This is a genomic window from Microvirga yunnanensis, from assembly GCF_025460875.1.
On the sequence record NZ_JAMXFI010000028.1, the window covers coordinates 1 to 56,499 of the forward strand.

The following is a 56,499-nucleotide window of genomic DNA, read 5'->3' on the forward strand; positions in this document are numbered from 1 at the left end:
GCCTCCTGCCGCCGCCTCGTGCGCCGATTGGGCGAGGGCGGATGGCTGAAGGCGGTGGTGCCCGAAGCCTATGGCGGCCTGTTTCCGTCCTTCGACGTACGCAGCCTGTGCCTGGCGCGCGAAACGCTTGCCGCGCACGAGGGGCTGGCGGATTTCGCCTTCGCCATGCAGGGTCTCGGCACGGGGCCGATCACCCTGTTCGGTTCCGATGCGCTCAAGGACCGTTACCTGCCGCCGGTCGCGCGGGGAGACGCCATCGCGGCCTTCGCGCTCTCGGAGCCGGAGGCGGGGTCGGACGTGGCGGCCATGAGCACCACGGCGACGCCGGACGGCTCGGACCATGTGCGGATCGACGGCGTGAAGACCTGGATCTCCAACGGCGGGATCGCGGATCATTACGTGGTGTTCGCGCGTTCGGGCGAGGCGCCCGGCGCGAAGGGCCTGTCCGCCTATGTGGTCGATGCGCAGACCCCGGGTTTGAGCATCGAGAACCGTATCGACGTGATCGCGCCTCATCCTCTCGCGACCCTGCGCTTCGATGGCTGTCGTGTGCCGCTTTCGCAAAGGATCGGCGGACCGGGCGAGGGCTTCAAGGTCGCCATGGCGACCCTCGACGTGTTCCGCTCAACGGTCGGAGCCGCGGCGCTCGGTCTGGCGCGCCGCGCCCTGGCCGACGCGCTGCAGCACGCCGCCTCGCGCAAGCTCTTCGGTGCGCCGCTCGGCGATCTTCAGATGACGCAAGGCGCGCTGGCCGACATGGCCACCGGCGTGGACAGCGCGGCGCTTCTCGTCTATCGGGCGGCCTGGACCAAGGATCAGGGCGCGCCGCGCGTCACCCGCGAGGCCGCCATGGCGAAGATGCACGCCACCGAAACGGCGCAGAGCGTCATCGACAGGGCGGTGCAGATCTTCGGAGGCCTCGGCGTCACCAAGGGCGTCAAGGTCGAGGAGCTCTATCGCGAAATCCGTGCATTGCGCATCTACGAGGGCGCCACCGAAGTCCAGAAGGTCGTGATCGCGCGCGAGCTTCTGAAGATGCTGGAGAGTCGACGCTTTGGTGAGCTCGGCTCCGTCGCCATTCGCCAGGGGGGAGAACGACAATGACAGCGGCACTGGAAGGCGCTCCCATGACCGTCATCGACGATGGGCCGGAGGTTCTCAATCCGAAGCACTGGCGTGCGCCCAAAGGCTACGCCAACGGCATGGCGGCCCAGGGCCGGGTCGTGGTGACGGGCGGCATCGTCGGCTGGGACGAGAACGAAACCTTCGCCGACGGTTTCGTCGCCCAGGCCCGTCAGATCTTCGAGAACATCCGGGCGATTCTGGCCGAGGGAGGGGCCGAGCCCCGGCACCTGGTGCGCCTGACCTGGTACGTGGTCGACATCGACGAGTACCTGGCCAATCTCCGCGAGCTCGGCCGGGCCTACCGGGACGTGTTCGGCGCTCATTACCCGGCCATGGCTCTGGTCCAGGTCGTGCGGCTCGTGGAGAAGGCCGCCCGGCTCGAGGTCGAGGCGACGGCGATCGTTCCGAACAGGCGATAGCAGGTGGCGGGCCCGGGATGGGTCGAGGGAGGTCCGGCTCCATTGCGACAAAACGGCAGTGTTGCAAGAATGCCTGTTTCCTGGACATCTTTCACTCTGCCTGAAAAAACGCCGTTTCTGGCCTAGTATTACATTGCGGGTCTGGGGTGAATTGCGCCCGAGATTGGGTTGATCCGCAGGCCTTCCATGCTGTCCTCCAAAGCAGACCGTTCCACCGCCCGGCCGACAGGCGACCGCGCCGACGATGCCGAGATGTTCGAACTGGCGCCCGTCTCCCTGTGGCTCGAGGATTACAGCGGCCTCAAGCGGCTGTTCGCGCAGTGGCGGGCCGAGGGCGTGACCTCGCTGCGGGATCACCTGCTCGCAGACACGGCGCGGGTGGAATCCTGCTCCAGCCTGATCCGCGTCATCAAGGTCAACCGCAAGACCCTGAGCCTGTACGAGGCCGCGGATCTGCCGCAGCTGGTGGACAATCTCGGCCGCATCTTCCGCAATGACATGCTGAAGACGCACATCGAGGAGCTCGTTCAGCTCTGGGACGGCGAGACGGAGTTCTTCAGCAACACGGTGAACTACACCCTGTCGGGGAAGAGGCTCGACATCCAGCTCAGGGGCGGCGTGCTGCCCGGGCACGAGGATCAGTGGGACCGCGTCCTGATCGCCATCGAAGACGTGACGGAGCGCGAGACGGCCCGTCGGCAGCTCGCGACCAGCGAAACTTATGCCCGCGGCCTGTTCGAGCACTCGCCCGTCTCCCTGTGGGTGGAGGATTTCAGCTGCGTCAAACACCTTCTCGACGATGCCCGCCGACAGGGGATCAGCGACTTCCGCGTCTTCACCGACGTCCATCCCGAGTTCGTCTCGCGCTGCATGAGCGAGATCCGCGTGATCGACGTGAACCGGCATACGCTCGATCTGTTCGCCGCGCCGGACAAGCAGACCCTGCTGATGCGCCTCGGCGACGTGTTCCGCGACGAGATGCGTGAGCATTTCAGAGAGCAGCTGATCGACCTGTGGAACGGCAGGACCTTCCAGCAGCGCGAGGTCGTCAACTACTCCCTGACGGGCGACGAGCTGCACCTTCACCTGCAGTTCTCCGTGCTGCCCGGCCACGAGAAGGACTGGTCGCTGGTCCAGGTGGCGCTGACCGACATCACGGCCCGCAAGCGCGCCGAAGCCTATCTCGAATATCTCGGCAAGCACGACGTGCTGACCAAGCTCTACAACCGCACCTTCTACGTGGACGAGCTCAACCGCCTCGAGCGCAAGGGACCGTTTCCCGTCAGCATCGCGATCATCGATCTCAACGGCCTGAAGGCGGCGAACGACCAGCTCGGCCATGCGGCGGGCGACGCGTTGCTGCGCCGGGCCGGCGAGGTGCTGAGCAAGGCCGTCGACAAGCCGTCCTATGCGGCGCGCATCGGAGGCGACGAGTTCGCGCTCCTGATGCCGGGCACCGACGAGCGCGAGGCGGCAGTGGTCATGGAGGGCATCGAGAACATGCTCGAGGTCAACAACCAGTTCTATACCGGCCTGCCCCTCAGCTTCGCCATGGGAGCGGCCACCAGCCAGCCGGGCGAGAGGCTGGAGGCGGTGGTCAAGCGCGCCGATCTGCTGATGTACCAGGCGAAGCGCGCCTATTACGCGACGGCCGCGGAGTAGGGAGCAGCGCTGCTCCAATCCCGCAGGCACCCGCTCCCGTCATGGCCTGGCTTGTCCCGGCGATCACGATCCGGCAAGGCTCGCGATTCAGACAAGCGGGATCACCGGCCCGAGGCCGGTGATGACAGGGAGGCTACAACTCGATCTCGACGATTTCCGCCGTGGTCTGCCCGATGGGCACCACGTCGCCGATCTCCTTGCCCATGAGCGCCTGCGCCAGGGGTGACACGTAGGACAGGCTGCCCTTCGCCGGGTCGGCCTCGTCCTCGCCCACGATCCGGTAGGTCTGGCGCCGGCCGTCTTCGCGCTCGAAGGTGACGCGGGCGCCGAAGCGGACGTGAGCCGTGTCCGTGGGGGGCGGCACCACCTCGGAGGAGGCCCGGCGCGCCGACCAGTAGCGCAGGTCGCGGTTGAGACGGGCCACTTCGGCTTTGTCGTCGGCCGCCTGAGCCTCGGCAAGACGCTTGTGCAGGGATTCGATTTCCGCGTCCATCTGGGCCAGCCCCGAGGGCGTCACGAGATGATGCGGGCTGATCATCCGGTCGGGAAGGTCCTCGAAGGCTTCGCCACCCTCGGTTTCACGAACAAAGGCACGGCTCATTACGTCTCCTCCGCTCTTTGGAGTGAAAACGGTTCGGGGCTCGCGAAGGTTTCCGGGTCTAACCTTTATTGCCCGGCTTGCCGCAGCCGTCCGACGATGCCGCCCGGGAACGCGTAGACGCTGATGACGAACAGGGCGCCGAGCCACAGGAGCCATCGGTCCGGATGAATCAGGTTCGGCAGGATCGGCAGGCCCGCCAACGCCGCGCTCCCGGCGGCCATCAGGACCTGCAGGTAGCTCTGGGCGAGGACGAACAGGGCGGCCCCGACCACCGCGCCGTACATCGTGCCCATGCCGCCGATCACCACCATGAGCAGGATGTCGATCATGATCGAGAAGGAGAGCGTGGTGTCGGGGCCGTTATATCGCAGCCACAGGGCCATGAGCGCGCCGGCGACCGTCGCGGCGAGAGCCGAGATCACCGAGGCCGCCGTTCGGTAGGCGACGACCCGGTAGCCCAGGGCCTCGGCCCGGAACTCGTTCTCGCGGATGGCCTGCAGGACGCGTCCGAAGGGCGAGTTCACGATGCGCAGGAGGACGAGGAAGACGACGAGCGAAACGGAGAAGACGAGGTAATAGGCGATGAGGCGCCCGTTGACCGGGGTGCCGAACAGAGGCTCCGACAGGAGCCGGAAGGCGGGGCGCAGGGCCGGGGGCAGCTGGAACGACAAGCCGTCCTCGCCGCCGGTCACGTCCGACAGCTGCGACGCCAGGACGGCCGCCGCCGAGGCGACCGCCAGGGTGATCATCGAGAAGAAGATGGCGCGGACCCGGAGCGACAGGAGGCCGATGGCGACGGCGAGCACGGCCGACAGGCCGAGCGCCGCGGCCAGGCCGATGACGGCCGAGCCCCAGGTCGGACCCAGGCGTTCGAGCGCGATGGCGATGCCGTAGCCGCCGATTCCGAAGAACATGGTGTGAGCGAAGGACACGATGCCCGAATAGCCGAGCAGGAGGTCGTAGCTCGCGACGAGCACGACGAAGACGCAGATCTTCGCCGCGGTGCTCAAGGGCTGGCTGCCGGAGAACAGGAACGGCGTCGCGGCGAGGAACAGCAGGATGGCCAGCAGGATAGCGCTCAGAACCTTGGAGCGCGGTCGGTCCGAGGACAGGATCGCGTTCCAAAAGCCGCCGCGCCGGCGGATCTCGTCGAACGGGAGTGCGAGGGCGGGAGACGTGCTCATCGGCGGGCCACCGGGAACAGGCCCTGCGGACGCCAGATCAGCACCAGGGCCATGACGAGGATGTTGGAGATCAGGGCGAGCTTGGGCTCGACGAAGCCGACGTAGTTGGCCACCAGCGCGACGAGGATCGAGCCGACGAAGCAGCCGCCCACGGAGCCGAGGCCGCCGATGATGATGACGATGAACACCAGCACCATCACCTCCATGCCCATGCCGGCGGTGAGCGTCTGGCGGTAGAAGGCCCACATGACGCCGCCGAGACCTGCCAGCGCCGAGCCGGCGATGAAGACGCTGACGAAAAGGCGCCGGATCCGGTAGCCCAGCGCCTCGACCATCTCGGGGTTCTCGACCCCGGCCCGGATCAGCAGGCCGAGGCGGGTGCGGTTGAGCAGGAGCTGCATCCCGACGAAGACGAGAAGCCCGATGGCGACCGCCACGACGCGATAGCGCTCCATAACGATGTCGCCGACCACGAAGGCGCCGCGCAGGGATTGCGGCAGCGGGATCGGGATGGGCGAGGCGCCCCAGATGGCATGGATCAGCTGCTCGGCGACGATCAGCCCGCCCATGGTGACGAGGATCTGCTTCAGATGGCTGCCGTAAACCGGGCGCACGATGACGCGCTCGAAGACCGCGCCGACCAAGCCCGTCACCGCCATGGCGACGAGGATGCACAGGAGCAGGAGCGCGAGGTTGAGGCCGAGGGAATCGGCCGTCGCCCAGCCGGCGAGCGGTCCGAGGACGAGGAGCGTCGCGTAGGCGCCGAGCGAGATGAAGACTCCATGGCCGAAATTGATGATGTCCATCAGGCCGAACACGAGGGTGAGGCCCGAGGCCATGAGGAAGATCATCATCCCCATGGCGAGCCCCGCCACGGTGAGCGTCACCCAGGTCGAGGGGCTGCCGACGAAGGGCAGCGCCAGGAGGCCGAGGGCGGGAACGAGAAGGAGCGGCAGCCAGTCGGTCCTGGCGCGCGGCAGCTCGACGGCGGCGGTGTCGGCGGTCATGTCGCTCATTGGTGCGCATCCAGGGAAAGGCCGAGCAGGCGCTGCTGCAGGGCCGTGTCCGCGACGAGGTCGCTCATGGCGCCCGCATGCACGATGCGCCCGTCGTCCATCACGACCACATTGTCCCCGAGCGCCGAGGCGGCGTAGAAGTTCTGCTCCACCAGCAGGATCGTCTCGCCGGACGCCTTCAGCGCCTTGAAGGCCTCGATCATGGAGCGCACCATCACGGGCGCGAGACCCTTCGTCGGTTCGTCGATGAGAAGCAGGCGGCGCGGTTCCGCGATCGCGCGGGCGATGGCGAGCATCTGCTTCTGGCCGCCGGAGAGGTTGCCGGCCGGCAGGTTCCAGAAGCGCTTGAGGGCGGGGAAGAGGCCGAGGATCCAGTCGAGCCTGTTCCTGTCGACCGGCCCGCTCCGGGCCGCGAGCACGATGTTCTCGCGCACGGTCAGATCCGTGAAAATCCCCATGGCCTCGGGCACGTAGGCGATGCCCGAGCGGGCGATGTCCGGCGTGGCGGCTTTCGTGATGTCGCGGCCGTCGAAGCGGATGCGCCCCGACGAGGCCTGCCACAGGCCCATGATGGTGCGCAGCGTCGTGGTCTTGCCGGCGCCGTTTCGGCCGAGCAGCATGGTCAGTCCGCCGGCCGGCACGGATAAGTCCACGCCGTGCAGGATGTGGTAGGGGCCGATATGCGTGTGCACGTCGGCGAGCTGGAGAAGGGGCTCAGCCACGGGCGGCCTCCACGCCGAGATAGGCCTCCTGCACCACCGGCGAGGCGATGACCGCGGCGGGTTCGCCGTCGGCCACGAGGGTGCCGTTGTGCAGCACGATGATCCGGTCGGAGAGCGAGCGCACCACGTCCATCTTGTGCTCGACGAGAAGCACCGTGGCGTCGCGGCGCTCCTTGATATCGTGAATGAGCTCGAGCACGGTCGGCACCTCGTCGACGCTCATGCCGGCGGTCGGCTCGTCGAACATGAAGACCTTGGGCTCCATGGCGATCAGGAGCGCCACCTCGAGCTTGCGCTGGTCGCCATGCGACAGGGCCTTCGGGGCCACGTGCCGCTTGTCGGCGAGCCGCACCCGTTCCAGCACGCTCTCCGCCTTGTCGATCAGGTCGCGGCGGGCGTTCCACACCCTGAGCATCGACCAGCCCGCATCGGCCCGGCTCTGCACGGCGAGGCGCACATTCTCGAGCGCGGTCAGCTGCGGGAACAGGTTCGTGAGCTGGAACGCCCGTCCGAGACCGCGGCGCGTGCGGGCCGAGGCGGACAGCCGCGTGATGTCTTCGCCCGCGACGACCACCTGCCCGGACGTGGCGCGCAGCTGTCCGGAGATCAGGTTGAAGTAGGTGGTCTTGCCGGCGCCGTTGGGGCCGACGATCGCCGTGAGCGTGCCCGGCGTGAACCGGCACGACACGTCGTTGACCGCCACATGGCCGCCGAAGCGAACGGTCAGCCCGCGCGTCTCGAGCGCGGGCGTCGCTGTCGTCGATGAAACCACGTCGGCTCAGCGCTTGTTGCGGACCGGGATCGGCATCTTGTCGGCCGGGATGACGCCGACGAGATCGAGCAGGTCGTTGGCGTCCTTGCCGTCGGCCTTGACCTTGAAGTGATACATTTCCTGCAGGGCCTGATGGTCCTCCTTGCGGAAGGTCATTGGCCCTTTCGGCGTCTCGAAGGTCATGCCCTCCATGGCGGCGATGAGCTTCTCCGGATCGGTGCCGCCCGCCTTCTGGATCGCCGTGACGGCCGCGGACGCGGCCGCGAAGCCTCCCGCGGTGAAGAAATCCGGCGGCGCGTTGTAGCGCTTCTGGTGCTCGGTCACGAGCCAGTCGTTCATGGCGTTCTTCGGGAAGGCATAATAGTAGTACACCGCGCCTTCCATGCCGGGATAGTTCTTGTAGATCTGCATGGCCGGCAGAATGTTGCCGCCGGGCGCGATCTCGATGCCGAAGCGCTCCGGCTTCAGGTCGGCGATCTTGGGCAGGGGATGCTGGCCGGCCCAGATGATGTTGATGATCTTCTTGCCGGGCTTGTCCTTGAGCGCGTCGAAGATGCGCTGGGCCGACGCGGTGAAGTCTGTGGCGTTCTGCGGCGCGTATTCCTCGAACACCACCTTGGCGTTCGGGCGGATCTCCGCGAGGGCGTTCTTGAGCGCCGCGACGCCGTCCTTGCCGAAGGCGTAATCCTGCGCGAGCGTCGCAATCGAGACGGCTCCGCTCGCCGGAACGGCGGCCGCCGCCCCATAGGCGTCCTGGGTCGAGTTGCGCGCGGTGCGGAAGATGAAGCGGTTCCACTTCTCGCCGGTGATCGCATCGGCCACGGCGGGCTCGACGATCAGCACCTTGCCGTTCTCCTCGGCCACCGGCAGCATCGCGAGCGCGGCGGCCGACGACGTGGTGCCGACGGCGAGGTCCACGTTGTCGTCGTTGTAGGCCTGTTCGAGCAGGGTCTTGGCGAGGTCGGCCTTGAGCTGGTCGTCCTTCACGATGACGCTGATCTTGCGGCCGTTCACCGCCATCGTGCCTTTCGTGAGGTATTCGAGCCCCATCATGAAGCCGGCTTCGGTCTGCTTGGCATAGGCCTCGAGCGGCCCGGTCTTGCCGGCGATGAGGGCGATCTTGATGTCCTGGGCGAAGGCCGCGGATGCAAAGAAAATTCCTGCCGCAGCGGCGGCGATTGTGAGCTTCAGGCGCATCGGACTCCCCGTGTCTTATCGGGTCATTGACGGCTGCGCCGTGCAGCATGTCAAGTTCGACTCTCGGACCAGGGCGGGCGCTGCGCCGTCCGGATGTCATCACCGGCCTCGTGCCCGTGATCCCGATGATGAGAGGCGCCGCGCTCCAAGCGATCGGGATGGCCGGGACAAGCCCGGCCATGACGTGGCGGATAGCATGATGCGCCGGCGCCTCGAGACGATCAAGCCTCCGGCAGCACCGGCGTCTCGATGTCCTTCGCCACGCGGCCGCGCCGCGCGGCCTCGTGTTCGAGCAGGATCAGGGCAAGACCCGCGCCGCAGATGACGGTGGCGCCGACCAGGGTCCAGAACCCCACGACGTCGCCGAAGACCAGATAGCCCAGCACGATGGCCCAGACGATGAGGGTGTACTGGTACGGGGCGACCACGGAGGCGGGCGCGATCTTGAGCGAACGGTTCACGCAGACATGCGCCGCCATGGACACGATGCCGAGCAGGAACAGACCCGCCAGCTCGATGGGCCCGGGCGTCACCCAGGCGAGGGGCGCCGTGACGAGGCCGAAGATGAGCGCACCGAGAATCTGGCCGCACACCAGGGTGGCGTCGTCGGTCTCACGCAGCTTGCGGGTCGTGATCATCAGGAGCGAATAGAACAGGCTGCCGGCGAGCGCGATGAGGGCCGGCAGGGACAGGGTGGCGGGCGACGGGCGCAGGGCGATCAGCACGCCCACGAAGCCGATCCCGATGGCGAGCATGCGCGGCTTGTCGATCCTCTCCCCGAGCCAGAAGGCCGCGAAGGCCGCCACGTAGATCGGCCCGGCCAGATAATAGGTCATCACGTCGGCGAGCGGCAGATAGGTGACGGCCCAGTAGAAGCAGGCGACCTCGAGGGTCGAGAGGGTGATTCGCACCGCGTGCAGCCCCGGCCGCGGCGGGATGGCGAAGGGCACCCTGCGCCGGCGCATGACGGGCAGCAGGACCGCCAGGGCCGCAACGCTGCGCAGGAGCAGGACCTGGCCGACCGAATAGGTGGCGACGAGCCATTTCCCCATGACGTCGTTCATGGCGAACATGAACACGCCCAGCAGCATCAGGCCGATGCCGACGAGAATGCCAGAGCGGACTTTTGGGGCGGAAGACGAACCGGAATGCCTCATGGGGCGGATCAATGCGGGAAAAGCCGCTTGATTCCAAGGCTTTTGATCGCCGATTTTGGTCGAACCGCGAGGAGACCTCCATGAACGATACGGCACCGAAGGATCCAGGCTGCGAGGCGCGGGTTCGGGCGAGCTTCACGGCTCAAGGATTGATGCGAACCCTGGGCGCGTCCCTGGTCCGCGTTTCTCCCGGGCTGGTCGAAATCGCCCTGCCGGCATCCCCGGCTTTGCCTCAGCAGCACGGCTTCGTCCATGCGGGGGCCATCGCGAGCATCGCGGATTCCGCCGCCGGCTATGCGGCCCTGACCCTGATGCCGCCCGGCGCCGGCGTCCTGACGGCCGAGTTCAAGATCAACCTCCTGGCGCCCGGGATCGGCGAGCGCATCGTCGCGCGGGGTCGGGTCGTCAAGGCGGGCCGGACGCTCACCCTGGCCCAGAGCGACGTGTTCGCCGTCCACGAGGGCCGCGAGAAGCAGATCGCGCTGCTCACCGCCACTCTCATGGCCGTCGAAGGCCGCGAGGGCGTGAGCGATTAGCCGGGAACGAGAACCCGGTTCGTCATCACCGGCCTTGTGCCGGTGATGACGGAGTGGAGCATGTCCGGCAGAAGCAGGCCGAGAACGAATCCGCCGACCCGCGATAGGACCGGGGACAGGATCCGGCGGAGCAGGTCATCATCGTCCCTTGAATCGGTCCGCCAGGCGGCAAATTCCCTTTCTTGCGCCGGCGAACTACGGAGCCATCGTCGTGACCGAAACCGACCTTGCCGACCTCTACCGGGATTACATCGCCTGTCTGAACGAGCGCGACTGGTCGGGGCTGGAGCGGTTCGTCCATGAGAACGTCGTCTACAACGGCCGGCAGATCGGTCTCGCGGGCTATCGCGCGATGCTGGAGAAGGATGTGCGGGCGATCCCCGATCTCCGCTTCGCCATCGACCTGCTGGTCTCGGATCCGCCGCGCATCGCGAGCCGATTGCGCTTCGACTGCACGCCGAAGGGAGAATTCCTCGGCCTTCCCGTCGACGGAAGGCGTGTCTCCTTCACGGAGAACGTTTTCTACGAGTTCCGGGAGGGCAGAATCGTGCAGATCTGGTCGGTGATCGACAAGGTGGCGGTCGAAGCCCAGATCCAGGGTGTCGGCTGATCTCACCGAGCCGCATGTTTTGACGGTGAACCGGATCCACTTCACCGGAAAATGCGCTAGCGCATCGGACGGAAAAGTGGACCCGGTTTTCCGCCTCATCCGATGCGCCGGTCAAGAGAGGGAGCCTCGGATGAATCCCAAAAGTGGTGTCCACTTTTGGGTCCGAGGCTTTAGAACGTCCGGGCCCCGTTCACCGGCAGCATGATGGCGTAGAGCGACGTGGTGGCGCAGATGTAGAGCCGGTTCCGCTTCGGCCCGCCGAACACCAGGTTGGCGACCCCTTCCGGCACCAGGATCTTGCCGATCAGCGTGCCGTCGGGGTCGTAGCAATGGACACCGTCGCCGGCACTGGTCCAGATCCGCCCGGCCTCGTCGAGCCGGAAGCCGTCGAACAGGCCCGCCGTGCAGGTGGCGAAGACCTTGCCGCCCGAGAGCCCGCCATCGGCTTTCACGTCGAAGACCCGGATGTGGCGCGGGCCATCCTTGACGTGGGTGGCGCCCGTATCGGCCACGTAGAGGAGCGACTCGTCGGGCGAGAAGGCGATTCCGTTCGGGCGGACGAAATCGTCGGCCACGATGCGCACGTCGCCCGATTGCGGATCGATGCGGTACACGTGGCAGGCGCCGATCTCGCTGTCCGCCTTGTGGCCCTCGTAATCGGAATCGATGCCGTAGGCCGGGTCCGTGAACCAGATCGAGCCGTCGGATTTCACCACCAGGTCGTTGGGAGAGTTGAAGCGCTTGCCCTGATGGTGGCTCGCCAGCACGGTGACGGAGCCGTCGTGCTCGGTGCGGGTCACCCGGCGGTTGCCGTGCTCGCAGGTGACGAGGCGGCCCTGCCGGTCGACGCTGTTGCCGTTGGAATAGCCGGCCGGATGACGGAACACGCTGACCGCGCCCGAGGTCTCGTCGAAGCGCATCATCCGGTCGTTGGGGATGTCGCTCCACACGAGATAGCGGCCGGCCGGGAAATAGGCCGGGCCCTCCGCCCAGCGGCAGCCCTCGGAGAGCTTCTCCAGACGCGCCGATCCCTTGAACAGGTGCTGGAAGCGATCGTCGAGAACGACGGCGACGTCTCTGAACATGGCGAGGGGCACTCTCTGTCAGTGAGCCATCAGGACGGGAATCGTCGTGTTGCTCAGGATATGGCTGGTGGCGCCGCCGAAGAACATCTGCCGCAGGCGGCTCTGGGTATAGGCGCCCTTCACGAGGAGGTCGCAGCCGAGAGCGCCGGCTTCGGACAGGATGGTCTCGCCGGCCCTGTTCGAAGGATCCGCCGCCGTGACGGCTTCCGCCGGCAGATCATGCATCCTCAGATGCCGGGCGAGCTCCGAGCCCGACGGGCCGGGCACGCCCCAATCCTCGAGTTCGAGCACGACGATGCGCCGGGCCTTCTTGAGCAGCGGCATCGATCCCAGCACGGCGCGGGCGGTTTCCGTGCTCCGGTTCCAGGCGATCACGGCGGTCTCCGCGAAGGTCCTGGGTGCGCTCGGAGGCGCGATGAGAACGGGACGGCCGGTCTCGAACAGGGCCGCCTCCACGGTGGACAGGCGGGTCTGGCCGTTGGAGCCGTCCGGCCGGCCCACTATCACGAGATCGAACACCCGGCCGTAGGCGCCCAAAAAGGCGTCTTCCATCAGGCCGTCCTGGCGCCAGCCGGAACTCAGGCCCGGCAGGCCTGCGGAGGCGCGCGCGATCTGCTGCGTCGTCATGAAGGCCTCGAACCGCTCGCGGCAGGCGCGGGCCATTTCCAGGCGGTTCTCCGGCGTGATCGGGGAGGGCACGCCGATGGCGATGTCGACCGGCAGGACGACCGGGTAATCGGGGGTGATCGCGATCCCCTCGATATAGCTGTCGAACAGGCGGCCGAGATGCAGGGCAGCCTGCAGCTGAGGCTCGACGATGCCGTGGTCTTCGATCGGAACGAGAATGCTCTTCATAAGGATTATTGTCGCGCTTAAACCCAGGCTCGGCAAGACCATCCGAAAGTTCACCCCGGGCTGTGGATGGAAATCGGTTTGACATCCGGTCGTCGTCGGCTCCAGCTTGAACGGTCCGGCACAATCAAGGAGCCTTCCATGCGCAAGATCGCGCCCCTCGCGGCAGCCGCTCTCCTCACGTTCTCCGCCTCGTTCGCAGCGCTCGCCTTCGATCCGGGCAATACGAGCCGGATCAAGACGCTGGTGGATACCGGCATGCAATACTATTGGTCGGGCGGCGACGTGAAGAAGGCCGAGACGGAGGTTTTCAAGGGCATCACCCTGCACGGCCGCTACGACGTGGTGGAGAAGGCCTTCGCCGAGGCCTCAACCCTGGCGCCCGAGCGCCTCGATTTCCGATTCGCCGTCGCGTCGTCCCAGATTCTGCAGAAGAACTTGGCCGGCGCCCGCGCGACCTATGAGGACATCCTGGCCAGGGATCCGGCCTCCTTCGACGCGCAGGCCTGGCTCGCAGCGCTCGCCCGGATCGAGGGCAAGGCCGACGAGGCCGCCCTGACGGATCAGGCCCTGGCGGCTCTCGACCGGGCGCGCTCGGACTCCTATCGTCAGCGCTTCGCCCGCGCCGAGGCCATCATGGCCGAGCGCCCGAACACGGAGGTGCCGACGGTTCCGGGCCGCGTGATGATCGTCGCCCTCGGCTACGCGCTGGCCAAGGACGGCACGGCCGAGAAGCCGCTCCTCGATCGTCTCGACGTGGCCCTCAGGGCCGCCAATGCCAATCCGACGGCCCGGATCATGGTCACCGGCGGCCAGCCCCAAGCGGGCGTCACCGAGGGCGACGTCATGACCAAGTGGCTGGTGGAGAGGGGCGTCGACCGGGACCGCATCCTGATCGAGGACAAGTCCAAGGATACGGTCGGCAACGCGCTCAACGTCGCCAATCTCCTGAAGCGCCACACGGCCGATGCGGTCATCCTGGTGACGAGTTCCAGCCACATGCGCCGGGCCCGGACGCTCCTGGAGGACGCCTTCCGGCAATACGGCATCGACGCGCCGATCCTGCCCGTCGTCGCCCTCGATGCGCCGTCCGTCGAGGAGGCGGCCAAAGTCTCGAAGGACGAGCGCATGGTGATCTACCGCGATCTCATGCGCGTCTCGGGCCTGTGGGCCTATCCGGGCATCCAGCAGTAGCGCCGGGATGCTTTTCGACGCGTGAAGCATCGGACGGAAAAGTGGCCCCGGTTTTCCGTCCTGACCGATGCTCTCATTCAAGAAGAAAGCATCGGATGGATCCCAAAAGTGCAAGTCCACTTTTGGGTCCGATGCTTTAGAAAACCTTGAAGTCTCCCGGCTTCCAGGAGACGTCCGGATATTGTGGGTTCATCTCCTCGAGAGTCGCCTTGACGATGGTCGCGATGGCCGCGTTGCGAACCCATTTCCTGTCGGCCGGGACGATGTGCCAGGGCGCCCACGGCGTCGAGCAGCGGTTGAGCATGATCTCGTAAGCCTCCTGATAATCGTCCCAGTGCTCCCGGTCCTCCAGGTCGCCGGGGTTGAACTTCCAGTGCTTCGTCGGGTCGTCGAGCCGTTCCTGCAGCCGTTCCTTCTGCTCGTCCTTCGAGATGTGCAGCATGAACTTGAGGATGGTCGTGCCGTTCTCCACGAGCATCTTCTCGAACGCGTTGATCTGCTCGTAGCGCTGCTCGATGACATTGTCGGGCGCAAGGTGTCTGACCTTGCCGACGAGGACGTCCTCGTAGTGGGAGCGATTGAAGATGCCGATGGTGCCGCGCCGGGGGCAGGCGGCATGCACGCGCCAGAGATAATCGTGCTCGAGTTCGAGCCGGGAGGGCGGGCCGAAGGCATGGACCGAGACGCCCAGGGGCCCGGTCGCATTGAAGACGCCGCGGATCGTGCCGTCCTTGCCCGACGTGTCCGTTCCCTGAAGGATGACGAGCAGGGCGCGGGAGCCCTCCGCGTAGAGCCTGTCCTGCAGGATGTCGATGTCCTTGGCAAGGGCGGCGGTTGCCGCCTTGGTCTCGTCGCCGTCCTCGAACGAGGCCTTGTCCCGCGGGTTGCGGTCCTTCAGCCGGACCTTCTCGCCGGGCTCGACCCGGAGCTTCTTCCGCAAGTCCTGTTCCTGATCCGCCATTCGCGATCCTCCATGTGTTCAGGACGATAGGGCACGACGGCTTGAAAGGAAGGCTGGGATCGCGGCCAGCGCGCTCTTTACGGGCTTCCCGGCAGGACTTACCAGAGACCTGCCAGTCAAATCGGAAGGGGCTGCCACGATGCTTACACTCTACTATTATCCCGGCAATGCCAGCTTGCTGCCGCACATGATGCTGCGGGAAATCGGCGCCGGGTTCGAGCTGCGCCTCGTGGATCGGGGGCAGAACGCCCAGAAAAGCCCTGATTATCTCAAACTCAATCCGAGCGGGCGCATTCCGGTTCTCGTGGACGGCGACCTCGTGCTCTTCGAGACCGCCGCCATCGTGCTCCATCTCGCCGACCGGTTCCCCGAATCGGGCCTTGCTCCCGCGGTCGGAACGGTGGAGCGGTCCGAGTTCTACAAGTGGATCATCCATCTCACGAACACGCCGCAGGTGGAGTTTCGCGCCTGGTTCTATCCGCACGAGCACGTGGCCGATGAGGCCGCCGCGCCGACCGTCAGGCAGGCGGCGGGCGAGCGTCTCGACCGCATGTTCGACGTGATTTCCGCGCAGCTTGCCGACAAGACGTGGCTTCTCGGCGAGCGCTTCTCCGCCGCCGACCTCTTCCTGTTCATGCTGATCCGCTGGGGACGCGGCATGCCGCGCCCGCCGCGCAGCATCCCGAACCTGAACGCGCTGGCCGAGCGCGTGCTGGCGCGCCCGGCCGTTCAGAAGGCGCTCGAGGCGGAAGGGCTCAAGGCTCCGATCTTCTGACGCTACTTCTTCCGTGGCGCGCGCTTCGACCGCGCGCGCTCCGGCAGCACCTGGTCGACCTTGCTCATGTCCGCCCAGGGATCCCGCTTGAGCGCCTTGAGGCGCTCGCTCAGGTTCTCGACCGTGAAGCCGTTGGGCTTGAGACCCGGCCCTAGCTCCTCCCAGGCCACCGGTGTGGCCACCGGAGCGCCCGGCCGGGAGCGGGTGGAATAGGGCGCGACCGCCGAGGCCTCGCGGTTGTTGCGCAGGTAATCGATGAAGATCCGGCCCTCGCGCTCGTGCTTGACCGAGGTGGTCGTGTAGCGGTCCGGCTCGTCGGCCGCCATGGCTTCGGCGACCTCCCGCGTGAAGGCGAGCGCATCCTTCCACGGCGCTTTCGGCCTGAGCGGCACGACCACGTGCAGGCCCTTGCCGCCGGTCGTCTTCACGAAGCTCTCCAGCCCCAGCGCCTTGAGGCGCTCGCGGACGGCACGCGCGCCGTCGATTACCGCCGGCCAGTCCACGCCCTCGCCGGGGTCGAAATCGAAGATGAGGCGGTCGGGTCGTTCCAGGTCGGCCAGAATCGCCCCCCACACGTGCATTTCCAGCACGCCTGCCTGCACGAGAGCGACAACGCCCCGGATGTCGCGGACGGTGAGGATTTCCTGCTTGCCCGATCCATCCTTCACCGTGTCCGCGTGGATGAACGAACTCATGCCCGCCCAGGAGTGACGCTGGACGAAGCACTTCTTCTCCGCGCCGCCAGGACAGCGGATCAGCGTCAGCGGCCGGTCGACCAGATGGGGCAGGAGCCAATCGGCGATGCCGGCATAGAAGGCCGCCAGTTCCTGCTTCGTCAGGCCCTGGTCCTCCCACAGCACGCGCTCCGGATGGGTCAGGGATACGCCGGCGACGTCGGTCGGAAAGTCATCGAGGCCCTTGGATTTCGGCGCGGCTCGCTTCGTGGGCTTGTCAGGTTTCGGCGAGGTCGTCGTCTTTGCCGGCGCTTTTCGTGCCGCGGAACTCCTGGCCGGACGGCTGGGCGCGATCTCCTCAAGGGCGCGCCCCGATTTCACCGACAGGGGTGCCTCGTCGAGGATGTCCGGGTCGTCCTCGCCACGGGCATCGGCATCGTCCGCCTTGATCAGGAGCCAGGAATCCTGGCGTTCGCGCGGGCGCTTGGCCATGCGGACGAGATGCCATGCCCCGTGCAGCTTCTCGCCCTCAAGGCGGAAGGTGAGGCGGCCCTCGTCGTAGCCCTCTTGAGGATCGCCTTCCGGCTCCCAGGTCCCGCGATCCCACAGCAGGACGGTGCCGCCGCCGTACTGGCCCTCCGGGATGGTGCCCTCGAAGTCGCCGTAATCGAGCGGGTGATCCTCCACATGGACCGCGAGGCGCTTCTCGCCCGCGACGAGGCTCGGCCCCTTGGCCACCGCCCAGCTCTTCAGGACGCCGTCGAGCTCCAGGCGGAAATCGTAGTGCAACCGGGAGGCGTCGTGCTTCTGGACGACGAAGGACGCGCCCCGGCGCCGGGAGGCCTTGCCTGCCGGCTCGGAGGTCTTGGTGAAGTCGCGCTTGGCGCGATAGGCTGCGAGCTTTGCCATGGCGCGGAGTCAAATCCGCGCCCGGCGATCTGGTTCCAGGTTTGGGTGGAGAGCGCAAGGTCGCGCCTGCGCGGCTCTCCGCCTGAGCGTCCGGCCCCCGTCGTCACGGCCGGGCTTGTCCCGGCCATCCCGATGCTGTGAGTCGCGGCGCTCTTCCCGCCGGGATCACCGGCACAAGGCCGGTGACGACGTGAGGACGTGGATGCTTGGGTCTCAAGAAGCCAGCGGCCGTACGGCCGGCTCGGCCCCGTTGCGCTCCGTCAGGAACGCGGCGGCGATCAGGTCGCGGGTATAGTCCTCCTGCGGCCTGTCGAAGATCTCCTCCGCGGTGCCCCGCTCGACCACCTTGCCGCTCTTCATCACCATGATTTCGTCCGAGAGCGCGCGCACGACCGCCAGGTCGTGGCTGATGAAGATGTAGGCGAGGCCGTGGGCCTTCTGCAGGTTGCGCAGCAGGTCGACGATCTCCTTCTGAACCGAGCGGTCGAGCGCCGAGGTCGGCTCATCGAGCACCACGAGCTTCGGATGCAGGATCATGGCGCGCGCGATGGCGATGCGCTGGCGCTGCCCGCCGGAGAATTCGTGCGGGAAGCGGTTGCGCCAGCCTGCGTCGAGCTGCACCTCCTCGAACGCCTGGGCGGCCCGCCGGTCGCGCTCCTTGCGGGAGATGCTGGGTTCATGGACGAGGAGGCCCTCGGTCACGATCTCGCCCGCCGTCATGCGCGGCGAGAGGGAACCGAACGGATCCTGGAAGACCAGTTGCAGATGGCGCCGCAGGGGGCGCATGCCGCCCCGGTCGAGGGGCATGAGGTTGCGGTCCTCGAACCGGACGAGGCCGGAGGCCGGCAGCAGGCGCAGGATGGCGCGACCGAGGGTCGACTTGCCCGAGCCGGATTCGCCCACCACGCCCACCGTCTCGCCGGCACGCACCCGCAGGCTGACGTCGTCGACGGCCTTGAGCACGTGGGTGGCCTTGCCGAAGAAGCTCTTCTCCAGGGTGAACTGCACCGCCATGTTGCGCGCATCGAGCACCACCGGGGCGGTCGATGGAACGGGCTCCTTGCGGCCGGTCGGCTCCGCGTCGATGAGCATTTGCGTGTAGGGATGCTTGGGGGACGCGAAGATCGCCTCGGTGGCGCCGCTCTCCACCACCTCGCCGCGCTTCATCACGTAGGTGCGGTCGGCGAAGCGGCGCACCACGCCCAGGTCGTGGGTGATGAACACGATCGACATGCCGAGCCGCTTCTGGAGATCCGCCAGGAGTTCCAGGATGCGGGCCTGCACCGTCACGTCGAGGGCGGTCGTCGGCTCGTCGGCGATCAGCACGTCCGGGTTGTTGGCGAGCGCCATGGCGATCATCACGCGCTGGCGCTGGCCGCCCGACATCTCGTGCGGGTAGGCGTCGATGCGCCGGGCCGGGTCCGGAATGCGCACGAGCTCCAGGAGCTCGATGGCGCGCTTGCGCGCCTGCGCCTTGCTCAGGCCACCGTGAGTGGTGAGCGGGAGGCTCAGCTGATCGCCGATCCGGTAGAGCGGATCGAGGGAGGTCATTGGCTCCTGGAAGATCATGGTGAGCTTGGAGCCGCGATAGGCGTTGAGCCTGTCGGGCGAGAGGCCGACCAGCTCGTCGCCGCGATACTTGACCGAGCCTTCGGCCCAGCCGTTCGAGGCGAGCAGCCCCATGACGGACATCATGGTCTGGCTCTTGCCCGAGCCGGATTCGCCCACGATGGCGACGGTCTCGCCCGGGTTGATGTCGAGGTCGATGCCCTTCACCGCATGGAGGATGCCGTCGCCGGTGCGGAAACGGACGTGAAGGTTGCGGACGGAAAGAACCGGTTCGGCCATGGTGGCGTCCTTCATGTCAGCGATCCTTCGGGTCGAGAGCATCGCGCAGGCCGTCGCCGATGAAGTTCAGGCAGAAGAGGATCGCGACGAGCGTGATGGAGGGATAGATCAGCATCCAGGTCGCGCCCTGGATGTTCTTGGCGCCTTCGGAGATCAGCACGCCGAGACTGGTGTTGGGCTCCTGGACGCCCAGCCCCAGGAAGGACAGGAAGCTCTCCAGAAGGATGACCTTGGGGACGAGCAGGGTCATGTAGACCACGACGGGCCCCAGCGTGTTGGGGATCACGTGGCGGCGGATGATGCCCTTCGTCTCGACGCCGAGCGCCTCGGCCGCCTGGACGTATTCCTGCCGCTTGATGGACAGCGTCTGCCCGCGGACGATGCGCGCCATGTCGAGCCATTCGACCGCGCCGACCGCGATGAACATCAGCACGAAGTTGCGGCCGAAGAACACGACCAGCATGATCACGAAGAAGATGAAGGGCAGCGAGTAGAGGATGTCCACGACGCGCATCATCACGAGGTCGACGCGCCCGCCGAGATAGCCCGACGTGGCGCCGTAGATCACCCCGATCAGGATCGCCACGAAGGTGGCGAGCAGGCCGATGGCGAGCGACACCTGGCCGGCCTTCATGGTGCGCGTGAGAAGGTCGCGCCCGTTGGTGTCGGTGCCGAAGAAGAAATACTGGCGCTTCAGGGGCACGTCGACCACGAGACGCTGGCCCTCCTGCTGCTTCTCGACGATGCGCGCCGGCCCGAACAGGTCCGAGCGCTCGAAATAGGCCAGAAGCCGCTCGTCGATCGGCCGGCTGCTCGAGCTGACGAGCGTCATGTGGACGACGTCGTCGTCGACCGTGATGCCCTCGGCCTTGGCCCGGACGCGGGCGCCGATGCGCTCGATGTTCGGCTCGATCTGGTCGGCCTTCGGATAGGCTTCCAGGCTCGCCGGCACCTTCACGTAATCCGGATAGACCCGGTCGAAGGGATGGCCCGTGAAGAACGGGCCGAAGATGCAGGCGAGGGCGATCAGGCCCAGCACGATGATGCTGGTGAGCGCCGCGCGGTTGCGGATGAGACGGCCCCGGGCCTCGGCCCAGAGGGAACGTCCGGTGATGGGGCCCGTCATGGTCTCGACGGGAAGAACGGCGCCTTCGGCCATGGGAGATCTCACTCGTAGCGAATGCGCGGATCGATAAGGGCGTAGAGGATATCGACCACGAGGTTGAAGAGCAGCACGAAGACCGCCACCACGACCACCGTGCCCATGACGAGGGTGTAGTCACGGTTGAGGGCGCCTTCGACGAAGTAGCGACCGATGCCCGGCAGGCCGAAGATCGTCTCCACCACGACCGAGCCGGTGAGCAGGGCCGCCGCCGCCGGTCCGAGATAGGACACCACCGGCAGGGCCGCCCCGCGCAGGGCATGGGCCACGATCACCCGGGTGGGCAGGCCCAGCGACCGCAGGGTGCGGATGTGGTTGGAACGAAGGTTCTCGATCATGGCCGCGCGGGTCATGCGCGCGACGACCGCGATCTGCGGCAGGGACAGCACGAGAACCGGCAGGATGAGGTTGCGGACGTTGCCGTTGGCCCAACCGGCCACCGGAAGCCACGCGAGCGCCAGGCCGAAGACGATCTGGAGGATCGGCGCCACCACGAAGTTCGGGATGGTGAGGCCGAGCGCGCCCATTCCCGTGACCAGGTAGTCGACGGTGCTGTTCTGGCGCAGGGCCGCGATGGACCCGAGGGTGCCGCCGACGAGGACGGCGAAGGAGAGCGCGAGCGCTCCCAGGGTCATCGAGATCGGCAGGCCACGGGCGAACAGCTCGCCCACCGAGAAGTCGCGCAGGATGAAGGACGGCCCGAAATCGCCCCGCACGACCGCGCCGAGATAGAGCAGGTATTGCTGGAAGAGCGGCTTGTCGAGTTGGTAGATCCGGTTGAGGTTTTCCATCACCTTGGCCTCGAGCGGCCGCTCCAGATCGAACGGCCCGCCGGGGGCGAGCCGGATCAGGAAGAACGAGATCGTCACGATGATGAAAAGGGTAGGGATGGCCGACAGGAAGCGGCGAAAGATGAAGGAGAGCATGGGAAGCTCCTCCTGCTGCTACAGCATAACAATAAAAGAATAGGGCGGCCTGACGAGCAGACCGCCCCCCTTATCAGATTTATTTTTACTGCGTCTTCGACAGGAACCGCGTCGGATAGACGCCCCGGGTGTTCTGCACGAAGCCCTTGATCTTCGGCGAGATCAGGTTGCTCTTGCCGTAGTACATGATCGGGATCCAGGGCATGTCCTTCATGAGGATCGCCTCGGCCTGCTTGAGCATGTCGGCGCGCTTCTTCAGGTCCAGCTCCTTGGCGGCATCGTCGAGCAGCTTGTCGAACTGCGGATTGTTGTACTTGCCGTAGTTGAAGCCCTTGTTGTCGCTCTTGAGCAGGAACAGGAAGTTGTTCGGATCCGAGTAGTCGGCGATCCAGCCGTAGCGGGCCACGTCGAAGTCGCCGCCGTCACGCAGATGCGCGAAGTGGGTCTTGCCGTCCGTGTTGATGAACGACGTCTCGATGCCGGCCTGCTTCCACTGCTCGGAGATGGCGATGACCGTGTTCCGGTTGTTGTCCGTGGTGTTGTAACGGATCTCGACCTTCAGCGGCTTGCCCGGGCCGAAGCCCGCTTCCGTGAGAAGCTTCTTGGCGGCGTCCTCGCGGTCGATCGGGGACTGGTCCTTGTAGGACATGTAGGCCGGGTCGCCGTAGTTGCCCACGCCCGGAGGCATGAACGAGTAGCCCGGCTGCATGGTCTGGCCCCAGATCTGCTCCGCGATGAACTCGCGGTCGATCAGCATGGACAGAGCCTGGCGCACCTTCACGTCGTTGAAGGGAGCCTTGGAGGAGTTCACCACCATGTACCAGGTGCCGAGATACGGGCCGAGGCGGACCTGATCCTTGAAGCGCTCCTTGAGCGACTTCATCTGGTCGGCCGGGACGTCGTCCGTGGTGTCGAGCTCGCCCGCCTCGTAGCGGCGCACCATGGCGGCGAAGTCTGGGGTCGGGAAGTAGTTGACCGTGTCGATCTGGACGTTCTTGGCGTCGTAGTAGTTCTCGTTCTTGACGAGCTTGATGTGGGAGTTCGGCACGAACTCGACCAGCTTGTAGGCGCCGTTCGTCACCATGTTGCCCGGCTTCACGAAGTCCTTGCCGAACTTTTCGACCGAGGCCTTGTGAACCGGCTGGCTGGTCTGGTGGGTCAGAAGCTCGATGAAGTAGGGGGTCGGCGCCTCGAGGGTGATCTCGACCGTCTTGGGGTCGAGCGCCTTCACGCCGAGTTCTTCCGGCTTGCCCTGGCCCTTGTTGATCTTCTCGGCATTCTTGATGGGATACAGGATGTTGGCGTATTTCGCGCCCGTCGCCGGATCCATGATGCGGCGGTAGGAGTAGACGAAATCCTCGGCCGTGACCGGATCGCCGTTCGACCACTTCAGACCATCACGAAGCGTAAAGCGATAGGTCTTCCCGTCGTCGCTGATCTCCCATTTCGCGGCCTGACCGGGAACGGCTTCGCCCTTGGCGTTGTAGGTCACCAGGCCTTCGAGCATGTCGCGCAGAATGTGGGATTCCTGGACGGTCGAGGTCTTGTGGGTGTCGAGCGTTTCCGGCTCGCCCGAATTGGCGCGGTTGTAGACGACTTCAGCCGACGCGCCGCCCATGAGGGCGGCCGTGGCGACGGCGGCAAGAGCCGTGCGTTTGATCCATGATGACATCGGACGCGTTCCCTTTCTGATTATATTTCAGGGTTCTGGATTATCTCGGTCAGGACCTTTAGGGCAGTGACCTTGCCCTATTTGTTGATCAATCAACTGTTTATGTCCAGTACTATCCCGAAAAGTCAATAAAGTTCATTGCTTTCAAGTACTTGACGTTTGGGGAGGCGCTCAGGCGCCGGTGTCGAACACCAGTCCGGCGGCCTCGATCCCGCCGGCTGCGGCGATCTCGTCGTTGTCCGAGGTGTCGCCGGAGACCCCCACCGAACCCAGGGTTTGCCCCTGTCCGTCCTTGATCAGCACCCCGCCCGGAACGGGCACGAGCTGCCCGCCGACCGCATGGGTGGCGGAGGCGACGAAATAGGGCCGGTCGGTCGCCATCTTGTGAAGGGCGCGCGAGCCCACCCCGAGGGCCAGGGCGCCATAGGCCTTGCCCATGGCGATCTCGGCCCGCTTGAGGCTGGTGCCGTCCTCGGACAGGAGGGCCTTGAGGGCTCCGCGGGCATCGTACACGACCACGGACAGCGGCTTGAAGGATTTTTCCCGCCCGGTCTTGAGGGTGGCGGTCGCGATTTTCTGGGCCGTCTCGAGGGTGAGTTCGGTCACGGGATCCTCCATGGGTTGTCGTTGTCGGTGCAGGGTTGTGCTTCAGCGCGTGGCGGTGTCCCTGGCGGCCAGCCAGGCTGCCACGGCCTTGCGCTCGTCCAGGGTCATCTCGGTCACGTTGTTGGGCGGCATAGCGTGGGTCAGCACGCTCTGGACCCGGATGATCTCCGCATGACGGGCGACCTCCTCGGGCGTGTCGAGGCGCACGCCCTTGGGGGCGATCGTGATCCCCTCCCAGACCGGCTCGGCCGCATGGCACATGGAGCAGCGCGACTGGATGGTGAGCACGGCCTCGTCGAAGGCGGCCGCGACGGTCGCGGGTGTCGCACCGGTCGGGGCCGCCGCCAGGTTGGCGTTCCCCGGCTTGCCGATGATCGAGAGCCAGATCGCGGCCCAGACGCAGAGCGCCGCCACGGCCCAGGTCCACCAGGGCGAGCCCTTGCCCGCATGCTGCGCGTTGAAGAAGTGCCGGATCACGGCGCCGGCGATCACGATCAGCCCGATGATGGCGACCGCGTAGCGCGACGACCAGGCGAGCGGGTAGTGGTTCGACAGCATCAGGAAGATGACGGGCAGCGTGAGATAGTTGTTGTGCGTCGAGCGCAGCTTGGCTTCCTTGCCGAGCTTCGGGTCGGGCGAGCCGCCGGCAAGCAGGGTCGCCACGACCTTCTTCTGGTTCGGGATGATGATGAAGAAGACGCTCGCCGACATCCAGGTGGCGATCATGGCGCCGGTATGAAGGAACGCCGCGCGTCCGTTGAACACCTGCGTGAACGCGAAAGCTGCGAGCAGGATATAGGCGAAGAGCGCCACACCCAGGACGACGCCGTTCTTGCCCAACGGCGACCGGCAGAGACCCTCATAGACCAGCCAGCTCAGGGCGATGCCGCCGATCCCGATGGCCGGCGCCTGCCAGGCCTCGAGAGCCCGCACGGTCGGGTCGATGGTGTAGAGGTCCGCGTGGAGGTAGTAGACCCACACGATGAGGAAGAAGCCGCTGATCCAGGTGGAATAGCTCTCCCACTTGAACCAGGTCAGCTCCTTGGGCAGCTCGGGCGGCGCAACGAGATACTTGCGCATGTTGTAGAACCCGCCGCCATGGACCTGCCAGGCCTCGCCCCCGACGCCCTCGGGCAGCCCCTCGCGCTTCTTGAGGCTGAGGTCCAGATGGATGAAATAGAAGGACGAGCCGATCCAGGCGATGGCCGTGATCACATGGACCCAGCGGATGAGCTGGCTGATCCATTCGGAGATTTGCGGGTCGATCATGCAGCCACTTGGTCAGAGAAGGACGTCACAGCCTAGGCCCCGGCCTCCCTCGGCGGAAGGCCCGTCCTGCCGGTTTTTCAACAGGATCCCTGTCGCGGAAGCCCAAGACTTGTGCAACTAGACTTATGGATGCGCTTGACGGCGGAGCATGGTCCCGGAAGAGTCCACAGCCCGAAGGACGCAAGACCTGCCGCGAGGTTTCATGGGACGCCTGTCCACCCACGTTCTCGATACCGCCAACGGCACACCCGCCAGGGGCGTGGCCATCGAGCTTTTCGCCCTCGAAGGGACCCAGCGCCGCTCGGTCATGCGCACGACCACCAATGCGGACGGGCGCACGGATGCGCCGCTGATGATCGGCGAGGCCTTCCACGCCGGAACCTATGAGATCGTCTTCGCGGTCGGGGCCTATTTCAGATCCTTGGGCACCGCCACGGCCGATCCGCCGTTCCTGGACGTCGTGCCGATCCGCTTCACCATCGCGGAGCCCGACGGGCATTATCACGTCCCGCTCCTCGTCTCGCCGTGGAGCTATTCCACCTATCGAGGAAGCTGACCTTGCCCGACACCTCCTATCCCCGCGACCTCGTCGGCTACGGCCGCAACCCGCCCGATGCCGGCTGGCCCAACGGGGCCCGCATCTGCCTCCAGTTCGTGATCAACTACGAGGAGGGCGGCGAGAACAGCATCCTGCACGGCGACCGGGCCTCCGAGGCGTTCCTGTCGGAGATCGTCGGGGCGCAGCCCTGGCTCGGCCAGCGGCACATGAGCATGGAGTCGATCTACGAATACGGTTCCCGCGCGGGCTTCTGGCGCCTGTGGCGCATGTTCACGCAGCGCAACATGCCGGTGACCGTCTACGGGGTCGCCACGGCGCTCATGCGCAACCCGGACGCGGTCGCCGCCATGAAGGAGGCGAACTGGGAGATCGCCAGCCACGGGCTGAAATGGATCGACTACCGGGATTTTTCGGCCGAGGAGGAGCGGGCGCACCTCAAGGAGGCGATCCGCATCCACACCGAGGTGACGGGCGAGCGGCCCCTCGGATGGTACACGGGCCGCACCTCGGAGCATACCAACCGCCTGGTGGCGGAGGAGGGCGGCTTCCTCTACAGCGCCGATTCCTACGCGGACGAGCTGCCCTACTGGGAGCAGCACGGGGACCGGTCCCAGCTGATCGTGCCCTATACGCTCGACGCCAACGACATGCGCTTCGCCACCCCGCAGGGCTTCAACGCGGGCGACCAGTTCTTCGCCTATCTGAAGGACAGCTTCGACACGCTCTATGCGGAGGGCGAGACCGCGCCGAAGATGCTGTCGGTCGGCCTCCATTGCCGGCTCGTCGGCCGCCCCGGCCGGGCCGCGGCGCTCGCCCGCTTCCTCGACTACGTGGCGTCCCACGAGAAGGTCTGGGTGGCGCGGCGCGTCGACATCGCGCGCCACTGGATCCGCCGTCACCGCCCGGCCGACGTGAGGCCCAGCCGCATGAGCCGGGTGGTGTTCGTCGAGCTCTTCGGCGACATCTTCGAGCATTCGCCCTGGATCGCCGAGCACGCCTACGAGGCCGGGCTGACCGCCGGGCAGGATACGGCGGAGGGCCTTCATGCCGCCATGGTGCAGGTGCTCTCGGAGGCGACCCACGAGCAGAAGCAGGCGCTGATCAACGCCCATCCGGATCTGGCCGGCCGCCTGAAGCTCGCCGACCTCACGGCGGATTCCCGCAGCGAGCAATCCTCCGCCGGGCTCGACAGCCTGACCGAGGCGGACCGCGACCGGTTCCTGAAGCTGAACGACGCCTACCGGCAGAAATTCGGCTTCCCCTTCATCATGGCCGTGAAGGGGCGCTCGAAGGAGGAGATCCTCGCGGCCTTCGAGGAGCGGCTCGATCACGAGACCGACGTGGAATTCGAGACCGCCATCGCGCAGATCGAGCTGATCGGACTGCTCCGGCTCAAGGATCGCCTGCCATCGCTCGCCGACGTCTTCTCGTCCCTGGCCTGACCGGAACCGTTGAGTTCACCGCGCGTCTTCCTCCCAGCTTGGCCATCATGAGCCGGGCAGGAGCCAAAGGAGGACGATATGGGTCTGTTCAAGTTCATCAAGGAGGCCGGAGCGAAGATCTTCGGCGGCAGCGCGGCCGCGGCCACGCCCGAGAAGCTGCAGCAGGAGGTCCAGGGCCATGGGTTCGACGCGAGCAAGCTCGGCATCCAGGTCGAAGGCGACAAGGTGAAGCTGTCCGGCCAGGCGACCAACCAGGAGGAGGCCGAGAAGATCATCCTGTCCCTCGGCAACACCTATGGGGTGGCCGAGGTCGACACGAGCGAACTCCAGGTGCAGCAGCCCGCGCCGACCTCGACCATGTACACGGTCCAGAAGGGCGACACCCTCTGGGAGATCGCCGAGAAGCACTACGGCAAGGGCAAGGGCGCGAAATACACCGAGATCGTCAAGGCGAACTCTCCGCCGGTCAAGGATCCGGACATGATTCAGCCCGGCTGGGTGCTGCGGATTCCCCCGCTCGCCTGACGGGGTGGCCCGATTGCGCTCCTCCCTGCGAAGCCGGTATGAGTGTGACCCGCCGCAGGGAGGATTTTTCATGAGCGAAGCGCCCAAAGTCATCGATCTCGACCGCGAGGCCGTCAAGCAGGGCCTGCAGGAGGGCTCGTTCGTGCTCGTCGACGTCCGCGAGCCGCACGAATTCGCCGCCGGCCACATCCCCGGGGCCGTGTCCCATCCGCTCTCCTCCTTCGATCCGTCGGCGCTGCCCGAGGGCAAGCGAATCGTGTTCTCGTGCGCGGCCGGTGTCCGATCCGTGCGGGCCATCGAATTCGCCCAGGCGGCCGGCCGCGACATCCGCGAGCACTACAAGGGCGGGTTCAAGGATTGGGCCGCCTCCGGCGAGCCTGTGGAATAGGCTCCCGGGACGCGCACCTCACATAGATGTGTTCTAAGGTAGAGTGCTCAAGCTTGGCGAGATGTGCCCTAATGCCGGCCCGCTGACGATGCTTCGTCCGGACCGCATCGATCGCGCCCATGAGGGGAAGGAACATATGAAGTCTACTATTCTCGTCGCCAGCCTTCTGGCGCTCGGAGTGACGGCCGCCATTGCGCAAAGCAATGTGGTCGAGCAGCGCCAGGGTCTCATGAAGGAGATGGCCGCCCAGACCCGGCCCATCGGCGGCATGATGCGCGGCCAGGAGCCTTTCGATCTCGCCAAGGTTCAGGCCAGCCTGAAGGTCCTCGCCGAGAACCCGAAGAAGTTCGTGGCCCTGTTCCCCGAGAACTCGAAGGACGCGCCCAAGACCGAGGCCCTGCCGTCCGTCTGGGAGAACAAGGCCAAGTTCGAGTCCTATGGGAACAAGATGAGCCAGGATGCCCAGACCGCCCTGGCGACGATCAAGGACGAGGCCTCGTTCAAGACGGAGATGCCGAAGGTGCTGCAGAACTGCGGCACCTGCCACAACGAGTTCCGCAAGAAGAGCTCGTAAGGCCTGAGAAGCTTTAGAATGGGCGGCCGTCGGCCGCCCGTTTCGTTTGGAGAACGGCATGCGCAAGGCGATCGTGGCTCTTCTGGTTCTGGTCCTGGTCGGGGCGGGGGGCTTCTGGGGCCTGACCTCTCCGGCGGCCTACGCCCTCATCCGGGGCAACGGCCAGGCCTCTCCCGAAGCCGCCTCCGGGCCGGCCCGCCAGCCCAACACGGAGAACGGCCGCACCCTGTTCTTCGCGGGCGGCTGCACCTCCTGCCACGCGGTGCCCAACCAGGACGACAAGCTGCGGCTCGGGGGAGGTTATGCGCTGAAATCGCCGTTCGGCACCTTCCACGTCCCGAACATCTCGCCCCACAAGCAGGACGGCATCGGCTCCTGGACCACGGCGGATTTCGTCCGCGCCATGCGCCAGGGCCTCTCGCCCGACGGCCGCCATTACTATCCGGCCTTCCCCTATACCAGCTATCAGCGCATGAGCCCCGAGGATCTCGGCGACCTCTTCGCGTTCATCATGACGCTTCAGCCGGTCGCAGGGCGGGCCCCGGACCACGAGCTGCCGTTCCCCTACAACATTCGCCGGGGCCTCGGCCTGTGGAAGCTCGCCTTCCTGGACGGCCAAGCCTTCCGGCCGGATCCGGCCAAGTCCGAGAGCCTGAACCGGGGCGCCTATCTGGTGAACGGGCCGGGCCACTGCGCCGAGTGCCACAGCGAGCGCAACATGGCGGGAGCCATCATCGAGGAACGGCGCTTCGCCGGCGGCCCCGATCCGGAGGGGCGTGGGACCGTGCCGAACATCACCCCGCATCCGACCGGAATCGGCGGCTGGACGCCGGACGACCTCACGACCCTGCTGAAGACCGGCGAGACGCCGAATTTCGACACGGTCGGCGGACCGATGGGCGCCGTGGTGGCCAATACGGCTCACCTGCCCGACGGGGACCGTCGGGCCATGGCCGAATACCTCCTGTCGCTGCCGCCGAAGCAGGGCTTCAAGAAGCCGGAGTGACGGGGCGGTTCGGCGCTCGACCGCGTCGGGGACGGCTCCAACGATTGCTTCCCTCCGTCATCACCGGCCTCGTGCCGGTGATCCCGGTTGTCTGAAGCGTGGAGCCTCGCCGGATCGGGACGGCCGGGACGAGCCGGGCCATGACGTCGGAGGGTGTCGGATCTGGACGACCCGGGAGGCGAAGCCCCGGGCGTCAATCCATCACGGCGGCCTTCAGGATGCACACCATGGTGGCCCGGCCCGGCGCATCGCCGATGCAGCGCACCGAATGGGGACGGTCGCAGCGATAGCGCAGGCTTTCGCCGGCCTTCGCCTGCTGGATCACGCCGCCGACCTCGACCTCGAACTCGCCCTCCAGGACCGACAGGCATTCCACCGAGCCGCGCTGGTGGCTGTCGGAATCGAGCACCCCGCCGGGCTCCGACTGCACGTCGTACCATTGCAGCCACTCGATGGTCTTGAGCCAGCCGATGATGGCCAGGCGCATCTTGCCGTCCTCGGACACGAGGATCGGGGTGTCGGCCTTGGAGGATTTCTCGATGAAGGGCTCCTCGTCCCCGGAGGCGAGAACCCGTTCGATGGAGACGTCCAGAGCCTGGCTCAGCCGCCAGATGGTGGCGAGGGTCGGGTTGGTCTCGTTGCGCTCGATCTGGCTGATGATCGACTTCGCCACGCCGGATTGTTCGGCGAGTTCCGACAGGGACAGGTTGTAGGCCTTGCGCAGCCGCTGGATCGTCTTGCCCATGTTGCCGGACAGAACCTGCGCACCCGTCTCCAGGTCCCGGCTCCGCTCTTTGCCCTCGACGCCCATCACTGCCTCTGTTCCGAAATAGAGAACGTTCGTTCCTCAAAACGGTTGTGCGGGAATCGGCCGAACGGGTCAAGCGCCGGAGGCGCATGGCCTTCGCTTTTCAGGTTCAGACCCCGGGCCTCTGGGGCGCGACCTGCAGGGCCCTGGTCCGCAGGAGCCCGAGCCGGTGCTCGCGCCAGACGATGAAGAGGCCGGTCGCGGCCACGATGGCGGCGCCGACGAGCACGGTCAGGGTGGGCAGGTCACCGAACATGAACCAGCCGAACAGGAGCGCCCAGATCATGGTGGTGTATTCGAACGGCGCGATCACCGAGGTGTCCGCATAGCGGTAGGATTGCGTGACCAGGATCTGGCCGACGCCACCCAGGATACCGATGAGGACGAACAGGGCGAGGTCCGTGGAATCCGGCATGCGCCAGCCCAGCGCCAGGGTGCAGAGCGACAGGCCGGACGCCATGATGAAGAAGTAGAACACGATGGCGCCGGTCTTCTCCGTGTCGGTCAGGCGCCGGACCTGGATCATGGCGCCGGCCGAGCAGAAGGCGCCGGTGAGGGCCAGCATGGCGCCGAGCGTGGGACCGGCGTTCAGGTCCGCGCCGAAAGTTCCGACCTTCAGATAGGGCGACAGCATGATCAGCACGCCCACGAACCCGATGCCGACCGCCGTCCACCGGTAGGCGCGCACCGTCTCCTTCAGGAGGAGCGCCGCCAGGATCACCGCGATCAGGGGGGACGCATAGCCGATCGCGATGGCGTCGTGGAGCGGCAGGTAGGAGAGGGCGGCGAACCCGAGATACATGGCACCCGTGCCGATGAACCCGCGCTTGAAGTGACCGACCACGTTCCGCGTCCGCACCGCGTTGACGAGGTCTCCCTGCCATCCCAGCCACAGCAGCAGCGGCAGCAGGGCGAAGGCCGAGCGGAAGAAGACGATCTCTCCGACAGGGTAGCGGGCGGCGAGCGTCTTGAGGGTCGCCGACATCATCGTGAAGACGACGGCGGAGGTGACTTTGAGGGAGATCCCCAGAAGAGGTTTCACGGGAGAGGGGTTTTCACGGCTGGCGTCGCTTGGAAGGGTGCAGCCAACCACGGACGGGCCGTCCCGTGAACCCCCAATCGGTGCGCAAACCCCTGCGCCCGGCGCATGGGTTCGGATGCGGCTTCAGGGCAGGGGGTGAGGGCAAGGGTTCAGGATTGGACCGCCCGCGAGCGCTTGACATGGGATCGGACGAATCCGATCGCCGTCAGGATCAGCCATGCCGTCTGGGTCACGAAGGACGCGAGGTTGAAGTCGAACAGCAGGGAGTAGAGGATCAGCAGCGCTCCCAGGGCATTGAGGAGGGCATAAAGGTTGTCCTCGACCTTCAGGGCGCCGAGCTGCAAGAGCCCATAGGCCGACAGGTAGGCCACAACCCCGACCAGCCCGACGATGTCAGGTCCGTTCATCCACGATCTCCGCCGATCCGACGACACGGCTCTACGGCAAACCGTCCGTTCTGGGAACCGGACTTTTCGCCCGAGGCGGGACCGGGACGCAGCGCCTGTCCGCGCTCGCCCGTTCAAGCTGCCCCGTCCTCCGCCCCTCCGCACGTCATGGCCGGGCCACCCTGACCCCTCTCTGTCCTGCCACCCTCCGCACGTCATGGCCGGCCTTGTGCCGGCCATCCCGATGCGGTGAGGTGCGGCGCTTCACCGTATCGAGATCACCGGGACAAGCCCGGTGATGACGGGGAGACGGTGGCGTTCCTGTCGGTGACGGCAGAGGGAGGGCGCGCTCCGTCGGACCGGCCCTGGACTGCGGGGCAGGGGCTGCCGTCACAAATCTGCAGGAAAACCGTCACGGCGACGAGACGCGAATCCGTTTGGCTGTTCTCCAGCAAGCCCGCCGGAGAAGCCCATGGCTCAGGATGTGAATGCTCTGCGCGTACGGACGTTGTTCCTGTCCGACCTCCATCTCGGCACGAAGGGCTGCCAGGCGGACGCGCTGCTGGATTTTCTCAAGGCCTACGACGCCGACACGATCTATCTCGTGGGCGACATCGTCGACGGCTGGAAGCTGAAATCCGGCTGGTACTGGCCGCAGGCCCATAACGACGTGGTCCAGAAGCTCCTGCGCAAGGTTCGCAAAGGCGCCCGCCTCATCTACCTGCCGGGCAATCACGACGAGTTCCTGCGCGACTATATCGGGGTCAATCTGGGCGGGATCGAGCTGGCCGATTACGCGGTGCACGAAACCGCCGACGGCAAGCGCTACCTCGTGATCCATGGGGACCAGTTCGATCTCGTCGTCAGGCATGCGCGCTGGCTGGCCCTCCTCGGAGACGGAGCCTATTCGGCGGCGCTCTTCGTCAACACCTATCTCAACATGGTGAGGCGCCGCCTCGGGCTGACCTACTGGTCGCTGTCGTCCTGGGCCAAGCTGCGGGTCAAGAACGCGGTGAACTTCATCAGCCGGTTCGAGGAGCTTCTCGCCGCGGAGGCGCACCGGCAGCAGGCCGACGGGGTGATCTGCGGGCATATCCATCACGCCACCATGCATGACCAGTTCGGGGTCGCCTACGTGAACACGGGTGACTGGGTCGAGTCCTGCACGGCCGTGGTCGAGCACTACGACGGCTCGTTCCAGCTCATCCGATGGACGGAGGTCCAGCTGGAGGTGACCCGGGAACCGGACCTGGCCGCCCCGGCCATCAGCGAAAAGGCCGCCTGATGCGCCTCCTGATCGCAACCGACGCCTGGCGGCCCCAGATCAACGGGGTCGTCCGCTCCCTGGAACACATGGCCGTCGAGGCGCCGCGCTTCGGCGCCGAGGTCGTCTTCCTCACGCCCGAGCGGTTCCGCTCCGTCCCCATGCCGACCTATCCGGAGATCCGCCTCTCCCTGGTGGGACCCGGATCCGTCGCGGGAATTCTCGAGGACGTCCGGCCGACCCATGTCCACATCGCCACGGAAGGACCCATCGGGCTCGCGACCCGGTTGACCTGCGCCCGCCAGGAGCGGGCCTTCACCACGAGCTACCACACGCGGTTCCCGGAATATGTCGCGGCCCGCACCAGGATCCCGGAGGCCTGGTCCTACGGGGCGCTGAGGCGCTTCCACCGGGCCGCCCGCGCCATGATGGTGAGCACGCCGTCCCTGGAGCGGGAGCTGGCCGGGCGCGGCTTCGGGAACATCATGCGCTGGACCCGGGGCGTCGATACCGGCCTGTTCCGGCCCCGAACCGACCGGATCCTGGACGCGGCCGGGCCCATCTTCCTCTATGTCGGGCGCGTCGCGGTGGAGAAGAACCTGGACGCGTTCCTGAGCCTCGACCTGCCCGGCGCGAAGGTCGTGGTCGGGGACGGCCCGGCCCGCATGGACCTCGAGCGGACCTATCCCGAGGCCCGGTTCCTCGGGGCTCTCACGGGCGAGGATCTGGCCCGGGTCTACGCCTCGTCGGACGTCTTCGTGTTCCCGAGCCTGACCGACACGTTCGGCATCGTGCTGATCGAGGCCCTGGCGTCGGGCCTGCCGATCGCGGCCTTCCCGGTCACGGGCCCGCTCGACGTGATCGGACCGTCGGGCTGCGGCGTCCTCTCATGGGATCTGCGGGAGGCCGCCCTCGGGGCCCTCGCAATCCCGCAGGAGCGGTGTCGGGCCTATGGCGAGACCTTCACCTGGCAGGAGAGCGCCCGGCAGTTCTTCTCCAATATCGAGAAGGCCCATTCCGATCACTAGCTGCCTCTACATCAGGAAGGCAGGGTGCGGGTGGAGATGCTGGACCTTCTCACCCTCGAAAGGGCCGGCTTCCAAGGTGACTTCCGTCCGGTCGATCTCCACGCGGCTGTGATCGATCAGGCTCTGGACCGCGGTTTCCACGTCATGAAGCGTCGACACCAGGCGCCGGATGCGCTGCTCGGCCGCTTCCTGGAATTCCGCCTCCGAGAGGCCGTTCATGGGGTCGCCGGCGTCGAGCGCCGGAAAGGACCGGACCTCCGCCTTGGTCTGCCGGATCAGGGCAACCAGCTTCTCGAGAACGGCCCTGAAGGGCTCGGCCGCCCCGGCGTCGAGCGGCTGTTCCTTCAGGCGGCTCAGCGCCTCGAGGATGGCTTGCGTGTCCGCATGGCGGTTGCGCCTGGCGAATTCCTTCAGGAACCAGCGGCCTCGCGCCGTCTCCATGACGGCCGTTTCGATGGTGTCGAAATCCAGGTCGCCGAACGTGACGTTGGTCTCTTCATCGGGCATGGTTGCGCAATCCATCTCGGCCGGGTTTGATTCCTGTCCCCAACAGATGTGCGCAAAGCGCTCGCAAGCTCAACCCCTGCAAGGCCTTCAGGGGTAGTCTTGCACCGCGTTCTTGCTCCTTTCGCTCCGTTGACAGACCTCAGAAGACCATTGTCCTGATGCATCCGCTGAAAGCTCTCGAACTCCGCCTGGGCGCGTTGCAGGCCGCCAGCTTCACCAGCCACGGAATCTACCTCCCGTTCTTTCCCCTGTGGTTGCAGAGCAAGGCGCTGTCCCCGACCGTCATCGGGCTCGTGGTGGCCATCCCGATCATCGTACGGATCCTGGCGACCGCGCCGCTCCTGAGCCTGGCGGACCGGTCGTTCGGGGCAAGGCGGCTGCTTCTGGCCAGCCATCTCGGCCAGCTGATCGGCTTTCCGCTGTTCCTGCTGGTCGACAATGCGGCCCTGATCATGGTCCTGGTGGCCCTCGTGGCGGTCGCGCAATCCTGCGTCATCCCGGGCAACGATCTCGTCTCGACCAACGCGGTCCAGCGCCATCCGGGGTTGAACTATGGCCGGATCAGGGGCGCCGGTTCGGTCGCGTTCTTCATCGCCAGCATCGTGAGCGGATATCTGGTCGGCGCCTTCGGTCCGGACGTCGTGATCGTCGCCCTGACACTCATTCCGGTCCTGGGGCTCTCGGCCACGCTCATGGCCGTCCCGAAGGAGGTTCCCGAACCCGCCGGCCCCAGCGGCCCGCCGCACGTGACAGCTCCGGCCAAGCTCCCGCGGATCCTGTGGCTGGTGCTGATCGCAGGAGCCGCCACGCAGGCGAGCCATGGGGCGCTCAACGCCTTCGCCAGCATCTACTGGCGCTCCGCCGGCTTCTCCGACGCGGTCATCGGCTATTTCTGGGCCGCCGGCGTGATCGCCGAGATCCTGGTCTTCCTCTATCTCGGGCGCCATGTCGGCCGAACGTCGGGCATCGGCCTGATCCTGCTGGGATCGGCCGCCGCGGTTGTCCGGTTCAGCATCATGTCCCTGGGGCCCGGGGCGGAGGTCACGGTCGTGCTGCAGACCATGCACAGCCTGTCCTTCGCGGCTACCCATATCGGCACCATGGCGGCCCTGGCGGCGATGGCGCCCATGCAGGCGAGGGGGCGGGCGCAGGGAATCTACGGCTCCCTGACGGCTCTTGCGATTGCGGCCTCGACGATCGTCAGCGGCATGATCTACAGCCAGGCGGGGGCCGGCGTCTTCGCCGCGATGGCGCCCTTGGGCGCCATCGGGCTCATCCTGATGCTGGTCGTGGTCCGCCTCCAAAGGGGTCAGCCCCAGAGGGCCGGCTCCGGCGGATAGACGATGCTGCCCTCGTAGCGCAGGCCCGGCTCCCGGTCCTTCGCGAGGAGGAGAGGACCGTCGAGATCGACGAAGCGCGCGCGCGGCGCGAGAACCAGGGCCGGCGCCATGGCGAGCGAGGTGCCGACCATGCAGCCGATCATGAGGGAGAAGCCTCTGGCCTCCGCGGCGTCGGCGAGCGCCAGGGCTTCCGTCAGGCCGCCCGTCTTGTCGAGCTTGATGTTGACGACCTCGTAGAGGCCGACGAGCCGGTCGAGGCTCGCCCGGTCATGGACGCTCTCGTCGGCCAGGATCGGGACGGGGCGCGAGATCCGGCCGAGATGCCCGTCGGCTTTGGCAGGCAGAGGCTGTTCCACCAGGGCATAGCCCTCGTCGGCACAGGCCGCGAGGTGTCGCTCCAGGTTCTCCTCGGTCCAGCCCTCGTTGGCGTCGGCGATCAGGGTGGCCTGGGGCGCCGCCCGGCGGACGGCCCTGATCCGGTCGATATCGCCGTCGGGCGCGCCGAACTTCACCTTGAGGATCGGCCGGTCGGCCGCTTTGGCGGCGGCTTCCGCCATGCTCTCGGGCGAGCCGAGGCTGATCGTGTAGGCCGTGGTCGCCGGCGGCCATCGGGTCAGCCCGGCGGTCAGGTGGGCGCGGATTCCGGAGCGCTTCGCGTCCAGGTCCCAGAGAGCGCAATCGACCGCGTTGCGCGCCGCGCCCGGCGGCATGAGGCCCTGCAGCGCCTCCCGGCTCAGTCCCGCCTCGATCTGCGGCCGGATGGCCTCGATGGCTGCCGCCACACCCTCGACCGTCTCGCCGTAGCGGGGGTAGGGCACGCATTCCCCATGGCCGACCGCCCCGTTCTCGGCGATCGTCGCGGTGACCACCACGGCTTCCGTGCGAGAGCCGCGGGCGATCGTGAATGTTCCGGCAATCGGGAATCGGTCGATGGATACGGTGAGGGTGCGCATTCTCTTCGATCTCTGCTTAACTTCGTCTCGACTTGTGGCGCAATGACACGCTATCACCAAGCGGAATCAATGCCGAAGGGATGATCGTGGCGCAGGGCACCTTGGCTCGAAAGCCGGAAGTCGCAATCGACCGCGCCGGGGGGCAGACGACGGCCCGGCTCTCCGGTCCGTGGACGGCGCCTCATGCCCAGACGGTCGAATCCCTGGTCCAGGAGATCGAAACGGACGCGGAAGCCTTTCCCCTCGTCCTCGACCTGAGCGGCGTCGAGCGTCTCGATACCCTCGGCGCCTGGACGCTCAACCGCACGCGCCACGAAATGTCCGGCAAGGGACAGGTCGATTTCGCCAATGCCACGCCGGAGCAGAAGATCCTGCTGGACGAAGCGGCCTTCCGCGACTTCCAGGGCCCGTCGAAGCCACGGCATTCCCGGGTGGTCGACTTCCTCGTCGATGTGGGGCGGAGCGTCGCCGGCGCCGGCCGGGACATGGTCGGCGGCGTCGGGTTCCTGGGCGAGCTCATTGCCGCGCTGATCCGCGTGATCGTCCATCCCCGCCGCTTCCGCGGGACGGCGGTGATCAACCAGCTGGAGCAGATCGCCTATCGGGGCGTTCCGATCATCGTGCTGATCTCGTTCCTGGTCGGCTGCATCGTCTCGCAGCAGGGCATTTTCCAGCTCGTGAAGTTCGGGGCGACCCCTTTCGTCATCGACCTCATCGGCATCCTGGTCTTGCGCGAGCTGGGAGTCCTTCTGACCTCGATCATGGTCGCGGGCCGCTCCGGATCCGCGTTCACGGCCGAGATCGGCTCCATGAAGATGCGGGAGGAGATCGACGCCCTGCGGGTCATGGGCCTCGATCCCATCGAGGTTCTCATCGTGCCGCGAATCATGGCGCTGGTGATCGGGCTTCCGCTCCTCACCTTCATCGCGTCGATCGCGGCGCTCGTCGGCGGCGGACTGACCACCTGGGTCTATGGCGATATCAGCCCGGACATCTTCCTGAACCGCCTCCGGGCCGCGGTCAGCCTGAACACCTTCCTGGTCGGCATGATCAAGGCCCCCTTCATGGCGCTGGTGATCGGGATCATCGCCACCCTGGAGGGCCTGGCGGTCGAGGGCTCGGCCGAGTCCCTCGGGCGTCACGTGACGTCCTCCGTGGTGAAGGCCATCTTCATGGTCATCGTGCTCGATGGCGTCTTCGCCATGTTCTTCGCAGCGATAAATTACTGACATGATGCTCGAACGGCGCCCCTCCGACCCGACCAAGAACCGCGACGTGATCATCAGCGCCCGGGGGGTCGAAGTCGGCTTCGGAGAGAGAACGATCCTCAAGGGGCTCGATCTCGACGTCTACCGCGGCGAGATCCTGGGCTTCGTCGGCGGTTCGGGCCAGGGCAAGTCGGTCCTCACACGGGCCATCCTCGGGCTCGTGCCCAAGCGGGCTGGCACCATCCAGGTGCTGGGTCAGAACCTCGACGACCTGTCGCCCGAGGAACGCCGCCAGCTCGAGCGGCATTGGGGCGTGCTGTTCCAGCAGGGTGCGCTGTTCTCGGCCCTGACCGTGAAGCAGAACATCCAGGTCCCGATGCGGGAATATCTGCACCTGTCGGACCGGCTGCTCGACGAACTGGCCATGCTCAAGATCGAGATGGTGGGGCTGAACCCCGACGCGGCCGACAAGCTGCCCTCCGAGCTGTCCGGCGGCATGATCAAGCGCGCCGCCCTGGCGAGGGCGCTGGCCCTCGACCCTGAGATCGTTTTCCTCGACGAGCCGACATCGGGGCTGGACCCCATCGGAGCAGGCGAGTTCGACGACCTGATTGCGACGTTACAGCGGACTTTAGGCCTGACCGTATTCATGGTAACCCATGACCTGGACAGTCTCTATTCGGTCTGCGACCGGATAGCGGCTCTCGGCGAGGGAAAAATTCTTGCCGAGGGTCCCATCGAGGTGATGCTGGAATCGGATCACCCGTGGCTTCGCTCTTATTTTCATGGGAAACGGGCACGCGCGGTCATGGCCGGCGGCGCGTAAGGGTAACGATGGAAACGCGTGCAAACTACGCCTTGATCGGCCTTTTCACCCTGGCGGTGATCGCAGCCGCCTTCGGCTTCGTCTACTGGTTCTCCGGAGGCGAGCGGGGGCAGGCGCGCCAGAGCATCCGCATCGTGTTTTCCGGCTCGGTCTCCGGGCTCTCACAAGGGTCCAGCGTGTCCTTCAACGGCCTGCGCGTCGGCGAGGTGACGGGCCTGGACCTCCTGCCGGAGGATCCCCGCCGCGTGGTCGCCATCGCGACGGTCAACAGCAATACGCCGATCCGGTCCGACACCCGCGCCCGCCTGGAATACCAGGGCCTGACCGGCGTGGCGAATGTGGGCCTGTCCGGCGGCGAACCGGGCGCCCCGCCGCTCGTGGCCGGTCCCGGCCAGCCCATGCCGACGATCTTCGCCGACCGCTCGGACTTCCAGGATCTGATCGAGACGGCGCGCAACATCGCGCGCCGGGCCGACGACGTCCTGGAGCGGGTCGGGCGGGTCGTCTCCGACAACGAGGGGGCCATCAGCCGGACGATCCAGAACGTGGAGCGCTTCTCCCAGGCTCTGGGCGAGAACTCGGAGGGCATCGACCGCTTCCTGGCCCAGATCGGTCAGGCGGCCGAGAAGGTCGGGCCTCTGGCCGAGAAGCTCGAGACCCTGGCGACCAATGTCGACGCGGTGGTGCGCGCCGTCGATCCGCAGCGCGTGACCCGCATCGTCGAGAACGTCGAGGGCTTCTCCCAGTCCCTGGGCGAGAACCGGCAGGCCATCACCAACACCTTGCGCAATGCGGACAGCCTCGTGGCCCGTCTCAACGAGACCGCCCCGAAGCTCGACAGCGCCGTCGGAGATATCTCGAACATCGCGAAGGCCATCGATCCGGCGAAGGTCGGGCGCACCGTGGACAAGGTCGAAGAGGTGGCCAATTCCATCGACGGCCAGCGCGTTTCCCGCATCGTCGAGAACGTCGACAACTTCACCGCGGCCCTCGGGGAGAACCGCCAGGTCGTGAGCGAGGCGCTCAAGGACGCGGCGAGCCTGATCGACCGTCTCAACGAGACCGCCCCGAAGCTCGATTCGGCCGTGGCGGAGATCGCCGAGATCGCCAAGGCGGTCGACCCGGCCAAGATCGGCCGTACGGTCGAGAACGTGGACACCTTCACCCAGACCCTGAGCCGTCGCAGCCCCGACATCGACAAGGCCATCCAGGAGGCGCGCTCGATCACCGAGAAGCTCAACAAGTCCGCCGACAAGATCGATGCCGTTCTGGCCGGGGCCGAGAAGTTCCTCGGCTCGGCGTCCGGGGAGGCCGGGAAGGGGGCCTTCGACGAGATCCGCTCGGCGGCCGTGGCCGTGCGTGACCTCGCCAACGACCTCAACACCCGGACCGAAGGCATCCAGGGCATTCTCGGTGGCGTCAACCGCTTCACGGAATCGGGCCTGAGGGAATACGAGGCTCTGGCGGTCGAGGGGCGTCGCACCCTGGGGGACATCAGCCGCGCCGTCAGGAGCATCGAGCGTAATCCACAGCAGTTTCTTTTCGGTGGCCGTTCGAATCTCCCCGAGTATAGTGGACGCCGTTAAGTAACCAGTATGCGTGGATCCTCCGTGTTAACCCCCCTGAACAATCGAGCCTGCCTGCTTCGGGGCCTTGCCCCGGCGTTGGTTCTGGCCGCCTTGACCGGCGCCTGCTCGTCAGGGCCGGCGCCGGCCACGTTCGACCTGTCGGCGCCGACCTCCCGAATCCGGGGCGCGGCAGGCGTTCAGGTCCTGGTCAACGAACCTGCGGCCCTGCAGGCGCTCTCGACCCAGCAGATCCTCGTGAAGGATGCCAGCGGCTCCGTGTCGTTCATCGGCGGAGGCCAATGGGCGGACAATCTCCCGCGGCTGATCCAGACCCGCCTGATCAACACCTTCGAGAACGCTTCCCAGCTCCGGGGCGTCTCGAGGCCGAGCAGCGGCGCCGTCGCGGACGTTCAGCTCGTCTCGGAGCTGCGCCGGTTCGAGATCGCCACTCCGGACAACATGGCCGTGGCCGAGATATCCGTGAAGATCGTCAGCGATCAGAACGGTCGCATCGTCAACGGCCGCATCTTCCGCGCCAGCGTCCCGGCCAGCGCCGTGGACGCGCCGAATGCCGCCCGCGCTCTCGACGAGGCCCTGTCGATCGTCATGCTCGACATCGTGCGGTGGGTGAGTTCAAGCCCGCTGCCCCGACGTGAGGAGCCCGGCGAAGTCGGCAGCCAGTCGCAGGCGCCCGACAAGGACAAAGTCCCGAGCTGACCGATCCGGCCGCCATTCAAAACCGGATCTGGGCTCCAGGTCTTGGGAGCCCAGATCCGGTAGTCCGGTCGTGGTCTTGCGCGGACTTGCGGCTCCGCATCCTATTGCGGGGGAGCCGAACCGTCCGGAGAAGGCGCGTTCAGGGGCGGGAGATCGATGGACAGAGATGTCGGGGCCGTAGCGCTGCCGCCGTTGAGGTAGGCCTTCGTTACCTTGTCGACCCGCTGGCCTATACGCATGGCCTTCTCCAATGCTGATGTATCGTTTCGGTCGCGATTCGAGCAAGGACGTGAGCCCGGTTGCGAAGGATTCCAGACAGACGCGCGGGTCAGGTCAATGCGCTGTAGAATGATATAGTGTTATAATTCCGTAGGCGGGAAACAAAGAGCGGATTATAGGGAACGCACCGTGGACATGGACGAGTTGCTAAGGTCGTCCGCGGGAAGCTCCTGGAACAAGAGTTACAAAGATCGCGCCCGATCACCAGCATTGATGGCCCGATACGAGGCGCTGGCCGATAAAACTTCATTGTTTACATAGGTTTATCTGGTCGGTAAGGCAAAAATTCCTTTGATGACGAATTGCCGGCTTGGGAGCCTCTTCCGTAGCGAGACTTCTCTCGCATCTTGCGAAATTGCATAGCTGTTATTGCCAAGCCGCAAGGACATCGATCCGTCCGGACTGTCCCGGCACTGCTCGCCGAGGGGGGAGCGCATCGTGCGGACGCGAGCGGACCACGCTCGGGACCCGAACGATGCGCCCCTTCAGGATGTGAGCATCGGGCAATCGGGATGGCCGGCACAAGGCCGGCCATGACGTGGCGGGTGTCAGTGCCGGCCCATGCCACCTTCTCCCCGTCATCACCGAGGCTGTCCGGTGAAGGCGATCGGACGACCGCGGAGCGCATCCTGCGGACCAAAGCGGGCCGCTGAGGCGGCCCTCCGGGCCCGCCCCGAACGATGCGCCAGCCAAGAGTGGAGCATCGGACGTGAATCCACGTTTCACGTCCGATGCTCTCGTCTTCATGAAGCGCGCAGTGTTGAGGTTGCGCCGGCGGCGAACACTGACGAGTCCGGCCGACTTGCAGCTGTGAAAGCTTGCAACGACCGTATGCGTCGATGGGTTTCGGCTTCGTCAGGTCGCGGCTCACGATGCGGCGATTCAAGGTTAACGTTTTCTTCAGGCTGTAGACACATAATAACGATACTGCCGAGGGTTCTCGTCAGTCCGTGTGGCTTGCCGTGTGAAGAAGATCCCCTATGCAATTCATCAAGATTGCGGCCGTCCTTGGCCTTTTCGCCGCAGCAGGTTCCGCTGCCTCGGCTGCCGACCTCTCCCGCGTCTTTGTGCCTTCCCCGGCAATGAGCGGTTATCGGGAGACCTCCCGCGGCTGGTATCTGCGAGGGACCCTGGGCTATGTCGGGTACAAACATCCGGAGGCGGACGTTGCAACCCAGCCTGTCACCGGTGACCTCAGCCGTGAAAGGTTGGACCCTGCCGCTGTTGTCGGCGCGGGGGTCGGATACCGCTTCAATGCCAATGTCCGGGCGGAGATGACGCTGGATCACACGTTTGACGCCCGGTTCAAAGGTGCCGTGCTGGCCCCTGGTCCCGGCACGACGTCCCTTGCGGATTCCGGTCGGTTCCAATCCTCGACGATCATGGCCAACGGCTATCTGGACTTCAGACCGGTGATGGGCGTGACGCCTTATGTCGGCGCCGGCATCGGCGTGGCCCACAACGTTCTCTCTGACCAGGTGCTGACGATCGACGATCCGCAGACCGGGGTCGGCGACTCGCAATCGATCGCCGGCGGCGACAACTTCAGTCTGGCCTGGGCATTGATGGCCGGTGTCGGATACCAGTTGTCGTCGAATGTCCCATTCGATCTCGGATACCGTTATGTGAGTTTGGGTGACGTGAAAACCCGCACCTTTGACAACGGTGCCGGACTGGAGATGGAGTCGATCGGCGCCCACGAGGTGCGCGTCGGCGTCCGCTACACCTTCGATTGAGAACAAGGTCGGGTCGGACCCCTCACACGACCGAACGTTTCTTCCCATCCCCCTGGGCGGGGCAGCCCGACGCCGGTGGTCGAGCCGGATACAGGCACCGAACTCCCTTCGATTTGCCGCAACGGCACCAGCAAGAACCCTAAAGCATCGGACCCAAAAGTGGACTTGCACTTTTGGGATCCATCCGATGCTTTCCTCTTGAATGAGAGCATCGGTCAGGACGGAAAACCGGGGCCACTTTTCCGTCCGATGCTCTAAAGCCCGCAAAGCAGAAACGCGGCCCGAAGGCCGCGTTTCGCATCTGATCGGCTTTGAAAGTTCCTACTCGAACCGCCCGCTTGCGTGGGCCAGCATGGTGTAGACCTTGCCGGTTTCCGACGTGAGATAGGTCTTCGTCAGCATGGAGTCGCGATCGTCGCGGGACACTTCGGACAGAAGCCGCTCGAACTCCTCGACATACCGATCCACCGTCTGCCGGAATTCCTCATCCCGACGGTACTTATGGCGGATCTCGTCGAAGGTCTGCTGACCCTGCAGGGTATAGAGACGGCGGGTGAACACGTTGCTCTCGCCGCGACGGTAACGGTCCCACAGTTCGACGGCGGCCTCGTGATCGATCATCCGGGCGATATCCACCGAGATCGAGTCGAGGGACTCAAGGCTGCCCGTGCGGCCGCGTTCGGTCTTGGCCGGCGCGCGGGCCGGTTCCACGTCATCGTCGCGGGAGGCCCGGTTGAGAAGGTCCGAGAGCCAGCCGCCGCGGCCGCCCGCATCACGGGCCGGCACCTGGTCCCGCCGGGGGGCCGGGCGCTCGGCCGGCTGCGCCTGGCGGACCGGCGCAGGAGCGGGGTTTGGGGCCGGAGCGGGGCTTGCGGCAGCAGGGCTTGGAGCCGGAGCGGCCGGAGGCTTAGGCTCGGCCTGCCGGGCGATCGTCGGGCCGGGAGCCGGCGTCTGCGCGATGCGCTGCTCGACCGCGGCCGCGACTGCCGCCATGGTGGCGGCAACCGGCGTCTCGTTGACGGCCGCCTTGCGGGGCTGAGGAGCCGGGGCGGCATCGACGAGGCGGTTCGAGCGCGACACGAGAGCCGACAGCTCGTTGAGTGCCTTGATCTGATCGGCGACGACGCGACGCATGTTGGCGCTCGCCTCTTGCGTCTCCTGCGGCAGCTCGACGACGCCGCGGCGGAGTTCCGCGCGGGTGGCTTCCAGCTCCCGCTGGATCTGGCCCGTCATGCCGCGGAGTTCGCCCATGGTATCGCGGAACCTGGCGGTGGCGCTGGTCAGCGCCTCGGTCATCTCGGCCGCCGCCTGTTCGTAGCTGGTGCGCAGGGCGGCCGCCGTGCGCGTGCTTTCCTCGCCCGTGGTGGCGCGGATGCGCTCGAACTGCTCGCCGATGGCGTTCGTCGTCGTCTCCGCGGCTGCGGCAAGAACCGAACCGAGCTGCCGGGCCTTGGCATCGGCGTTCTCGAGAGAACCCTCCATCAGACTCGTGAAGGACCGGTTGACGGCTTCGAGTTCCTGCGAACGGTCCGTGATCCGGGCGAGGAGCTCGTCCAGGGACTGCTGGCGGCTGGACAGGGCCTCGCTCATGCGCGCCTCGACGCGCTCCAGAGCGCTCGTCGCCTCGGTGAGGGTACGCACCTGATCCTGGGTGGTGTCGGTGAGCGCGCGGCCGCGCTCCTCGAGGCTCCGGGCCAGGTCCAGCGCCTGCTGGATGGCCCCGGAGGACACATTGCGCAGCGCGTCTACCTGATCGGCCACCTGGTCGGAGGCACGGCCCGTCTGGGTGGCGATTTCCGAGAGGAGCGACTCGATGTGCTGGACCCGCCCGGCCAACCCGTCCTCGACGGCGCCGAGATTGCTGCTGGCCGAGGCCGCAACCTGCTGGAGCAGGCGATTGGCATCCTGCAGGCGGCCGAGCACATCGGTGAGTTCGCCCCGCAGGCGGTCGCTGGTGCCGGCGAGGGTCTGGACACTCTGCTGAGTGCCTTCGTCGATGGCGGTGCGCATGGCCTCCGTCGATTGCGCGTAGGAGGCGGTCATCTCCATCGTGCGCTCCTGGAGGGAGGAGAGCAGGGTGGTGCTGCGTTCTTCGAGGGTGCGCAGGGTGGCTTCGCTGATGGCTGCGACTTCGCGGCCGATGAGGTCGCCATGGGTGCCGAGATTCTCGACCAGGGACATGCCCTGGGTGTCGAAGAGGGAGCGAATCTCGTCGATGCGGCCGGTCAAGGAGCCGAGAACGGCCTGTCCGCGCTCGTCGATGGTCTCGGCGACGCCGCTGAGACGGTTGACGACCCGGTCTTCGAGCATCGCGACGCTCTGGTTGAGGGCGTTGGCGATCTCTTCCGCGCGGCTCCCGAGGGTCTGGTTGATCTCGAATGCGCGGGTGCCGAGGGTCGCCGTGATCTCGTCGGCGCGCGTGCCGAGAACCTCGTTGATCGTGGCGATGCGGCCATCCAGCGACTCGCCGATCTGTTCAGCCTTCGACGCCAGGGTATCGGCGATCGAATTGGTCTTGGCGGCAATCGCCTGACTGATCTCGTCGACGCGTGCCTGAAGGGCGGTCGCCACGTCGCGCCCGCCCTCGGCCATGACACGAGCCATTTCGCCGGTGCGGATGACAAGAGCCTCGTTGAGGGCGCTGGAGCGGGCACCGAGAACCGTATCGACCCGCTCGACGATGGTGTCGAAGTTGACCGCGATCTCCGATGTGCGGCGGGTGGCATGCTCCTCGAGAGCCGCAAGCTGGGTCTCGATCGCGGTCGTCGCCTCGCGGGCGCGCTCGGCGAAGGACTCGGCCACGGTGCGGCCCTGCACGGTGATGAGACGGTCCATTTCTTCGAAGCGGCCGCTGATCGTCTCCGTCAGGCTGCCCACGTCCCGGGACATGCGCTCGGCCATCTCGCCGCCGCGGGCCATGACGCCCTCGAAGGCAGTGAGACGCGAGCCCAGGGTTTCTTCCATCTCGCGGGTGCGGGTATCGACCGTCGCGGAGAGGGTTTCCGCGGTGCGGTTGAGCACGTCGTTGACGCGCGACCCCTGGGACGCGATGGCGAGAACGATGTCCTTGGCAGTCGTGGCCAGGCGGGTATGCGCTTCGTCGGTGTGGCGGGAAAGGGCCTGCGCGAATTCCTCCCCTCGCGACTCGAAGGATGTGCGGAATTCCTCGACCTGATTGCCCATGAGCAGCGAGACGCGCTCGCCGGCCTGAGCGAGGCTGGTCTCCAGGGCTTGACCCTGGACGGTCACGGACTCGCTGACCCGCTGGCTCGCCGTCTCCAGGCGATTGGCGAGATCCTCCACGCGGGTTCCGATGGATTCGTCGGCAAGGCGCACCGCGCTCTCGAGCTGCTCGCGCACCTCGGCGCCGCGCTGGTCGATCTCACGGGTCACGTCGGCTGCGGTCGTCGCCAGGCGCTCCCGGAACTCGTTGCCACGCAGAACGATCTCCTCGACCACGCCGGATCCGGTGGCGGCGAGCTGCTCGCGGACCTGCACGCCGCGGGTCGCGATCTCCTCGCCCACGGCGGAGCCGGCGGCGGCGATCTGGTCCCGCATTTCCGCGGTACGGGCCGAGATGTCGTCGGCAATCACGCCGCCGGTGGCTGCGAGCCTCTCCGTGATCTCGCTGCCGCGCTGGGCGAAGCTGTCTTCCAGGGTGCGGGCCGTCGACTCGAAGGCCTCGCGCACGTCGTTGCCCTGCTGGGCGAGCGCGTCGATCACGCCGCGGCCGGTTTCCGCGAGCGTGCGGGTGACCTGGCTCGCGCCTTCCTGGAGGTGACGGGTCAGGAGATCGCCGGTGCGCTCGAAGGCGCCCGTGATGTCCTGAGCCTTGCTCTCGAGCGCGCCCGTGATGATGGTGCCGACTTCGGAGATGCCGTTCTTGATCTCTTCGCTCGAGCCCGAGAGGCGTTCCACCAGCTCGACGCCGCGGCTTGCCATTTCCTCGACGACGCGCTCCCCGGCGCGGCCGAGGGCCTGGGTGATGTGATCGCCCTGCTGTTCCAGCGAGGCAGTGACCTTGTCGCCGGCGCCGCTGACGGCCGCCACGACGCGCTCGCTGGCGCCGTCAAGATCCTGAATGAGGGTCTGGTGCACCCCCGTGATCGAGCCGCGCACGCGCTCCGCGTTCGACACGATGGCCTCGCGCTGCGCCACGAGCTCGTCGATGAGCGAGCGAATGCGGATCTCGTTGTCGGAATAGGCGCGCTCCAGCGTCGAGATCTCGCTGCGCACGAGGGTTTCGAGTTCGCCGGCGCGGGCGAGAGCCCGCTCGACCCCGTCACCGACCGCCGCGACCTCGCGGCGCACGGCCTGCGAGACCGAGAGAACCGCGTCGGTCGAGAAGTTCTCGGGCTGGGCCAGACGCACGGCGACTTCGCCGACCGCGCGGGCCACCATCTTCATCTCCTGCGAGCGGACGGTGAGCATCGCCGCGATGAAGAACAGGAAGACGGGTGCCACGAGCCCGACGGCGGCGAGGGCCAGCTGCGAGGTCGAGAAGGCGGCGAGCAGTTGTTCGGGAGTCGTAATGCCCTGCGTATAGACGAAGGCTCCGACGCCCCCGAGCCAGAGCAGGGTGGCGAGGGCGGCCATCCAGTAAGCGCGGCGGGAGGGGCGGATCTGAAGGGCCTGCAGCATCACGCCGACGTTCTGGCGGTCGTCATTGGCCACGGAGTTCCGGTCGGGGGCGATGAAGCCGGAGCGGGCCATGTCGTCGAGCCTGGGGTCGTGGTCGTCTGCCTGGGCGGACAGGGAATCGGAACCGAGACCGAACGGACCCTTGGTGAAGTCGTGATCGTCGATATCGGGCAGCTTCGGCTCCTCGTACGACTTGCCGCCCGAGCGCTCCGGTGTGTGGATCACGAAAGTCTCTTCAAGATTGAGCGCCTGCTCGACAGCCGACAAGGCTGCCTCGGCCGGGTCCTTCATTTTCTTGTTCTCGGTCGCCATGATCCGCCCTCGTGACGCAACTGATGATGGTTGAAGCCGCCTTCACTCCCTACAACGACGAGGTGAATGCCTGGCTCCAACCGGTGCGGGATCCTGTCTTGGGAATTCCGCACGGTAATCTGTCATTTACCAAGCAAGTCTAGCGGCCGATCTGAAACAAGGGAACCCGATGTCCCCTGCCATTTATGAACGTCGTTAACGGCTTAGTAACCTGCTCTACCGGGGAAAATTGCGGCGAAAAGACGGCAGGTTTCGTATGCGTCTCTCGTCTTCCGGCGCAGTCTGTCATAAGTATGCGCCGACAAGCAGAGGTCCGCAATGATCAATATTACGTTCATCGATTCCGAAGGCACGGCCCGCACCGTGGAGGCGGAGGAGGGCGCAACCGTCATGGAAACGGCCATCCGCAATGGCATTCCCGGGATCGAGGCAGAATGCGGGGGAGCCTGCTCCTGTGCCACGTGTCATGTCTATGTCGCAGAGGAGTGGGAGGCTGCGACAGGCCAGCCTCAGCCCATGGAGGAGGACATGCTCGACTTCGCCTACGATGTGCGTCCCAACTCGCGGCTGTCATGCCAGATCCGCGTCAGGCCCGAGCTCGACGGACTGGTCGTTCACACGCCGACCCGCCAAGGTTGATCCGGAGATAAGCCGATGTTCAAGACGATCCTGGTGCCTGTCGACCTCGGGGAAGTGGAAGCGGCGCAGCCCGCCATCGACAAGGCGGTGGAGCTTGCGACGGCTTCGGGCGGCACTCTGCGCCTGATCTATGTGCGCGCCATCGTCCCGGTGACCTACATGGAGTTCATGCCGCCGACCTTCGACGAGGAGCAGCAGGGCGAGGCGGAGAAGCGACTGGCGGACCTAGCCGCCAAGGTGGCGCTCCCGGCGGAGCGCGTCTCCGCCGTGGTCCGGCTCGGCTCCGTTTACAACGAAGTGCTGGACGAGGCCGAAAAGACCGGGGCTGACCTCGTCGTCATCGGCTCGCATCGGCCGACCATGGCGACTTACCTGCTCGGATCCAATGCCGCCACGGTCGTGCGCCATGCCCGGTGCTCGGTGCTGGTGGTGCGAGCCTAGAGCATCGGACGTGAAAAGTGGACCCACTTTTGGGATCGGATCCGATGCTCACTTCCTTAAGCGGCGCATCGTTCGGGGCGGACCCAGCGGGCCGCAAGCGAAAACCGAGTCCACTTTTCTGCACGATGCGCTAGCGCATCGTTGAGTGCGGACCCGAAGGGCCACGAGCGTGGCCCGCTTTCGTCCGCAGATTGCGCTCGGCGGTGTTTCGATCGAGGTCACCGGGACAGGCCCGGCGATGATACCCTCCGCACGTCATGGCCGGCCAGTCATGACCCACCTCTCGCCGGCCATCCCGATCGGAAGGGCGCGGCGTTCCAGACAAGCGGGATCACCGGGACAAGCCCGGTGATGACGTGGGAGGATGAGACACCCGGCTGGTGCCACCCTCCACGGCATGGCCGGCCCTGGGCCGGTGATGACGCGGAGAGATCACAGAGGTTGCGGATTGCCCCTCGTTCAAGGAGCCTTCGGCAGGAGCTCCGCCGGCAATGCCCCGGCGCGGAACGGGCGGGGCTTGTTGAGCCTGATCATCGGCTCGATCTGCCAGACCCCCATGACCGCGAACAGCGCTCCCAGCAGCGCGACCCCTGTCGCGCCCATGCGCAGAGCCTGCCAGATCAGATAGGCCATGGCGAGGAGCGACGCGATGGCAAGCGCCGAGGTGGGCAGCCAGAGCCCCAAGGGCTTCCCGGCCACGAATCTCGCCCGGGGGTTTGCCCGGGCAATGGCCTCGCAGAGGGATTGGGCGAAGGCGCGGTACTCCCGGGTCAGCTCCCGGGCCTCCACCAGGCTCTTCCAGTCGAGCGAGTTGAATGTGAAGGACTTGCCGTCCCTCATGACGACCTTGGTGCGGAACGATTTCTGCGCCAGCCGGCCGGGCTCGAACGTCATGCGAACGGTGCTGACGGCCCCGAGCTGGACCTCATGCACCTTGCGGCCCGAGTCCACGGTGAGCTTCTCGCCCATGAGAGTGAAGGAGATCGGCCCGCCGAAGGGCTTGGGGCTGTGGGTATAGGTCTGGGTCATGAGGCTTCTTAGAGCATTTTTCGGTGAAGCGGATCCGGTTCACCGTCAGAAAATGCGGCCAGGCAAAGAAGAGAGCTGCTTCCATTCACGTGGAACCAGCTCTAGCGGCGCAGCATCCGTTCCGCAAACCCGACCGGCTCTGCCTCCGAGGGTCTAGCGTGGTCCACTTTTCCGTCCGATGCGCTAGCGGACCAGTTCCCGCATCGCGTGGTCGATGCCTTCGAGAGTGAGCGGGTACATGCGCTCCGCAAAGAGCTGCCGGATCAGGGTGAGGGATTGCGTGTAGCCCCAGTGCGGCTGCGGCACCGGGTTGAGCCACACGGCTTTCGGGAAATGGTCGAGAATGCGCCGGATCCAGGCTTGGCCGGGCTCCTCGTTCCAGTGCTCCACCGAGCCGCCGGGATGGGTGACCTCGTAGGGACTCATGGAAGCGTCGCCCACGAAGACCACCCGGTAATCGGACGGGTAGGTGCGGATCACGTCGAGGGTGGGGATCACCTCGTCGAAGCGCCGGCGATTGTCCTTCCAGAGGTTCTCGTAGACGCAGTTGTGGAAGTAGAAGTGCTCGAAGTGCTTGAACTCGAGGCGCGCGGCCGAGAACAGCTCCTCGGCGGCCTCCACATGCCAGTCCATGGACCCCCCGACATCGAGGAAGAGCAGAACCTTCACGGCATTGCGGCGCTCGGGGCGCAGACGCACCTCGAGATAGCCCTTGTGAGCCGTCTCGTGGATCGTCCCGTCCAGATCCAGCTCCTCGGCCGAGCCGGTCCGGGCGAAACGGCGCAGACGGCGCAGGGCGATGCGCATGTTGCGGACGCCGAGCTCCACGCTGTCGTCGAAATCCTTGAACTCGCGCCTGTCCCACACTTTCACGGCACGGAAGTTGCGGTTCTTGTCCTGGCCGATGCGGATGCCCTCCGGGTTGTAGCCGTAGGCGCCGTAAGGGGAGGTGCCGGCGGTTCCGATCCACTTGTTGCCACCCTGGTGGCGGCCCTTCTGCTCCTTCAGGCGCTCCTTGAGGTTGTCCCAGAGCTTGTCCCAGCCCACGGCCTCGATCTGCTTTTTCTCCTCCTCCGTGAGGTAGCGCTCCGCGAGCTTGCGCAGCCATTCCTCGGGGATGCCGCTCGCGTCGAGCGCATGGCCCATGCTCTCGAGGCCCTTGAATACCTGGGCGAACACCTGGTCGAACCGGTCGAAATGCCGCTCATCCTTCACCAGGCAGGTCCGGGAGAGGTAGTAGAATTCCTCAACGCTCTTCTCCGCGAGGTCACGGTCGAGCGCCTCCAGCAGGGACAGGTATTCCCGAAAGGAAACCGGCACCTTGGCCGCGCGCAGCTCAGTGAAGAAGGTCAGGAACATCGGGCCAGTGTCCGGCAATGGGGAGGAAGGTCAAGGCCAATCCGGCGCACGGACCGGGCCCTCACTTTCCAACCGTCCGACGTGCCCTGAATTCGATGCGCTCCGGGTTGCGGGTGTTCTTCTTCTTGAGAACTTCGCGGAATTCGTCGCGCCGCTCATGGATCGAGGCAATGACCAACCCCATCGGAACGCCGATATCCGTCAGGACCGCCTCGCTCAGCTGCAGGGAGGCCTCGATGGTCTCGGGCACCGCATCGTCGACGCCGAGATCGTAGAGCTGAGCGGCGTGCTTGTCGTCGCGAGCCCGGGACACGATGGTGATGTCCTGCCGCTCCTGCCGGGCGGCCGCGACCACCGCCCCGATGGCGCTCGGCGTATCGAGGGTGATGACGAGGGCCCGTGCCTGCTCGATGCCGCAGGCGCGCAGGAACTCGGGATAGGATCCGTCCCCGAAATAGACCGGCTTGCCGGCCCGGCGCTGTTCGGCCACGCGGGCCGGGTCGAGGTCGATGGCGAGGTAGGGCACCTTGTGCCGCTGGAGCATGTCGCCGACGAGCTGGCCGACCCGGCCATAGCCGGCCACAATGACACGCCCGGGCTCCTCGGGCGGGGGTGGAACCGTAATCGCCGGGTCGAGGGCGCGCTTCTTCTCCAGCCGGCGGCTCAGGCGGCGTCCCAGCCGGGCGAAGAAGGGAATCGCCACCATGGTAAGCGTGGTCACGATGAGGAGGCTCTGGCCGGCTTCGCCCGGGACGAGCCCGGCCGCCATCGCGCTGCCGAGGATGACCAGCGCGAACTCGCCGCCGGGGCCGAGCAGCAGCCCGGTCTCGGCGGCCTCGGCCGCATTGAGCCCGAAGGGGCGGCTCAGCCAGAAGATGATGACGCTCTTGACGGTGATCACCAGAGTGGCGATCCCCAGGATCGTCAGCGGCGCCTCCAGAAACCGGACGACGTCCAGGTTCATGCCGACCGAGACGAAGAAGACGCCGAGCAGGAGGCCCTTGAAGGGCTGGATCGTCGTGTCGACGGCCCGCCGGTACTCGGTTTCCGACAGGAGGATGCCGGCAATGAAGGCGCCGAGCGCCATCGACAGGCCGCTTGCGGCGGCGACCAGGCTCGTGACCAGCACCACCAGCAGGCAGGCGGCCATGAACAATTCGGGGCTCTTCGTCGTCGACACCATCTGGAAGAACGGTCGCAGGACGATGCGTCCGAGCACCACGATGACGGCCAGCGCCAGCGCCGCCTGGAGGAGCGACGTGACCAGGGTCAGGGTGGTCACCTCCGGTTGCCGGACGTCCAGCACCGCGATGGTGAGCAGGATCGGCGCCACGGCCAGGTCCTGGAAGAGCAAGGCGGAGAAGCTCGCGCGTCCCGGCGAGGTATTGAGACGCTTCTGTTCCGCGAGGACCGGCAGGACGATGGCCGTGGAGGAGAGGGCCAGGGCGATGCCGATGATGGCGGCGGCCGTCACGGTGGCGACGCTCTTGTACGCGAACAGGCTCAAGGCGAGGGTGCAGAGCACGACCTGAAGCGTCCCGAACCCGAAGACCATGCGTCGCAGGAGGCGCAGACGCTGCCAGGACAGCTCGATCCCGATGGTGAACAGGAGGAAGACCACGCCGAACTCGGCCAACCGGGAGGTCCCCTCCGGGTCCGTGAAGGTCAGCCAGTCGACCCAGGGATAGCTCGGCATGAGCCGCCCCAGCCCATAGGGACCCAGCAACGCGCCTGCCGCGAGGAACCCCAGGACCGGGCTGACCTTGAGCCGGTGAAACAGGGGGACGACGATGCCTGCCGTTGCCAGAAAAAGAATGGGTTCCTGATAGGCGTGCAGGTCTATCGCAGCGGCCATTGCTTCCTTCCGGTCAGAGATATTGTCCTTCTAGGTCCAAGTGATGCGCAAGGGGTTAATGCCGCGCCCGGCGGCATGGTGGGCGCGACATGAGCGCATGGGGTTTCCATGCCGATCGGCGTGGCCGGGGATCCCGATAGGGTCGGTGGCGATGGCTAATCCAGGGTCGCCAGCGCCTGCGCCAGATCGGCCACGAGGTCGTCCGGATGCTCGATCCCGATGGAGACGCGGATCGTGGCGTCGGAAACGCCGAGGCGATCCCGGGTCGCCTTCGGCACGCCGGAATGGGTCGTGGAGGCCGGGTGCGAGATCAGCGACTCGGTGCCCCCGAGGCTCACCGCGAGCTTGAACACCTGGAGCGCGTTGAGCACCCGGAAGGCCTCCGCCTCGCCGCCCTTGACATCGAAAGAGAAGGTCGAGCCGGGGGCGTCGGACTGGGCCTCATAGACCTCTCTGGCCCGCGAGCCCGCGGGCAGATAGGCGAGATGGTGCACCTTCACCACACCGGGGTGCTCGTGCAGGAACTGCGCCACGATTTCAGCGTTCCGGTTCGCCGCGCTCATGCGCAGGGCGAGCGTTTCCAGCGAGCGCCCGATCATCCAGCAGGAATGGGGGTCGAGCTGGGTGCCGATGGCCGAGCGCAGCAGACGCACCGTCTTCATCAGTTCCTTGGATCCGAGCGCCGCGCCGGCGATCAGGTCGGAATGGCCGCCCACGTATTTCGTCAGAGAATAGACCGAGATGTCGGCCCCGTCCTTGAGCGGCTTCTGGAACAGGGGGCCGAGCAGGGTGTTGTCGCAGACGATCACCGGGCGATGCCCCTGGCTCGCGCCGATCTCGTCGGCGATCTTCTTGATCAGGGCGATGTCCACCAGCGTGTTGAGCGGGTTGGAGGGCGTTTCGATCATGATGACTGAGACCCGGCCCTTGGCTTGAGCTTCCTTCGCGGCCGCGCGGATGCCGGCCTCGTCCACGCCGTCGCCGAAACCGATGGACCCGATGTTCATGTTGGCCAAAGTCTTGGCGATCAGGGTCTCGGTGCCGCCGTAGAGGGGCTGGGAGTGAAGGATCACGTCGCCCGGCCGGGCGAAGGCCAGGATCGTCGTGGAGATGGCCGACATGCCGGAGGAGAACAGGAGGCCGGCCTCCGCCTCCTCGAAGATGGCGAGCCGGTCCTCGACGATCTCGGAATTGGGGTGGTTGAAGCGCGAATAGACGAGCCCCGCGGCCTCGCCCTGCGGGGGCTCGCGGCGGCCCGCCACGTAATCGAAGAACTCCTTGCCGTGCTCGGCGCTGTTGAACACGAAGGTGGAGGTGAGAAAGACCGGGGGCTTCACGGCGCCCTCCGACAGGGTCGGGTCGTATCCGTAGCCCAGCATGAGGGTCTCAGGGCGCAGCTTGTGATTGCCGATGCGGTCCTTGTGGTAGCGGTTATTGGCCATAGGTCATCGTCCTCCCGGTTCGTTTGTCATGGGCTTATCCTATGAAGGCGATTGCCGAAAGGCGGGGGCAGGAATTAGGGTCTGGAAGAAACCGAGGAATGGTGAGAATGGCGCGTTTTGCCGGAACCGACACCTATGTGGCGACCGAGGACCTGACGGTGGCCGTCAATGCGGCCATCACCCTGGAGCGGCCCCTTCTGGTGAAGGGGGAGCCCGGCACGGGGAAGTCGGTCCTGGCCGAGGAGATCGCCCGGAGCCTGAACGCACCGCTCCTGACCTGGCACATCAAGTCGACCACCAAGGCCCAGCAGGGGCTTTACGAGTACGATGCGGTGTCACGACTGCGCGACAGCCAGCTCGGCGACCCACGGGTGTCCGACATCCGCCACTACATCAAGCGGGGCAAACTCTGGGAGGCCTTCGCGTCCGAGGTGCGGCCCGTGCTGCTCATCGACGAGATCGACAAGGCCGACATCGAGTTCCCGAACGACCTCCTGCTCGAGCTCGATCGCATGGAGTTCTTCGTCTACGAGACCGGCGAGACCGTGAAGGCCGCCCGACGCCCCATCGTGATCATCACGTCCAACAACGAGAAGGAGCTTCCGGACGCCTTCCTGCGCCGCTGCTTCTTCCATTACATCCGGTTCCCGGACGCGGAGACCATGGGTCGGATCGTCGAGGTGCACTATCCCGGCATCAAGCACCGGTTGGTCGAGGAGGCCCTGAAGATCTTCTTCGAGGTGCGGGACGTTCCCGGTCTGCGCAAGAAGCCCTCCACCTCGGAACTGCTCGACTGGCTCAAGCTCCTGCTCTCCGAGGACATCGGCCCTGAGCAACTCCGGGAGCGCGATACCCGCAAGCTCATCCCGCCACTTCATGGGGCTTTGCTGAAGAACGAGCAGGATGTGAGCCTGTTCGAGAAGCTGGCCTTCATCGCCAGACGGGACGGGCGCTGATGCTTCGCCTCCTGCTCCTCCGTCACGCCAAGGCCGGCTGGCCGTCCGGTGTCCTCGACCTGGACCGGCCTCTCGCCAAGCGGGGGCAGGAGGCGGCTCCCGTCATGGGAACCTATCTCAAGAGGGAGCGGCTGGAGCCCGATCTCGTCATCCTCTCGCCGGCGCGTCGGACGGAGGAGACCTGGGAGAGGGTTCAGTCGATCCTCGGCGACATCGAGACCCGCCGCGACGGGAGGATCTACGAGGCGCCCGTCGGGCGGCTCATGGATGTCGTGCAGGAGGTGGAGCCCGGGGTCGGGACCCTGCTGATGATCGGCCACAATCCCGGCTTCGAGGAACTCGCGAAGCTTCTCATCGGCGAGGGTGATGTCGACGGGATCCTGCGGCTCGGACAGAAATACCCGACCGCCGGCCTTGCCGTCATCGACTTCCCGCTTGAGGCCTGGAGCGCGATCAAGCCGAAATCCGGGACTCTCGAGCGCTTCGTGACGCCCAAATCCCTCGGGAACGGAGAGGACGACTAGAGCATCGGATCCGATGCTCACATCCTGAAGGGGCGCATCGTTCGGGTCACGCTCGAGGCCCGCTTTCGTCTGCACGATGTGCTCGGCGGTCTTGCGATCGAGGTCACCGGGACAAGCCCGGCGATGACGTGGGAGGGTGTGTGACCCGTGCCGACACCCTCCCCACGTCATGGCCGGCCTTGTGCCGGCCATCCCGATCGGAAGAGCGCCG

53 protein-coding genes are annotated in these 56,499 nt (G+C 66.3%); 25 read left to right on the forward strand and 28 right to left on the reverse strand.

The window, feature by feature from the left end; translation table 11 throughout:
- The 3 genes from NF876_RS15565 to NF876_RS15575 all read left to right on the forward strand — a co-directional run.
- Positions 1–1,104 (forward strand): acyl-CoA dehydrogenase family protein (locus NF876_RS15565; RefSeq protein WP_262269704.1); only part of this gene is annotated, 1,104 nt, incomplete at its 5' end.
- Entirely contained in the window at positions 1,101–1,544 is a 444-nt protein-coding gene (locus tag NF876_RS15570) for a RidA family protein (RefSeq protein WP_373371298.1), read from the forward strand. The genes NF876_RS15565 and NF876_RS15570, both read left to right, overlap by 4 nt.
- Before the next feature lie 186 nt (positions 1,545–1,730).
- On the forward strand, positions 1,731–3,206 hold the full coding sequence (locus NF876_RS15575; protein ID WP_262269705.1) for a sensor domain-containing diguanylate cyclase: 1,476 nt from the start codon (positions 1,731–1,733) through the stop codon (positions 3,204–3,206).
- A 133-nt stretch (positions 3,207–3,339) separates the two neighbouring features.
- Here the strand turns inward: NF876_RS15575 and greA are convergent, their stop codons facing one another.
- The 7 genes from greA to NF876_RS15610 form a co-directional block, all read right to left on the reverse strand.
- A complete protein-coding gene (greA, locus tag NF876_RS15580; protein ID WP_262269706.1) occupies positions 3,340–3,807 on the reverse strand; it encodes a transcription elongation factor GreA in 468 nt (155 codons plus the stop codon).
- A 65-nt stretch (positions 3,808–3,872) separates the two neighbouring features.
- Entirely contained in the window at positions 3,873–4,991 is a 1,119-nt protein-coding gene (locus NF876_RS15585; protein WP_262269707.1) for a branched-chain amino acid ABC transporter permease, read from the reverse strand.
- Positions 4,988–6,007, reverse strand: coding sequence for a branched-chain amino acid ABC transporter permease (locus NF876_RS15590; RefSeq protein WP_262269708.1), 1,020 nt, complete (start codon positions 6,005–6,007; stop codon positions 4,988–4,990). Before NF876_RS15590 ends, NF876_RS15585 begins: the two co-directional genes overlap by 4 nt.
- Positions 6,004–6,729, reverse strand: coding sequence for an ABC transporter ATP-binding protein (locus tag NF876_RS15595; RefSeq protein WP_262269709.1), 726 nt, complete (start codon positions 6,727–6,729; stop codon positions 6,004–6,006). Before NF876_RS15595 ends, NF876_RS15590 begins: the two co-directional genes overlap by 4 nt.
- Entirely contained in the window at positions 6,722–7,501 is a 780-nt protein-coding gene (locus NF876_RS15600; RefSeq protein ID WP_262269710.1) for an ABC transporter ATP-binding protein, read from the reverse strand. Before NF876_RS15600 ends, NF876_RS15595 begins: the two co-directional genes overlap by 8 nt.
- Positions 7,502–7,507: 6 nt before the next feature.
- Positions 7,508–8,698 (reverse strand): substrate-binding domain-containing protein, encoded by a 1,191-nt coding sequence (locus NF876_RS15605; RefSeq protein WP_262269711.1) that lies wholly within the window; start codon positions 8,696–8,698, stop codon positions 7,508–7,510.
- Positions 8,699–8,919: 221 nt separating this feature from the next.
- Positions 8,920–9,855, reverse strand: a complete 936-nt coding sequence (locus NF876_RS15610) for a DMT family transporter (protein ID WP_262269712.1) — start codon at positions 9,853–9,855, stop codon at positions 8,920–8,922.
- An 80-nt stretch (positions 9,856–9,935) separates the two neighbouring features.
- Between NF876_RS15610 and NF876_RS15615 the strand changes: the two genes are divergently transcribed.
- Together NF876_RS15615 and NF876_RS15620 are read left to right on the forward strand one after the other, a co-directional pair.
- Positions 9,936–10,391, forward strand: a complete 456-nt coding sequence (locus tag NF876_RS15615) for a PaaI family thioesterase (protein ID WP_262269713.1) — start codon at positions 9,936–9,938, stop codon at positions 10,389–10,391.
- Positions 10,392–10,602: 211 nt separating this feature from the next.
- Positions 10,603–11,001, forward strand: coding sequence for an ester cyclase (locus NF876_RS15620; RefSeq protein ID WP_262269714.1), 399 nt, complete (start codon positions 10,603–10,605; stop codon positions 10,999–11,001).
- A gap of 170 nt (positions 11,002–11,171) precedes the next feature.
- On the opposite strand, the gene NF876_RS15625 is transcribed toward NF876_RS15620, so the two are convergent.
- Together NF876_RS15625 and NF876_RS15630 are read right to left on the reverse strand one after the other, a co-directional pair.
- Positions 11,172–12,086, reverse strand: a complete 915-nt coding sequence (locus tag NF876_RS15625) for an SMP-30/gluconolactonase/LRE family protein (RefSeq protein ID WP_262269715.1) — start codon at positions 12,084–12,086, stop codon at positions 11,172–11,174.
- 18 nt (positions 12,087–12,104) lie between these two features.
- Positions 12,105–12,941, reverse strand: coding sequence for a universal stress protein (locus tag NF876_RS15630; RefSeq protein ID WP_262269716.1), 837 nt, complete (start codon positions 12,939–12,941; stop codon positions 12,105–12,107).
- A 138-nt stretch (positions 12,942–13,079) separates the two neighbouring features.
- Between NF876_RS15630 and NF876_RS15635 the strand changes: the two genes are divergently transcribed.
- Positions 13,080–14,132 (forward strand): ElyC/SanA/YdcF family protein, encoded by a 1,053-nt coding sequence (locus NF876_RS15635; RefSeq protein WP_262269717.1) that lies wholly within the window; start codon positions 13,080–13,082, stop codon positions 14,130–14,132.
- 136 nt (positions 14,133–14,268) lie between these two features.
- Here NF876_RS15635 and NF876_RS15640 read toward each other — a convergent pair whose 3' ends face one another.
- A complete protein-coding gene (locus NF876_RS15640; RefSeq protein WP_262269718.1) occupies positions 14,269–15,093 on the reverse strand; it encodes a polyphosphate kinase 2 family protein in 825 nt (274 codons plus the stop codon).
- A 139-nt stretch (positions 15,094–15,232) separates the two neighbouring features.
- On the opposite strand from NF876_RS15640, the gene NF876_RS15645 reads away from it, so the two are divergent.
- Positions 15,233–15,868 (forward strand): glutathione S-transferase family protein, encoded by a 636-nt coding sequence (locus NF876_RS15645; RefSeq protein WP_262269719.1) that lies wholly within the window; start codon positions 15,233–15,235, stop codon positions 15,866–15,868.
- Positions 15,869–15,870: 2 nt separating this feature from the next.
- On the opposite strand, the gene ligD is transcribed toward NF876_RS15645, so the two are convergent.
- The 7 genes from ligD to NF876_RS15680 form a co-directional block, all read right to left on the reverse strand.
- On the reverse strand, positions 15,871–17,451 hold the full coding sequence (gene ligD, locus NF876_RS15650; protein ID WP_262269720.1) for a non-homologous end-joining DNA ligase: 1,581 nt from the start codon (positions 17,449–17,451) through the stop codon (positions 15,871–15,873).
- Positions 17,452–17,664: 213 nt separating this feature from the next.
- Complete coding sequence (locus NF876_RS15655) at positions 17,665–19,314, reverse strand: ABC transporter ATP-binding protein (protein WP_262269721.1); 1,650 nt, start codon at positions 19,312–19,314, stop codon at positions 17,665–17,667.
- Position 19,315: 1 nt separating this feature from the next.
- Positions 19,316–20,458 carry an ABC transporter permease subunit gene (locus NF876_RS15660; RefSeq protein ID WP_262269722.1) on the reverse strand — a complete coding sequence of 381 codons (1,143 nt, stop codon included), beginning with the start codon at positions 20,456–20,458 and terminating at the stop codon, positions 19,316–19,318.
- 8 nt (positions 20,459–20,466) lie between these two features.
- Complete coding sequence (gene oppB / locus NF876_RS15665) at positions 20,467–21,387, reverse strand: oligopeptide ABC transporter permease OppB (RefSeq protein WP_262269723.1); 921 nt, start codon at positions 21,385–21,387, stop codon at positions 20,467–20,469.
- 85 nt (positions 21,388–21,472) lie between these two features.
- Positions 21,473–23,059, reverse strand: a complete 1,587-nt coding sequence (locus NF876_RS15670; protein ID WP_262269724.1) for a peptide ABC transporter substrate-binding protein — start codon at positions 23,057–23,059, stop codon at positions 21,473–21,475.
- A 171-nt stretch (positions 23,060–23,230) separates the two neighbouring features.
- Positions 23,231–23,665 (reverse strand): GlcG/HbpS family heme-binding protein, encoded by a 435-nt coding sequence (locus tag NF876_RS15675; RefSeq protein WP_262269725.1) that lies wholly within the window; start codon positions 23,663–23,665, stop codon positions 23,231–23,233.
- A gap of 42 nt (positions 23,666–23,707) precedes the next feature.
- Complete coding sequence (locus tag NF876_RS15680; protein ID WP_262269726.1) at positions 23,708–24,934, reverse strand: urate hydroxylase PuuD; 1,227 nt, start codon at positions 24,932–24,934, stop codon at positions 23,708–23,710.
- A gap of 202 nt (positions 24,935–25,136) precedes the next feature.
- Here NF876_RS15680 and uraH point away from each other — a divergent pair, with 202 nt between their 5' ends.
- The 6 genes from uraH to NF876_RS15710 all read left to right on the forward strand — a co-directional run bounded on the left by uraH (position 25,137) and on the right by NF876_RS15710 (position 29,428).
- On the forward strand, positions 25,137–25,490 hold the full coding sequence (gene uraH, locus NF876_RS15685) for a hydroxyisourate hydrolase (RefSeq protein ID WP_262269727.1): 354 nt from the start codon (positions 25,137–25,139) through the stop codon (positions 25,488–25,490).
- A gap of 2 nt (positions 25,491–25,492) precedes the next feature.
- Positions 25,493–26,935, forward strand: a complete 1,443-nt coding sequence (gene puuE / locus NF876_RS15690) for an allantoinase PuuE (RefSeq protein ID WP_262269728.1) — start codon at positions 25,493–25,495, stop codon at positions 26,933–26,935.
- 78 nt (positions 26,936–27,013) lie between these two features.
- Positions 27,014–27,460 carry a peptidoglycan-binding protein LysM gene (gene lysM / locus NF876_RS15695; RefSeq protein WP_262269729.1) on the forward strand — a complete coding sequence of 149 codons (447 nt, stop codon included), beginning with the start codon at positions 27,014–27,016 and terminating at the stop codon, positions 27,458–27,460.
- A 70-nt stretch (positions 27,461–27,530) separates the two neighbouring features.
- Positions 27,531–27,848 (forward strand): rhodanese-like domain-containing protein, encoded by a 318-nt coding sequence (locus NF876_RS15700; RefSeq protein WP_262269730.1) that lies wholly within the window; start codon positions 27,531–27,533, stop codon positions 27,846–27,848.
- A 136-nt stretch (positions 27,849–27,984) separates the two neighbouring features.
- Positions 27,985–28,422, forward strand: coding sequence for a c-type cytochrome (locus NF876_RS15705; RefSeq protein WP_262269731.1), 438 nt, complete (start codon positions 27,985–27,987; stop codon positions 28,420–28,422).
- Positions 28,423–28,480: 58 nt separating this feature from the next.
- Positions 28,481–29,428 (forward strand): cytochrome c, encoded by a 948-nt coding sequence (locus tag NF876_RS15710; RefSeq protein WP_262269732.1) that lies wholly within the window; start codon positions 28,481–28,483, stop codon positions 29,426–29,428.
- 193 nt (positions 29,429–29,621) lie between these two features.
- Here the strand turns inward: NF876_RS15710 and NF876_RS15715 are convergent, their stop codons facing one another.
- The 3 genes from NF876_RS15715 to NF876_RS15725 form a co-directional block, all read right to left on the reverse strand.
- A complete protein-coding gene (locus NF876_RS15715; RefSeq protein ID WP_262269733.1) occupies positions 29,622–30,239 on the reverse strand; it encodes a helix-turn-helix domain-containing protein in 618 nt (205 codons plus the stop codon).
- Positions 30,240–30,345: 106 nt separating this feature from the next.
- Positions 30,346–31,278: a DMT family transporter gene (locus NF876_RS15720; RefSeq protein ID WP_262269734.1), complete on the reverse strand. Its 933-nt coding sequence runs from the start codon at positions 31,276–31,278 to the stop codon at positions 30,346–30,348.
- A 149-nt stretch (positions 31,279–31,427) separates the two neighbouring features.
- Positions 31,428–31,685 (reverse strand): CBU_0592 family membrane protein, encoded by a 258-nt coding sequence (locus tag NF876_RS15725; RefSeq protein ID WP_262269735.1) that lies wholly within the window; start codon positions 31,683–31,685, stop codon positions 31,428–31,430.
- 451 nt (positions 31,686–32,136) lie between these two features.
- Between NF876_RS15725 and NF876_RS15730 the strand changes: the two genes are divergently transcribed.
- Together NF876_RS15730 and NF876_RS15735 are read left to right on the forward strand one after the other, a co-directional pair.
- Positions 32,137–32,949, forward strand: a complete 813-nt coding sequence (locus tag NF876_RS15730; protein ID WP_262269736.1) for a UDP-2,3-diacylglucosamine diphosphatase — start codon at positions 32,137–32,139, stop codon at positions 32,947–32,949.
- Positions 32,949–33,956 carry a glycosyltransferase family 4 protein gene (locus NF876_RS15735; protein WP_315975046.1) on the forward strand — a complete coding sequence of 336 codons (1,008 nt, stop codon included), beginning with the start codon at positions 32,949–32,951 and terminating at the stop codon, positions 33,954–33,956. The genes NF876_RS15730 and NF876_RS15735 overlap by 1 nt, the downstream gene beginning before the upstream one ends.
- A gap of 6 nt (positions 33,957–33,962) precedes the next feature.
- Here the strand turns inward: NF876_RS15735 and NF876_RS15740 are convergent, their stop codons facing one another.
- The gene (locus NF876_RS15740; protein WP_262269737.1) at positions 33,963–34,463 is read right to left on the reverse strand and encodes a hypothetical protein; all 501 of its coding nucleotides are present in this window, start codon (positions 34,461–34,463) and stop codon (positions 33,963–33,965) included.
- A gap of 158 nt (positions 34,464–34,621) precedes the next feature.
- Between NF876_RS15740 and NF876_RS15745 the strand changes: the two genes are divergently transcribed.
- Positions 34,622–35,803 (forward strand): MFS transporter, encoded by a 1,182-nt coding sequence (locus NF876_RS15745; RefSeq protein WP_262269738.1) that lies wholly within the window; start codon positions 34,622–34,624, stop codon positions 35,801–35,803.
- Here the strand turns inward: NF876_RS15745 and dgcA are convergent.
- Positions 35,773–36,756, reverse strand: a complete 984-nt coding sequence (gene dgcA, locus NF876_RS15750) for an N-acetyl-D-Glu racemase DgcA (protein ID WP_262269739.1) — start codon at positions 36,754–36,756, stop codon at positions 35,773–35,775. The two genes, NF876_RS15745 and dgcA, sit on opposite strands and share 31 nt — an antisense overlap.
- An 80-nt stretch (positions 36,757–36,836) precedes the next feature.
- Here dgcA and NF876_RS15755 point away from each other — a divergent pair, with 80 nt between their 5' ends.
- Genes NF876_RS15755 through NF876_RS15770 form a run of 4 tightly spaced genes read left to right on the forward strand, consistent with a single transcriptional unit; the run spans position 36,837 to position 41,075 of the window.
- The gene (locus NF876_RS15755; protein ID WP_262269740.1) at positions 36,837–37,985 is read left to right on the forward strand and encodes an ABC transporter permease; all 1,149 of its coding nucleotides are present in this window, start codon (positions 36,837–36,839) and stop codon (positions 37,983–37,985) included.
- 1 nt (position 37,986) lies between these two features.
- Positions 37,987–38,790, forward strand: a complete 804-nt coding sequence (locus NF876_RS15760; RefSeq protein WP_262269741.1) for an ABC transporter ATP-binding protein — start codon at positions 37,987–37,989, stop codon at positions 38,788–38,790.
- Positions 38,791–38,798: 8 nt separating this feature from the next.
- Positions 38,799–40,376, forward strand: a complete 1,578-nt coding sequence (locus tag NF876_RS15765) for an MlaD family protein (RefSeq protein ID WP_262269742.1) — start codon at positions 38,799–38,801, stop codon at positions 40,374–40,376.
- 24 nt (positions 40,377–40,400) lie between these two features.
- A complete protein-coding gene (locus NF876_RS15770; RefSeq protein ID WP_262269743.1) occupies positions 40,401–41,075 on the forward strand; it encodes an ABC-type transport auxiliary lipoprotein family protein in 675 nt (224 codons plus the stop codon).
- A gap of 101 nt (positions 41,076–41,176) precedes the next feature.
- Here NF876_RS15770 and NF876_RS15775 read toward each other — a convergent pair whose 3' ends face one another.
- The gene (locus NF876_RS15775) at positions 41,177–41,314 is read right to left on the reverse strand and encodes a hypothetical protein (protein ID WP_262269744.1); all 138 of its coding nucleotides are present in this window, start codon (positions 41,312–41,314) and stop codon (positions 41,177–41,179) included.
- Positions 41,315–42,334: 1,020 nt separating this feature from the next.
- On the opposite strand from NF876_RS15775, the gene NF876_RS15780 reads away from it, so the two are divergent.
- Positions 42,335–43,090 carry an outer membrane protein gene (locus NF876_RS15780; protein ID WP_262269745.1) on the forward strand — a complete coding sequence of 252 codons (756 nt, stop codon included), beginning with the start codon at positions 42,335–42,337 and terminating at the stop codon, positions 43,088–43,090.
- A 321-nt stretch (positions 43,091–43,411) separates the two neighbouring features.
- On the opposite strand, the gene NF876_RS15785 is transcribed toward NF876_RS15780, so the two are convergent.
- Positions 43,412–48,043, reverse strand: a complete 4,632-nt coding sequence (locus NF876_RS15785; protein WP_262269746.1) for an apolipoprotein A-IV repeat region-like domain-containing protein — start codon at positions 48,041–48,043, stop codon at positions 43,412–43,414.
- A gap of 318 nt (positions 48,044–48,361) precedes the next feature.
- On the opposite strand from NF876_RS15785, the gene NF876_RS15790 reads away from it, so the two are divergent.
- Entirely contained in the window at positions 48,362–48,682 is a 321-nt protein-coding gene (locus NF876_RS15790; protein WP_262269747.1) for a 2Fe-2S iron-sulfur cluster-binding protein, read from the forward strand.
- 15 nt (positions 48,683–48,697) lie between these two features.
- A complete protein-coding gene (locus NF876_RS15795; RefSeq protein WP_262269748.1) occupies positions 48,698–49,123 on the forward strand; it encodes a universal stress protein in 426 nt (141 codons plus the stop codon).
- A 459-nt stretch (positions 49,124–49,582) separates the two neighbouring features.
- On the opposite strand, the gene NF876_RS15800 is transcribed toward NF876_RS15795, so the two are convergent.
- The 4 genes from NF876_RS15800 to NF876_RS15815 form a co-directional block, all read right to left on the reverse strand.
- On the reverse strand, positions 49,583–50,152 hold the full coding sequence (locus NF876_RS15800; RefSeq protein ID WP_262269749.1) for a hypothetical protein: 570 nt from the start codon (positions 50,150–50,152) through the stop codon (positions 49,583–49,585).
- 183 nt (positions 50,153–50,335) lie between these two features.
- Positions 50,336–51,511, reverse strand: coding sequence for a vWA domain-containing protein (locus NF876_RS15805; protein WP_262269750.1), 1,176 nt, complete (start codon positions 51,509–51,511; stop codon positions 50,336–50,338).
- Between the two features lie 61 nt (positions 51,512–51,572).
- Positions 51,573–53,366 (reverse strand): cation:proton antiporter domain-containing protein, encoded by a 1,794-nt coding sequence (locus NF876_RS15810; RefSeq protein ID WP_262269751.1) that lies wholly within the window; start codon positions 53,364–53,366, stop codon positions 51,573–51,575.
- Between the two features lie 155 nt (positions 53,367–53,521).
- A complete protein-coding gene (locus NF876_RS15815) occupies positions 53,522–54,808 on the reverse strand; it encodes a cystathionine gamma-synthase family protein (protein ID WP_262269752.1) in 1,287 nt (428 codons plus the stop codon).
- A gap of 107 nt (positions 54,809–54,915) precedes the next feature.
- Between NF876_RS15815 and NF876_RS15820 the strand changes: the two genes are divergently transcribed.
- Together NF876_RS15820 and NF876_RS15825 are read left to right on the forward strand one after the other, a co-directional pair.
- On the forward strand, positions 54,916–55,764 hold the full coding sequence (locus tag NF876_RS15820) for an AAA family ATPase (RefSeq protein ID WP_262269753.1): 849 nt from the start codon (positions 54,916–54,918) through the stop codon (positions 55,762–55,764).
- Positions 55,764–56,288 carry a SixA phosphatase family protein gene (locus NF876_RS15825; protein WP_262269754.1) on the forward strand — a complete coding sequence of 175 codons (525 nt, stop codon included), beginning with the start codon at positions 55,764–55,766 and terminating at the stop codon, positions 56,286–56,288. The genes NF876_RS15820 and NF876_RS15825 overlap by 1 nt, the downstream gene beginning before the upstream one ends.
- Positions 56,289–56,499: the final 211 nt, after the last annotated feature.

Bases quoted from the DNA above. Each gene is read 5' to 3' on its own strand.
- NF876_RS15790 (WP_262269747.1), top strand. From the start codon at position 48,362: ATGATCAATATTACGTTCATCGATTCCGAAGGCACGGCCCGCACCGTG.
- NF876_RS15630 (WP_262269716.1), bottom strand. From the start codon at position 12,941: ATGAAGAGCATTCTCGTTCCGATCGAAGACCACGGCATCGTCGAGCCT.
- NF876_RS15670 (WP_262269724.1), bottom strand. From the start codon at position 23,059: ATGTCATCATGGATCAAACGCACGGCTCTTGCCGCCGTCGCCACGGCC.
- NF876_RS15775 (WP_262269744.1), bottom strand. From the start codon at position 41,314: ATGCGTATAGGCCAGCGGGTCGACAAGGTAACGAAGGCCTACCTCAAC.
- NF876_RS15760 (WP_262269741.1), top strand. From the start codon at position 37,987: ATGATGCTCGAACGGCGCCCCTCCGACCCGACCAAGAACCGCGACGTG.
- NF876_RS15810 (WP_262269751.1), bottom strand. From the start codon at position 53,366: ATGGCCGCTGCGATAGACCTGCACGCCTATCAGGAACCCATTCTTTTT.
- NF876_RS15785 (WP_262269746.1), bottom strand. From the start codon at position 48,043: ATGGCGACCGAGAACAAGAAAATGAAGGACCCGGCCGAGGCAGCCTTG.
- NF876_RS15730 (WP_262269736.1), top strand. From the start codon at position 32,137: ATGGCTCAGGATGTGAATGCTCTGCGCGTACGGACGTTGTTCCTGTCC.
- NF876_RS15725 (WP_262269735.1), bottom strand. From the start codon at position 31,685: ATGAACGGACCTGACATCGTCGGGCTGGTCGGGGTTGTGGCCTACCTG.
- NF876_RS15610 (WP_262269712.1), bottom strand. From the start codon at position 9,855: ATGAGGCATTCCGGTTCGTCTTCCGCCCCAAAAGTCCGCTCTGGCATT.
- NF876_RS15645 (WP_262269719.1), top strand. From the start codon at position 15,233: ATGCTTACACTCTACTATTATCCCGGCAATGCCAGCTTGCTGCCGCAC.
- NF876_RS15570 (WP_373371298.1), top strand. From the start codon at position 1,101: ATGACAGCGGCACTGGAAGGCGCTCCCATGACCGTCATCGACGATGGG.
- NF876_RS15765 (WP_262269742.1), top strand. From the start codon at position 38,799: ATGGAAACGCGTGCAAACTACGCCTTGATCGGCCTTTTCACCCTGGCG.
- NF876_RS15805 (WP_262269750.1), bottom strand. From the start codon at position 51,511: ATGTTCCTGACCTTCTTCACTGAGCTGCGCGCGGCCAAGGTGCCGGTT.
- NF876_RS15825 (WP_262269754.1), top strand. From the start codon at position 55,764: ATGCTTCGCCTCCTGCTCCTCCGTCACGCCAAGGCCGGCTGGCCGTCC.
- NF876_RS15815 (WP_262269752.1), bottom strand. From the start codon at position 54,808: ATGGCCAATAACCGCTACCACAAGGACCGCATCGGCAATCACAAGCTG.
- NF876_RS15680 (WP_262269726.1), bottom strand. From the start codon at position 24,934: ATGATCGACCCGCAAATCTCCGAATGGATCAGCCAGCTCATCCGCTGG.
- NF876_RS15800 (WP_262269749.1), bottom strand. From the start codon at position 50,152: ATGACCCAGACCTATACCCACAGCCCCAAGCCCTTCGGCGGGCCGATC.
- NF876_RS15625 (WP_262269715.1), bottom strand. From the start codon at position 12,086: ATGTTCAGAGACGTCGCCGTCGTTCTCGACGATCGCTTCCAGCACCTG.
- dgcA (WP_262269739.1), bottom strand. From the start codon at position 36,756: ATGCGCACCCTCACCGTATCCATCGACCGATTCCCGATTGCCGGAACA.
- NF876_RS15590 (WP_262269708.1), bottom strand. From the start codon at position 6,007: ATGAGCGACATGACCGCCGACACCGCCGCCGTCGAGCTGCCGCGCGCC.
- ligD (WP_262269720.1), bottom strand. From the start codon at position 17,451: ATGGCAAAGCTCGCAGCCTATCGCGCCAAGCGCGACTTCACCAAGACC.
- lysM (WP_262269729.1), top strand. From the start codon at position 27,014: ATGGGTCTGTTCAAGTTCATCAAGGAGGCCGGAGCGAAGATCTTCGGC.
- NF876_RS15655 (WP_262269721.1), bottom strand. From the start codon at position 19,314: ATGAAGGACGCCACCATGGCCGAACCGGTTCTTTCCGTCCGCAACCTT.
- NF876_RS15700 (WP_262269730.1), top strand. From the start codon at position 27,531: ATGAGCGAAGCGCCCAAAGTCATCGATCTCGACCGCGAGGCCGTCAAG.
- NF876_RS15635 (WP_262269717.1), top strand. From the start codon at position 13,080: ATGCGCAAGATCGCGCCCCTCGCGGCAGCCGCTCTCCTCACGTTCTCC.
- NF876_RS15585 (WP_262269707.1), bottom strand. From the start codon at position 4,991: ATGAGCACGTCTCCCGCCCTCGCACTCCCGTTCGACGAGATCCGCCGG.
- NF876_RS15715 (WP_262269733.1), bottom strand. From the start codon at position 30,239: ATGGGCGTCGAGGGCAAAGAGCGGAGCCGGGACCTGGAGACGGGTGCG.
- NF876_RS15820 (WP_262269753.1), top strand. From the start codon at position 54,916: ATGGCGCGTTTTGCCGGAACCGACACCTATGTGGCGACCGAGGACCTG.
- NF876_RS15740 (WP_262269737.1), bottom strand. From the start codon at position 34,463: ATGCCCGATGAAGAGACCAACGTCACGTTCGGCGACCTGGATTTCGAC.
- uraH (WP_262269727.1), top strand. From the start codon at position 25,137: ATGGGACGCCTGTCCACCCACGTTCTCGATACCGCCAACGGCACACCC.
- NF876_RS15755 (WP_262269740.1), top strand. From the start codon at position 36,837: ATGATCGTGGCGCAGGGCACCTTGGCTCGAAAGCCGGAAGTCGCAATC.
- NF876_RS15660 (WP_262269722.1), bottom strand. From the start codon at position 20,458: ATGGCCGAAGGCGCCGTTCTTCCCGTCGAGACCATGACGGGCCCCATC.
- greA (WP_262269706.1), bottom strand. From the start codon at position 3,807: ATGAGCCGTGCCTTTGTTCGTGAAACCGAGGGTGGCGAAGCCTTCGAG.
- NF876_RS15795 (WP_262269748.1), top strand. From the start codon at position 48,698: ATGTTCAAGACGATCCTGGTGCCTGTCGACCTCGGGGAAGTGGAAGCG.
- NF876_RS15705 (WP_262269731.1), top strand. From the start codon at position 27,985: ATGAAGTCTACTATTCTCGTCGCCAGCCTTCTGGCGCTCGGAGTGACG.
- NF876_RS15605 (WP_262269711.1), bottom strand. From the start codon at position 8,698: ATGCGCCTGAAGCTCACAATCGCCGCCGCTGCGGCAGGAATTTTCTTT.
- NF876_RS15575 (WP_262269705.1), top strand. From the start codon at position 1,731: ATGCTGTCCTCCAAAGCAGACCGTTCCACCGCCCGGCCGACAGGCGAC.
- NF876_RS15735 (WP_315975046.1), top strand. From the start codon at position 32,949: ATGCGCCTCCTGATCGCAACCGACGCCTGGCGGCCCCAGATCAACGGG.
- NF876_RS15745 (WP_262269738.1), top strand. From the start codon at position 34,622: ATGCATCCGCTGAAAGCTCTCGAACTCCGCCTGGGCGCGTTGCAGGCC.
- oppB (WP_262269723.1), bottom strand. From the start codon at position 21,387: ATGCTCTCCTTCATCTTTCGCCGCTTCCTGTCGGCCATCCCTACCCTT.
- NF876_RS15780 (WP_262269745.1), top strand. From the start codon at position 42,335: ATGCAATTCATCAAGATTGCGGCCGTCCTTGGCCTTTTCGCCGCAGCA.
- NF876_RS15640 (WP_262269718.1), bottom strand. From the start codon at position 15,093: ATGGCGGATCAGGAACAGGACTTGCGGAAGAAGCTCCGGGTCGAGCCC.
- NF876_RS15710 (WP_262269732.1), top strand. From the start codon at position 28,481: ATGCGCAAGGCGATCGTGGCTCTTCTGGTTCTGGTCCTGGTCGGGGCG.
- NF876_RS15615 (WP_262269713.1), top strand. From the start codon at position 9,936: ATGAACGATACGGCACCGAAGGATCCAGGCTGCGAGGCGCGGGTTCGG.